This is a genomic window from Niallia sp. Marseille-Q9988 (assembly GCF_976954375.1).
This window is the reverse complement of the sequence record NZ_CDRJSZ010000010.1, coordinates 1-57,671: the sequence shown is the minus strand read 5'-3', so window position 1 is coordinate 57,671 and position 57,671 is coordinate 1. Positions and strand designations below refer to the sequence as shown.

50 protein-coding genes and 1 pseudogene (1 of these 51 running past the window's edge) are annotated in these 57,671 nt (G+C 35.8%); 9 read left to right on the top strand and 42 right to left on the bottom strand.

What is annotated here, in order from left to right:
* Nucleotides 1-491: the 5' portion of a glycoside hydrolase domain-containing protein gene (locus tag ACWNMZ_RS17945; RefSeq protein WP_048717698.1), read on the bottom strand. Its footprint begins 421 nt before the window's first position; the window shows 491 of its 912 coding nt (coding positions 1-491); the start codon lies at nt 489-491; its stop codon lies beyond the left edge, outside the window.
* A gap of 166 nt (nt 492-657) precedes the next feature.
* On the opposite strand from ACWNMZ_RS17945, the gene ACWNMZ_RS17940 reads away from it, so the two are divergent.
* The gene (locus ACWNMZ_RS17940) at nt 658-834 is read left to right on the top strand and encodes a hypothetical protein (RefSeq protein WP_251629172.1); all 177 of its coding nucleotides are present in this window, start codon (nt 658-660) and stop codon (nt 832-834) included.
* Nucleotides 835-893: 59 nt separating this feature from the next.
* Here ACWNMZ_RS17940 and mgrA read toward each other — a convergent pair whose 3' ends face one another.
* The 5 genes from mgrA to ACWNMZ_RS17915 form a co-directional block, all read right to left on the bottom strand.
* Nucleotides 894-1,883: an L-glyceraldehyde 3-phosphate reductase gene (gene mgrA / locus ACWNMZ_RS17935; RefSeq protein ID WP_031539521.1), complete on the bottom strand. Its 990-nt coding sequence runs from the start codon at nt 1,881-1,883 to the stop codon at nt 894-896.
* Between the two features lie 82 nt (nt 1,884-1,965).
* On the bottom strand, nt 1,966-2,136 hold the full coding sequence (locus ACWNMZ_RS17930; RefSeq protein WP_284561559.1) for a hypothetical protein: 171 nt from the start codon (nt 2,134-2,136) through the stop codon (nt 1,966-1,968).
* A gap of 7 nt (nt 2,137-2,143) precedes the next feature.
* Nucleotides 2,144-3,019: an ROK family protein gene (locus ACWNMZ_RS17925; protein ID WP_349204307.1), complete on the bottom strand. Its 876-nt coding sequence runs from the start codon at nt 3,017-3,019 to the stop codon at nt 2,144-2,146.
* A 95-nt stretch (nt 3,020-3,114) separates the two neighbouring features.
* Nucleotides 3,115-4,509 (bottom strand): glycoside hydrolase family 1 protein, encoded by a 1,395-nt coding sequence (locus tag ACWNMZ_RS17920; RefSeq protein WP_349204324.1) that lies wholly within the window; start codon nt 4,507-4,509, stop codon nt 3,115-3,117.
* A gap of 171 nt (nt 4,510-4,680) precedes the next feature.
* Nucleotides 4,681-4,926 (bottom strand): hypothetical protein, encoded by a 246-nt coding sequence (locus ACWNMZ_RS17915; RefSeq protein ID WP_031539516.1) that lies wholly within the window; start codon nt 4,924-4,926, stop codon nt 4,681-4,683.
* A 170-nt stretch (nt 4,927-5,096) separates the two neighbouring features.
* Here ACWNMZ_RS17915 and ACWNMZ_RS17910 point away from each other — a divergent pair, with 170 nt between their 5' ends.
* Nucleotides 5,097-6,206: a GntR family transcriptional regulator gene (locus ACWNMZ_RS17910; RefSeq protein WP_349204325.1), complete on the top strand. Its 1,110-nt coding sequence runs from the start codon at nt 5,097-5,099 to the stop codon at nt 6,204-6,206.
* A gap of 20 nt (nt 6,207-6,226) precedes the next feature.
* On the opposite strand, the gene ACWNMZ_RS17905 is transcribed toward ACWNMZ_RS17910, so the two are convergent.
* Entirely contained in the window at nt 6,227-7,279 is a 1,053-nt protein-coding gene (locus ACWNMZ_RS17905) for a permease (protein WP_349204308.1), read from the bottom strand.
* Between the two features lie 199 nt (nt 7,280-7,478).
* Between ACWNMZ_RS17905 and selD the strand changes: the two genes are divergently transcribed.
* Nucleotides 7,479-8,528, top strand: coding sequence for a selenide, water dikinase SelD (gene selD / locus ACWNMZ_RS17900; RefSeq protein WP_031539508.1), 1,050 nt, complete (start codon nt 7,479-7,481; stop codon nt 8,526-8,528).
* A gap of 18 nt (nt 8,529-8,546) precedes the next feature.
* Nucleotides 8,547-9,608 (top strand): tRNA 2-selenouridine(34) synthase MnmH, encoded by a 1,062-nt coding sequence (gene mnmH, locus ACWNMZ_RS17895; protein ID WP_031539506.1) that lies wholly within the window; start codon nt 8,547-8,549, stop codon nt 9,606-9,608.
* Between the two features lie 512 nt (nt 9,609-10,120).
* On the opposite strand, the gene galU is transcribed toward mnmH, so the two are convergent.
* From galU to istA, 10 genes are all read right to left on the bottom strand, one after another.
* On the bottom strand, nt 10,121-11,017 hold the full coding sequence (galU, locus tag ACWNMZ_RS17890; protein ID WP_031539504.1) for a UTP--glucose-1-phosphate uridylyltransferase GalU: 897 nt from the start codon (nt 11,015-11,017) through the stop codon (nt 10,121-10,123).
* A gap of 347 nt (nt 11,018-11,364) precedes the next feature.
* Complete coding sequence (locus ACWNMZ_RS17885; protein ID WP_031539503.1) at nt 11,365-11,916, bottom strand: YdhK family protein; 552 nt, start codon at nt 11,914-11,916, stop codon at nt 11,365-11,367.
* Nucleotides 11,917-11,973: 57 nt separating this feature from the next.
* Nucleotides 11,974-13,659 (bottom strand): ATP-binding protein, encoded by a 1,686-nt coding sequence (locus ACWNMZ_RS17880; protein ID WP_031539501.1) that lies wholly within the window; start codon nt 13,657-13,659, stop codon nt 11,974-11,976.
* A 247-nt stretch (nt 13,660-13,906) separates the two neighbouring features.
* Nucleotides 13,907-14,416 carry a DinB family protein gene (locus tag ACWNMZ_RS17875; RefSeq protein WP_031539498.1) on the bottom strand — a complete coding sequence of 170 codons (510 nt, stop codon included), beginning with the start codon at nt 14,414-14,416 and terminating at the stop codon, nt 13,907-13,909.
* Between the two features lie 15 nt (nt 14,417-14,431).
* A complete protein-coding gene (locus ACWNMZ_RS17870; protein WP_031539496.1) occupies nt 14,432-14,944 on the bottom strand; it encodes a GNAT family N-acetyltransferase in 513 nt (170 codons plus the stop codon).
* 147 nt (nt 14,945-15,091) lie between these two features.
* Nucleotides 15,092-15,442, bottom strand: a complete 351-nt coding sequence (locus ACWNMZ_RS17865; protein ID WP_016203358.1) for a GIY-YIG nuclease family protein — start codon at nt 15,440-15,442, stop codon at nt 15,092-15,094.
* 115 nt (nt 15,443-15,557) lie between these two features.
* Nucleotides 15,558-16,304, bottom strand: a complete 747-nt coding sequence (locus ACWNMZ_RS17860; RefSeq protein ID WP_031539494.1) for a DUF2087 domain-containing protein — start codon at nt 16,302-16,304, stop codon at nt 15,558-15,560.
* 241 nt (nt 16,305-16,545) lie between these two features.
* Nucleotides 16,546-16,671 carry a hypothetical protein gene (locus tag ACWNMZ_RS17855; protein WP_275044150.1) on the bottom strand — a complete coding sequence of 42 codons (126 nt, stop codon included), beginning with the start codon at nt 16,669-16,671 and terminating at the stop codon, nt 16,546-16,548.
* A 163-nt stretch (nt 16,672-16,834) separates the two neighbouring features.
* Nucleotides 16,835-17,599, bottom strand: coding sequence for an IS21-like element helper ATPase IstB (gene istB, locus ACWNMZ_RS17850; protein ID WP_251628605.1), 765 nt, complete (start codon nt 17,597-17,599; stop codon nt 16,835-16,837).
* Nucleotides 17,599-18,882, bottom strand: a complete 1,284-nt coding sequence (gene istA / locus ACWNMZ_RS17845; RefSeq protein ID WP_048717507.1) for an IS21 family transposase — start codon at nt 18,880-18,882, stop codon at nt 17,599-17,601. Before istA ends, istB begins: the two co-directional genes overlap by 1 nt.
* A 377-nt stretch (nt 18,883-19,259) precedes the next feature.
* On the opposite strand from istA, the gene ACWNMZ_RS17840 reads away from it, so the two are divergent.
* Nucleotides 19,260-19,583 (top strand): HAD hydrolase-like protein, encoded by a 324-nt coding sequence (locus tag ACWNMZ_RS17840; RefSeq protein WP_031540318.1) that lies wholly within the window; start codon nt 19,260-19,262, stop codon nt 19,581-19,583.
* A 204-nt stretch (nt 19,584-19,787) separates the two neighbouring features.
* On the opposite strand, the gene ACWNMZ_RS17835 is transcribed toward ACWNMZ_RS17840, so the two are convergent.
* The 19 genes from ACWNMZ_RS17835 to ACWNMZ_RS17745 all read right to left on the bottom strand — a co-directional run bounded on the left by ACWNMZ_RS17835 (nt 19,788) and on the right by ACWNMZ_RS17745 (nt 46,994).
* Nucleotides 19,788-21,005 carry an IS110 family RNA-guided transposase gene (locus ACWNMZ_RS17835; protein WP_235252491.1) on the bottom strand — a complete coding sequence of 406 codons (1,218 nt, stop codon included), beginning with the start codon at nt 21,003-21,005 and terminating at the stop codon, nt 19,788-19,790.
* Nucleotides 21,006-21,295: 290 nt separating this feature from the next.
* Nucleotides 21,296-22,633 (bottom strand): ISLre2 family transposase, encoded by a 1,338-nt coding sequence (locus ACWNMZ_RS17830; RefSeq protein WP_449598711.1) that lies wholly within the window; start codon nt 22,631-22,633, stop codon nt 21,296-21,298.
* A gap of 156 nt (nt 22,634-22,789) precedes the next feature.
* Nucleotides 22,790-24,253 (bottom strand): response regulator, encoded by a 1,464-nt coding sequence (locus tag ACWNMZ_RS17825; protein ID WP_048718474.1) that lies wholly within the window; start codon nt 24,251-24,253, stop codon nt 22,790-22,792.
* A gap of 424 nt (nt 24,254-24,677) precedes the next feature.
* Nucleotides 24,678-24,893: a hypothetical protein gene (locus tag ACWNMZ_RS17820; protein ID WP_048718472.1), complete on the bottom strand. Its 216-nt coding sequence runs from the start codon at nt 24,891-24,893 to the stop codon at nt 24,678-24,680.
* Nucleotides 24,894-25,444: 551 nt separating this feature from the next.
* On the bottom strand, nt 25,445-26,713 hold the full coding sequence (locus tag ACWNMZ_RS17815) for an extracellular solute-binding protein (protein WP_284561544.1): 1,269 nt from the start codon (nt 26,711-26,713) through the stop codon (nt 25,445-25,447).
* A 21-nt stretch (nt 26,714-26,734) separates the two neighbouring features.
* On the bottom strand, nt 26,735-28,273 hold the full coding sequence (locus ACWNMZ_RS17810; RefSeq protein ID WP_031539428.1) for a response regulator transcription factor: 1,539 nt from the start codon (nt 28,271-28,273) through the stop codon (nt 26,735-26,737).
* A complete protein-coding gene (locus tag ACWNMZ_RS17805; RefSeq protein ID WP_102228180.1) occupies nt 28,266-30,053 on the bottom strand; it encodes a cache domain-containing sensor histidine kinase in 1,788 nt (595 codons plus the stop codon). The genes ACWNMZ_RS17810 and ACWNMZ_RS17805 overlap by 8 nt, the downstream gene beginning before the upstream one ends.
* A 176-nt stretch (nt 30,054-30,229) precedes the next feature.
* Nucleotides 30,230-33,406, bottom strand: a complete 3,177-nt coding sequence (locus ACWNMZ_RS17800; protein WP_284561545.1) for a CBM35 domain-containing protein — start codon at nt 33,404-33,406, stop codon at nt 30,230-30,232.
* A gap of 211 nt (nt 33,407-33,617) precedes the next feature.
* On the bottom strand, nt 33,618-35,432 hold the full coding sequence (locus tag ACWNMZ_RS17795; RefSeq protein ID WP_031539434.1) for a glycoside hydrolase family 66 protein: 1,815 nt from the start codon (nt 35,430-35,432) through the stop codon (nt 33,618-33,620).
* 118 nt (nt 35,433-35,550) lie between these two features.
* The gene (locus ACWNMZ_RS17790) at nt 35,551-35,919 is read right to left on the bottom strand and encodes a hypothetical protein (protein ID WP_031539436.1); all 369 of its coding nucleotides are present in this window, start codon (nt 35,917-35,919) and stop codon (nt 35,551-35,553) included.
* Nucleotides 35,920-36,020: 101 nt separating this feature from the next.
* The gene (locus ACWNMZ_RS17785) at nt 36,021-36,311 is read right to left on the bottom strand and encodes a hypothetical protein (protein WP_031539437.1); all 291 of its coding nucleotides are present in this window, start codon (nt 36,309-36,311) and stop codon (nt 36,021-36,023) included.
* A gap of 171 nt (nt 36,312-36,482) precedes the next feature.
* Nucleotides 36,483-39,026 (bottom strand): glycoside hydrolase family 31 protein, encoded by a 2,544-nt coding sequence (locus ACWNMZ_RS17780; RefSeq protein WP_031539438.1) that lies wholly within the window; start codon nt 39,024-39,026, stop codon nt 36,483-36,485.
* A 382-nt stretch (nt 39,027-39,408) separates the two neighbouring features.
* Nucleotides 39,409-40,605, bottom strand: a complete 1,197-nt coding sequence (locus ACWNMZ_RS17775; protein WP_031540362.1) for an IS256 family transposase — start codon at nt 40,603-40,605, stop codon at nt 39,409-39,411.
* A gap of 122 nt (nt 40,606-40,727) precedes the next feature.
* Nucleotides 40,728-40,949, bottom strand: coding sequence for a hypothetical protein (locus ACWNMZ_RS17770; RefSeq protein ID WP_016205245.1), 222 nt, complete (start codon nt 40,947-40,949; stop codon nt 40,728-40,730).
* Nucleotides 40,950-41,470: 521 nt separating this feature from the next.
* Nucleotides 41,471-41,743, bottom strand: coding sequence for a hypothetical protein (locus ACWNMZ_RS17765; RefSeq protein ID WP_016205246.1), 273 nt, complete (start codon nt 41,741-41,743; stop codon nt 41,471-41,473).
* Nucleotides 41,743-42,183 carry a hypothetical protein gene (locus ACWNMZ_RS17760; protein ID WP_016205247.1) on the bottom strand — a complete coding sequence of 147 codons (441 nt, stop codon included), beginning with the start codon at nt 42,181-42,183 and terminating at the stop codon, nt 41,743-41,745. The genes ACWNMZ_RS17765 and ACWNMZ_RS17760 overlap by 1 nt, the downstream gene beginning before the upstream one ends.
* A 614-nt stretch (nt 42,184-42,797) precedes the next feature.
* A complete protein-coding gene (locus tag ACWNMZ_RS17755; protein WP_152116568.1) occupies nt 42,798-43,472 on the bottom strand; it encodes an SOS response-associated peptidase in 675 nt (224 codons plus the stop codon).
* Nucleotides 43,473-44,503: 1,031 nt separating this feature from the next.
* Entirely contained in the window at nt 44,504-46,633 is a 2,130-nt protein-coding gene (locus tag ACWNMZ_RS17750) for a heavy metal translocating P-type ATPase (RefSeq protein ID WP_152112369.1), read from the bottom strand.
* Entirely contained in the window at nt 46,626-46,994 is a 369-nt protein-coding gene (locus ACWNMZ_RS17745) for an ArsR/SmtB family transcription factor (protein WP_016205110.1), read from the bottom strand. The genes ACWNMZ_RS17750 and ACWNMZ_RS17745 overlap by 8 nt, the downstream gene beginning before the upstream one ends.
* A gap of 230 nt (nt 46,995-47,224) precedes the next feature.
* On the opposite strand from ACWNMZ_RS17745, the gene ACWNMZ_RS17740 reads away from it, so the two are divergent.
* Nucleotides 47,225-47,950 (top strand): YwmB family TATA-box binding protein, encoded by a 726-nt coding sequence (locus ACWNMZ_RS17740; RefSeq protein ID WP_016205111.1) that lies wholly within the window; start codon nt 47,225-47,227, stop codon nt 47,948-47,950.
* 230 nt (nt 47,951-48,180) lie between these two features.
* Here the strand turns inward: ACWNMZ_RS17740 and ACWNMZ_RS17735 are convergent, their stop codons facing one another.
* Both ACWNMZ_RS17735 and ACWNMZ_RS17730 read right to left on the bottom strand, forming a co-directional pair.
* Nucleotides 48,181-50,406, bottom strand: a complete 2,226-nt coding sequence (locus tag ACWNMZ_RS17735) for a heavy metal translocating P-type ATPase (RefSeq protein ID WP_016205112.1) — start codon at nt 50,404-50,406, stop codon at nt 48,181-48,183.
* A 198-nt stretch (nt 50,407-50,604) separates the two neighbouring features.
* Nucleotides 50,605-50,949 (bottom strand): ArsR/SmtB family transcription factor, encoded by a 345-nt coding sequence (locus tag ACWNMZ_RS17730; protein ID WP_016205113.1) that lies wholly within the window; start codon nt 50,947-50,949, stop codon nt 50,605-50,607.
* A gap of 281 nt (nt 50,950-51,230) precedes the next feature.
* Here ACWNMZ_RS17730 and ACWNMZ_RS17725 point away from each other — a divergent pair, with 281 nt between their 5' ends.
* Entirely contained in the window at nt 51,231-52,346 is a 1,116-nt protein-coding gene (locus ACWNMZ_RS17725) for an IS4 family transposase (protein WP_169188410.1), read from the top strand.
* A gap of 362 nt (nt 52,347-52,708) precedes the next feature.
* Entirely contained in the window at nt 52,709-53,008 is a 300-nt protein-coding gene (locus ACWNMZ_RS17720) for a hypothetical protein (RefSeq protein WP_016205114.1), read from the top strand.
* A gap of 154 nt (nt 53,009-53,162) precedes the next feature.
* Here ACWNMZ_RS17720 and qoxD read toward each other — a convergent pair whose 3' ends face one another.
* From qoxD to qoxA, 4 genes are read right to left on the bottom strand one after another with little or no spacing between them, the layout of a single operon-like run.
* Complete coding sequence (qoxD, locus tag ACWNMZ_RS17715) at nt 53,163-53,447, bottom strand: cytochrome aa3 quinol oxidase subunit IV (protein ID WP_016205115.1); 285 nt, start codon at nt 53,445-53,447, stop codon at nt 53,163-53,165.
* A gap of 2 nt (nt 53,448-53,449) precedes the next feature.
* Nucleotides 53,450-54,046, bottom strand: coding sequence for a cytochrome aa3 quinol oxidase subunit III (qoxC, locus tag ACWNMZ_RS17710; RefSeq protein ID WP_016205116.1), 597 nt, complete (start codon nt 54,044-54,046; stop codon nt 53,450-53,452).
* Nucleotides 54,046-55,992 carry a cytochrome aa3 quinol oxidase subunit I gene (gene qoxB / locus ACWNMZ_RS17705; protein ID WP_016205117.1) on the bottom strand — a complete coding sequence of 649 codons (1,947 nt, stop codon included), beginning with the start codon at nt 55,990-55,992 and terminating at the stop codon, nt 54,046-54,048. Before qoxB ends, qoxC begins: the two co-directional genes overlap by 1 nt.
* A 50-nt stretch (nt 55,993-56,042) precedes the next feature.
* Nucleotides 56,043-56,957: a cytochrome aa3 quinol oxidase subunit II gene (gene qoxA / locus ACWNMZ_RS17700; RefSeq protein ID WP_152112368.1), complete on the bottom strand. Its 915-nt coding sequence runs from the start codon at nt 56,955-56,957 to the stop codon at nt 56,043-56,045.
* A gap of 350 nt (nt 56,958-57,307) precedes the next feature.
* Here qoxA and ACWNMZ_RS17695 point away from each other — a divergent pair.
* A pseudogene (locus ACWNMZ_RS17695) lies at nt 57,308-57,671 on the top strand (glycerol phosphate lipoteichoic acid synthase); the annotation flags it as partial.

The window sequence follows — 57,671 nt, the reverse complement described above, 5'->3', positions numbered from 1 at the left end:
TGATACATGTGAATAAATGGTGCTACTTCCCCGCGGGACCACGCATAGGTTTGCCAAAAATAATCGGCATCGTTCTTCATCGCATACATCACCGCATAGGAACCATAAATCCCTACCTTATAGGACGGCAATTGCTTTTTCACGGCTGATAAATAGGTTTGGATATTTGCCATTTGCTTACCCGTTATATCACAATCAACGGCAAAATAGATTGCCGTTCCTTCTGGTTGATCGACTGCTTTAGCCCATTTTTCTGCGTCTTTTCCATCTGTGATTCCTTGCTTTTCGGTAAAATAGGAAAGTTTATTGGCGCTTTTTTGAAAAATGCTAATTAGCTTGATTCCTGCTTTTTGAATAATCTCTGCCTCCTTTTTATCAAATGACTTCCAACTTGATCCCAAATATCGCGCGGCATATTCAAAGCCTGCCCCCTTTAAATCCCTCGCCATTTTCTCCGTTAATTTTGTCGCACAATCAAATCCTATTGTCATTTCAACAACTCCTTTTTTCTTTTATATAGAAAAAAAGCTAGCAAAAGGACAGGAATTCCCTTTTTTCTTTCTTATATAAAAGTATTCTTGATTGCTTTTCCATATAAGCACTTGAATAAGAATGACCCTTTGTTATCAAACTAAAAGAAAAAAAGGGTGAATTTTTATGACCAACTTGTTGAACATGGTGCTGACTAATTTATTTTCTTCCTATTTACTCCACCGCAATTTGCATTGGCACCGAAAGCTTGTCGTGCTTGCTATTCCATTATTTTTACTTTTTATGATTGTGCAGGCTGAGTATATTGTTAATCGGTTGAAGAAGAATACATTCCATTTTTAAATCAACCATTACAAAAAAACACCACAACTATGGAAAAGTTGTAGTGTTTCTTTTGCTTCCTATCCTTTTATTACACGATCAATTGCGGCAAGCTCTTCTTCCCTAAATTCAATGTTGTCTAATGCTTTGACATTGTCTTCGATTTGACTAACTTTACTTGCCCCAATAAGCACACTTGTTACGATGCCATCGCGAAGGATCCAAGCAACAGCCATTTCCGCAAGTGTTTGCCCCCGGTCCTTCGCAATATTGTTTAGTGCTTTTACTTTTTCAATCGTCTGCTCCACATTCTCTTTATGTAGCCAACGTCCTGTTTCTCGATTTGCCCGTGAATCCTCTGGAATACCATTTAAATAACGGTCCGTCAATAAACCTTGCGCAAGTGGACTATAGGCAATCGCGCCAAGTTGTTTTTCCACTAATACATCCTTTAACCCATCTTCAATCCAGCGATTAAACATACTGTAGGATGGTTGGTGAATGATGAATGGTGTTTTTTTCGCTTCAAAAATTTCTGCCATTTCTCTTGTTTGCTCTGGGGTATAGTTAGAAACACCAACATACAGCGCCTTTCCTTGACGTACCAATAAATCTAATGCCTCTGCTGTTTCCTCTAATGGCGTTTCTGCATCTGGACGATGGTGATAATAAATATCTACATAATCAAGCCCCATACGCTTTAAGCTTTGGTCAAGACTAGATACTAAATACTTTTTTGAGCCCCCGTCACCATAAGGACCCTCCCACATTGGAAAACCAGCTTTCGTAGAAATAACGATTTCATCACGATAAATCTTCATATCTTTTTCCAAGATTTTTGCAAAATTCTCCTCCGCACTACCAGCTGGGGGACCATAGTTATTCGCCAAATCAAAATGAGTAATCCCTAAGTCAAAAGCTCTTCTCACTAAAGCACGCATATTTTCAAAGAGATCCACCTCTCCAAAATTATGCCATAATCCTAATGATAACGCCGATAATTTCAAACCACTTTTTCCAACTCGATTATACATCATCTTTTCATATCTATTTTCATCTGCAATATACATGGTTTCCCTCTTTTCTCCTTTTTATCGTTTACTAAATTTACTTATGTACTTCTTGGTGAATCGGATGAACGATTCGTGAGATTTATGGTGATTCTTTTGCTGATAAGCTCTTTTTTGTGTGCGAATGGAAGTTTACTTGGAAGTCTGTGACTTTTATTTGCGACTTTCTCCTTTTTACTTGCGAGTTAGCCGCTTTTCTTTGCAACTTAGCTACTTTTACTTGCAACTCTCTCACTTTTACTTGCAAATTCAACTTCACCCTACTCCCCGAACACAAGCTGATAATTATAAACAGCACCAATTAAATTCGCATCATTCCTGAATTGGCATAATTCTACTTTTGGAAGAAAGGAGGTACCTTTAACACTTTTAACTACTTTTTCGAGGTGAGCATGTAACTCGTCGATTAGGCCTTCTTTGCTGGAGATTCCACCGCCAATGATGATTTTCTCTGGGTCAAAGCTGTACTGAAGATTATAGATACCAGTCGCTAAATAGTGATAGAAGGTTTCTACTTCCTCTTTTGCCACCGCATCGCCTTGTTCTGCGAGCTCAAATACTTCCTTGCCGCTTAATTCAGTCTCCAGCTCCAGTCGCTTGGAATAACGCTTCGCCATTTGGACAGGAGTAGCAAGTGTACTGAATGTTTGATCGTCTTTAAGGAGCATAAAGGCAAATTCTCCGCCAAATAGGTGCTTGCCATGTTGAATTTTCCCATCCACTATAACTGCACCGCCTATTCCAGTGCCGATGACTACAAATAACACATACTTTAATCCAGTTGCTGCTCCCAGCCAAACTTCTGCAAGTCCTGCACAGTTTGCATCATTTTCCATCGTAACAGGGCAATCAAACAGTTCTTCTAGTTCGAAAAAAATGGGGAATTGGTGGATATACGGAACAGCGCTTGCTCCTTCAATAACGCCTTTTGCTTGATTTACTGCACCTGGAGCACTGAACGCAACGCCCTCAATCATGTATTTCGCTGCCATTTTTTCTTTTAGCTGTAACATTTCTTGTTTCAGTTCTTCCCATGTTTTCGGCGTAACAAAGGACCCTTTTTCTACTAGCTGTTCTTTTTCCCATACTGCAAACTTTACGGAAGACCCGCCTATATCCATTAGTAATAATGACATTTTGTCACCACCTCATTTATGTCTGCGCTTTCAATCCTATTATAGCCTGTAACAAAAGACCACCGCAAAGAATGTGCGATGATCTTCGTAAAATATTATTCAAATCCGTTATTGGCACTCACTTCTTTGATCCAAAGACCAGACTTCTTAATTGTCTTCACTTGAGTATGGATGTTGTTGGAGATAAATCCATAGCGATTGCGATACGCATTCATCCAGCTCCAGCAATCGATTGGCGTCCATAAATGATAGCCGTAGCAATTGGAGCCTTCTTCGATTCCTTTATGAAGCCACTCTAAATGCTCTTGGATAAATTCGATACGATAATCGTCCTCGATTACCCCTTCTTTATTTAAGAAACGTTCTTCTCGGGAAACGCCCATCCCATTTTCAGAAACGAACCACTCAATATTTTTATAATTATCACGGATATTAAGAGCAATATCATAAAGTGCCTTCGGATAGATTTCCCAGCCTTTATCTAAGTTCATGCGACGACCAGGCATATCATAGTTATCATAATAACGGTCTGGCATCCAGTCACCCACACTGTTCGGCGCCACGTCTGGCGCTTTTACACGGGATGGATGATAGAAATTCACTCCAAGTGTATCAATCGTATTTTCCTTCAATATCGCAAGCTCTTCTTCCGTTGATTCCCAAATTGCTTTATCTTTTGTTAAAAGTTCTACTAATGCAGGTGGGAATTCTCCATAAACAGCTGCATGCAGGAACATTTCATTGCGCCATAGGTCGGCAATTCGGCCTGCTTCCACATCTTCGGGCTTATCACTGGCTGGATAAGATGGCGTTAGGTTTAGGATTGTTCCGATTTTCGCTCCTGTTTCATTCAACTTCAGGTCGCGGAATTCTTTGATTGCTTTTGCAGAAGCAAGATTTAAATTATACGCTACCTGCACCGCTTTTTTCCCATTTACTAGTTTTGGATAATGGAATTGGTATAAATATTGACCCTCTACAATGACCATTGGCTCGTTAAAAGTAAACCAATGTTTCACACGATCGCCGAATACTTCAAAGCAAAGACGCGCAAATTTTGCAAAAAGTTCCACAACATGCTTACACTCCCAGCCACCATATTTATGATAAAGCTCTGCTGGCAAATCAAAATGATGCAGGTTAAATACAGGCGTAATTCCTTGCTTAATAAACTCATCTATGACATTATTGTAAAAATTTACGCCATCCTCATTTAAACTAGCTGTCTCGAAATCATCAATTAAACGAGTCCATTGAATCGAAGTACGAACAGAGTTTAAGTTAATCTCTTTCATTAGCGCAATATCTTCTACATAGCTATTATAAAAATTAGATGCTGTATCTGGTCCAACTTGGTTATAAAATACTTCTGGTTCTACTTCATACCAGTAGTCAAAAACGTTCGCATGCTGTTTATTAAAACGACCTTCACTTTGTGTTCCAGATGTAGCTGCACCCCACCAAAAATTCTCCGGAAATTTCTTCATTATCCTATCTCCTTTATCTTTTGTCGTTGAGTCTTCTAATCTAGTAATTATAATGTTATTCATCTTCTCTTCTGTTATCGTTTTCATTATAATGTATATGCTTAAAAATTTAAATGTCTATACTAATTTTCGCTTTATACAAATAATAGTTGGTGGTAATAGAGGTTTTATGTCCTATTTTAGAAAGGTAGGTAGAATTAACTTGCTAGTGTAATTTTTTGCGCAATTTGATATTGGATTGTGGTGAGGTGGGAGTTTATTTGCGGTTTCAAATCTTTTATTTGCGGCTTTTACCTCTTTATTTGCTAGTTTTGGCATTTTACTTGCAACTTTCATACATTTACTTGCAACTTCAACCCTTTTATTTGCGACACTCGCACTTTTACTTGCAACTCCCACACTTTCACTTGCGACACTCACACTTTTACTTGCAATCCCCTCCTTTCACTTGCAACTCTCCCCCAATTCCCTTACACCTCCATCAACCCAAAACCCAACAATCTTTAAGAAAAAACCGGAATTAAGTATATCTTCGGAATTGTCTGCATTTCTTAGAAGTAACAGATTTTCAATTAAAGGGGGACTAAATGGTGGGACGACATTCGAAGAAGTTGGTGGTGGTTGATGCGGTAAAAGATTGGGTGATGGATGGAAGAGTGAAACCAGGTGAGCGATTTTATTCTGAATATGAGCTTGCGAAATTATTTGATGTGAGTAGGCATACGGTTCGCCTAGCGATGAGAGAGCTGGTTCATGAGGGGTGGCTATATCGGGAGCAGGGGGTTGGCACTTTTTGCGGGGAGCCTTTTGCTAGTAAAAAAGGCGATAGCAAAACAAATGGGAAAAATATAGGCGTGATGATGACTTATCTTTCCGATTATATTTTTCCATCGATTATTCGCGGAATGGAGACCTATTTAACGGATAGAGGTTATTCTTTAACATTAGTCTGTACGGAAAATAACCATGCGAAAGAACGGCTATGTCTCCGTAATCTACTTGATTTGAACATGGATGGCCTAATTTTAGAACCTACTAAAAGCAATCAATTTAATCCTAATATGGACTGTTATCTTGAACTGGAGCAGCGTAATATTCCGTATTTAATGATTAATCAGTTCTATTCTCAGCTCTCTCCTTTTCATTTAAAAATGGATGATGTCAAAGGAGGATATATGGCAACAGATCATCTGATTCAACTTGGCCATGAACAAATTCTAGGAATCTTTAAGTCTGATGATTTACAAGGTGTTCATCGTATGCAAGGCTTTTTAGAGGCAATGCGACATGGAAAACGTTCCATTAGTCCAGAAAATCTCGTAACCTTTACTACGGAACAATTACATCATGATTTTGCAGAAAAACTTTTGAATACGCTTACAAACAAAAACAAGTTGCCAACTGCCATTGTCTGTTACAACGATTTTATCGCAAAGTCTGTGCAAACAGTTTTAGAAAAATTGCATTTGTCCATTTCACAGGATATCTCTCTTATCGGTTTTGATGATTCTTCTTTAGCAGAAGAAATAAACCTAACAACCATTGCTCATCCCAAAAGCCGTATGGGAATCGATGCCGCAAAATTCATTATTGCAGTAGTTGAGGGCAAAGAACTCGATTCATCAACTATTTATGAACCAGAATTAATCGTACGTTCATCCACCGATGTCATCAATAAGAACAGATCCGCCGTGTTTTGACACATGCGGATCCTTGGCTACTATAAAAATACTTTTCCTATTAATCCACTGATAATGCCTAATACAACAACGGAAAGACTGACAAATACGAGCACTTTCCTTGGGAAGGATTTAGCGACTATTAATAAGGAAGGCAAGCTAATGCTTGGCAATGTAATAAGCAAAGCGGCAGCTGGCCCTGCCCCAAGCCCCATCATCATAAGGGTTTGGATAATTGGGATTTCTGCTGCTGTTGGAATAACAAAGAGCATTCCAGCAATGGCAAAAATCAGAATAGCAATCAAACTATTAGACATGCTGTCACTTAATTGTGGGAAAATCCAAAAGCGTGCAGCTCCTAATATTAAAACAGATAGAACATACGCTGGAACAACATAAAGAATCATGCTTCCTAAAGAAGCAAGCCATCTTTTCATAAAGGAACGCTTATCCTCTTCGGCATCTTCTATTAATTTATCAACAGATACAGATGGTGTATCCTTTACAAAGCGATTAGCGAGATAGCTAATGCCAAAGGTTAAAATTAGTCCAATCACAAGTCGTAATAATGTAAACTTCCAAGAAAGGACGAATGTCATAAAAATTAAAGTTGCTGGATTGATAGTCGGGTTTCCAATCCAAAAAGCTAAGCTTGCACCGACAGAAGCATTCTTTTTGCGAAGACCAACCGCAACTGGCGCGGCACAGCAAGTACACATCATTCCTGGAATGGAAGCAAGTCCTGCAGCTGCTGTACTGCCAAAGCTAGTTTTTCCTAATACCTTCAACAACCATCCTGACGGTAAGAGCACTTGAACAAGCGATCCGAGCAAAATACCTAAAACTGCTGCTTTCCATACAGATTGGAAGTAGGCAACCGTATAACTTACTGCTGCACTCCATGAAAAAGAGTTAGAAATCTGATCTTGGAGAATCGAATCTCCAATAGAATGTGTTTGAAAAGAAAGGATCGCTTTATGATAATAAGGCCACCATTTCACATAAGTAAGACCAATTACTGTAACTACTATAAATAGAAATGCGAACCAAAACGTTCTTTTTTGGCTTGATTGCTCCTCTGTTAACGTACTCATCTCTCTCACCTTCGTTATCATTAAATTAAGTGCGATTAAATTATATCATATATTTATTTTTAGACACTCGAAAAAGATTTATCCTCCTTTTTTTCCCATCCAATCTACATAGCATGCATTGAGCTTCCCATTGCTTTATAATAGATAATGAAACTTATAAAAAAAATATATATTTTACTAGAAAGAAGGTTGGTGTCATATGACACAGTCTTATTCCGTTAAACTTACATCTTTATCTTCAAAAGGAGGCTGCGGCTGTAAAATTGGGCCTGCTGATTTATCTGAAGTAATTCGTACACTGCCACCAGCAGAAAAAAATCCAAATCTTCTTGTTGGCTTAGATACAAGCGATGATGCTGGCGTATACAAACTTACAGATGATTTAGCGATTGTCCAAACAGTTGATTTCTTCACACCGATTGTAGATGATCCCTATTCATTTGGACAAATTGCTGCGGCAAATGCCTTAAGTGATATTTATGCAATGGGCGGCAAACCACTAACTGCCTTAAATATTGTTGCTTTCCCGATTTCTGTATTGGAAAAAGAAATTTTGGCTGATATTATGCGCGGAGCCGGCGATAAAGTGAAAGAAGCTGGTGCTACACTTGTCGGCGGTCATTCGATTGATGATAAAGAGCCTAAATTTGGCCTTGCTGTCACTGGTACGATTCATCCAGATAAAGTACGTACAAATGCCGGTGCTAAGCCGACTGATAAATTAATTTTAACCAAACCAATTGGTGTCGGCATTTTAACTACATCGATTAAAAGAGGCCTTTTGACAACAGAAGAAATTGAACGTGTTACGACAGTTATGGCTACACTGAATAAGAAGGCGGCAGAAGTGATGGAAGCTTATGAGGTGCATGCTTGTACAGATGTCACTGGATTTGGACTTCTTGGACATGCTTCTGAAATGGCGAAAGGAAGCAATACCACTATTAAAATCGCATCCAAGCAAGTTCCTGTCCTTCCGCGCGTAAAAGAATTAGCACAAGAAGGCGTTATTCCTGGTGGAACGAAAAATAACTTTGCACATTTAGAAGGCGATGTAACGTTCTCCTCTGAATTGGATGAAATCGATCAATTGATTTTATGCGATGCCGTTACTTCTGGTGGATTGTTGATTTCCGTTAAAGGCGACCAAGCAGATGCATTGCTGCAAGAATTAGTTGGCACTGGTGTAGAAGCTGCCATCATTGGCGACGTCACAGAAGAGAGCCCTGGTCATATTTTTGTTGGGTGAGAGAAAGGCGGAGCTACCTTGTTTCAAGATATAACGATTGAACGATTATTTGAATTACGGGAGAAAAAAGAATTTTCTTTAGTAGATGTTCGCTCTCCTTCTGAATTTAACGAGCATACGATTCCTGGCAGTATCAATATCCCTCTTTTTACAGATGAGGAAAGAGCAGAGGTTGGGACTCTTTATAAGCAGGTAAGTGTGGAAGCGGCAAAAGCTCGCGGTTTGGAAATTGTGTCTGCAAAACTGCCTGCTTTCATTCAGTCATTCCAAGAATTATCAAGGGATGTAGTGGTCTTTTGCTGGCGGGGCGGCATGCGCAGTAAAACAGCAGCAACCGTTATTGATTTAGTGGGCGTTCATAGCTACCGCTTGCAAGGCGGTTTCCGAACGTATCGCAGGTGGGTTATCCAACAATTAGATGCAATGGAAATGGCTCAGGAAGCAATTGTCTTAAACGGCTATACCGGTTCCAATAAAACGGTTATTTTACAGCATTTAAAGCAAGAAGGACTTCCTGTATTGGACTTGGAAGGAATGGCCAATCATCGCGGCTCCATCTTTGGACAAATTGGACTCAAGCCCCATAATCAGAAGACTTTCGACTCCTTACTTGTCGGCGAAATCGAAAGGCTTCCTGCTTCTCCCTATTTTTTAATGGAAGGTGAAAGCAAACGGATTGGCAAAGTACTGCTGCCTGACTTTCTTTTGAAAAAAAAGGAGGCTGGCCTTCAGCTATTTATTCATATGCCAATCGAGGAGCGAGTTCAGCATATATTGGCTGACTATTCTCCAGCCAATCATCATGATGAATGTGTAGAAGCATTCCAATTAATCAAGCGGCGCATCCACACACCCGCGGCTGCTAAAATGGAAGAAGCTCTACAGACTAGAAACTATGCTGAAGCTGTTGAATTGCTGTTAACCTACTATTATGATCCGCTCTATGAAAGAACGGCTTTACAATATAAAGATGAGCAAACTATCGATTTATATGTGCAAAACACAGAGGATGCGATCATCAAAGTGAAGGAACTGTGGCAAAAGAAGAGTCGGACTTCAGCGAAGAGCGAAGTGAACTAATTTAGAAACTTTACTTTGGAACTGGCTTTATTACTTGTTATTTTGAACAAGTGATAAAGCTTTTTTTGGGTTTTGAGGGTGTGCGTGTAGACTGGAGAATGAGGGAAAGGGATCTTGCAGTTGTGATTAAATGCAGAGTCGATTCGGGCAGAAATTTGGAATTATTGGCTGGCAACATTAAGACATAAGCAAAACCGAGGGAAGAGATATTGGGATATCAGCCAAAATTGAGGGTTTATCAGCCAAACTTCAGCACTTTTCAGCCAAACTTGAGGCTTATCAGCCAAAACACTGCTCTTTTCAGCCAAACTTGAGGGTTATCAGCCAAAACACTGCTCTTTTCAGCCAAACTTAGGATTTTTCAGCCAAACTACTGCTCTTTTCAGCCAAAACACATAACTTATCAGCCAACCACCAGCAACTAACTAATTACTCCCACACTCACACCACAAATTTCAAAAAAAAACACCTCTCAAATGCAGATATCCCTGCACTCAAAAGGCGTTTCTTTCTTATAATACTTTGATTTTATCTAAATCAGCTTTATCAAGCACTTGCTTCATATATTCAAGAATTTCTTCTCTCATTTCATCACGTTGTAGCGCGAATTCTAATGTTGTTTTTACGAATCCTAATGTTTCGCCAACATCATAACGATCTCCTTTGAAATCATATGCAAATACGCGTTGAATTTGGTTTAGTTGTTGGATAGCATCTGTTAATTGGATTTCTCCGCCTGCACCTGTTTGTTGTTTTTCTAAGTACATGAAGATTTCTGGTGTTAACACATAGCGACCCATGATTGCTAAGTTAGATGGAGCTGTTCCAGGAGCTGGTTTTTCAATGAAATTATTAACCTGGTATCTTCTTCCTTCGCTATCGCTTGGATCTACAATTCCGTAACGATGTGTTTCATTGTCCGGTACGGATTGAACACCAATAACAGAAGCATGTGTTTCTTCATATTGTTCAATTAGTTGTTTTAGGCAAGGTGTATCGCTTTGTACGATATCGTCACCAAGTAAAACAGCAAATGGCTCATCTCCAATAAAGCTTTTCGCACACCAAACAGCATGTCCTAATCCTTTTGGCTCTTTTTGTCTAATATAATGAATATCTGCTAGATTAGAGGAATATTGAACTTTTTCAAGCAATTCAAATTTCTCTTTATCACGAAGATTTTGTTCTAATTCGTGGGCGTAATCGAAGTGATCTTCAATCGCTCTTTTCCCTTTACCAGTAACGATTATAATATCTTCAATCCCAGAAGCAATTGCTTCTTCTACAATATATTGAATAGTAGGCTTATCGACAATTGGTAACATTTCTTTCGGCATTGCTTTCGTTGCTGGCAAAAATCTAGTTCCGAGTCCAGCGGCTGGAATGATCGCTTTCCTTACTTTTTTCAAGTTATTTCCTCCTTTAGGCAATTCGCTTTATGATTATACCATTTTTTTGCTTAAAAGGAACTCCCATCCGAATTTCTTTTTTTGTAAATTATTAGTAAATTCAATAGAATCGTTCTATATTAAGTTGAAAAATAGAAATAATTTAGCAAATATGTTCTTAATAACGTACATCTATCATATCATTATATAGTTTCCTTGAAAATAGTTTTATTATGTATTTTTATTTAATTTATCATTTTTTACAATATTTTGTCAAATATACTCCCGTTAATAAAGATTGAATGTTCGGAAAACTTTATTCAAGCATATAAAAAAAGAGCTGTAATTACAACCCTTTTTTTACAACATTATTCAGCAAAAACTTCTTCTTCTGTAACCCATTTGTGATTGGTTATCATCTCGCCGCCTGTTGTTGGTTGGTAGTCTACCATGTACACGGTTGTGTTCTCAGCGGATTCAATAGTTGCTTTTGCGCCTTTCATGCCTTCCATATGATCTGCTTCTAGGGTAACCTCTGTTCCCTTTTCAAGCATTTCACTTCCCGCATCCTTTATTTCATCCTGGATGACCCATTTATGATTCTTGACCGGTTCTCCGCCTGTCGTCGGAGTATAGGTCACTTGATAGGCGATAGTATCGAAAGCATTTAATACGGTCGCTTCCGCTCCGTCCATCCCTTCCATATGATTGGCCTTTAAGATTACTTGACTACCTTCCTTATATTTCGGATCCGCTGCAGGCTCTAAACCTTCAGGGATTTCTGGAGAGCCAGTTTCTTGGTGTTCATGCTGCTCGGTTTGACTTGATTCTTTGTCACTATTTTCTTCAGCTGATGAACAGCCATAAAATAATAGCACTAAGGTAAAAATAGAAGCGATATAAACATGTCTACTTTTCATTCTATTACCTCCTCTATTATGAATTCTTTCACTAAAGAGGAAATTTTAAACATTGGTCTATTTATTCGCTAAAGGTAATCGAATAGTAAAGGTTGTGCCAACACCATCTTCTGAAATGAAATCTATTTCGCCTTTATGCTCTGCAATAATGTTATAGCAAATTACTAACCCTAAACCTGTTCCTTTTTCTTTCGTCGTGTAAAAAGGTTCTCCCAGTTTATTCTTTATGTCATCAGGAATTCCCTTACCATTGTCGTTGATGGTGACAACAATCCACTTCCCATCAAGTTTTGCTTCCATATTGATGATGCCACCGTTTTCCATCGCTTCAATCGCATTTTTAACCAAATTGATAAAAACTTGTTTCATCTGATCAACATTACATAAAGCATGTAAATCATTATCATATGTATCTAAATTAATTACGACATTATCAAGATTTGCTTGTGATTGCATCAACGTATAAACATCTAGAAGAATTTTTCCGATGTTTATTTCTTTAATTTCTGACTTTGCTGGTTTTCCTAGAAACATTAACTCGCTCGCAATTGTTTCAATCCGATTGATTTCAATATCAAGGATTGGATAAATGTCTTTTAATTTCATTGCTCCTTGGTATGCGAGCTTTAGAAATCCTTTAATAGCAGTAAGGGGATTTCTAATTTCATGTGCGATACTTGCTGCTAATTGACCAGCGATTCCTAGTTTTTCATTTTTAATCTGAAGCTGCTGATTTTCTTTTCTGACCCTTATATCTCGGGCAATTATAATAATTGTCGAGCTTAAATCTTCGAAGAGAAATGGATATGCTAGAATTTCTACCTCTACTACTTTTCCCTGAGAGGTAATAAGCTCCATCTCGTAAGGTGTTGCTATTTCTCCTCCCCAAATAAGCTCTTCCTTTTCTAAATACTTTTCTAAGAAATCTGGTTCCATAATCTCATATGCTGATTTTCCAACAAGGTCTTCTGTTTCTAATAATTTGGTAGCTGCTTTATTTGCATACATAATAATATTGTTGGAAGTAATGAAGACCGCGTCTAGCATGTCTTCTACTAGTCGGGAATAGTAGGTTTGTGCTAGCTGAAGATTGGCAATAGTTTCCTCATATTTGCCATTCCGTACGGGGGATGGAGGCTTGATTTCTTTTGTATACGCATTAGATAATGCGAATTCCGTATCTGTCATTACATATGGATGGGCGTTTTTTAAATGGATATAATTACTTGCAGATAATTCTGTCCCATCATAGGCACATACAGCATAATTTTGATAATCTCTTATGTATTCATCCACTTCATTCTCATATTGAAGCAAGTTATCTATGATTTTGTCTTGTTTAAAGAGACTTGGGGCTTTCCCCCAAAACCGCATCGTTATATCCTTATTAAAAAAATAATCGGGAATTGAGCCACTAATTGTTTCTATAATACTTGCTAATGGAAGATTTTCACTTCTAAAATAGACTTCCTCACTATCTATGAAATGAATCTGATTAATCTTTTCCTTTTCTAATCCGTTTTCTTCCAACTTTTTGATTATTAGTGGCCATATTTTCTTCTGATCTACTAAAACAACTTTTTGCTCCAAAAGCAGACCGGCTTTTATGAAGGACGCAGCATTTGTTATGTATGTGTCTTTGTTACTTGTTATGTACATGATGTGTGCGCCACTAGTCATATCGGAGAGATTTGTAAGAGCAATCTCTGGATGAAACCTTGTCTGAGGAGTATATACAGCCATTAAAAACCCCCAACTTTCTATATAAGTTTAATTTCCTTTTATTATAGCACGTAAATTTCCGACAATTTGACTCAATTTTATTTTTCCATAAAAATTAAAGGGACAGTTGCTGCACTGTTTTAATGCAGTTAACTATCCAATATAGTTAATATAATCGACACAAATCTTTTTCCTTTTGTCTATTTAATTCCCCCTTTTTTCCGAAGAACGACAAAAAAAGACTCCCTCTCAGGAATCTCCCTATATGCTAGAGCGTATATCTTTCTTTAATTAATTTCAAATGATGGCGTTCATGGCCTGCAATAATATAGGCAAGGGCATTCACTGTAAATTCTCCCTTATTAGCAAATCCCCTCTTTTCCCAGGCATCTTCTGAAAGACCTTTTATCAAGGCAACAGTAGACGAGCGAACAGCTTTAAATTCTTGGAGAAGGTCGTCTATTGTTCTGGAGGAAAAATTAGCTTTCTCCACATAGCTTTCATCATCATATCCAGCTAACGGCGTTTTATCTCCCCTAGCAATCCGTAATAAACGATAAGCCTGAATTCTTTCCGTGTCCATAAGATGACCAATCACTTCTATAAGGGACCACTTCCCCTCTGCATAGCGAAAATCCCTTCTCTCTTCATTCGCCTTCACATAAGCAATTGTTTCGTCTAGCTGAGAACCAATAATTTCGATTATGTCTCCTTCTGGAACTAGACCTACATAGCCTCTATAATGTTCTGGATAATCCGTAATTGCTGGTTTTGCCATCCTTATTATTCCTCCTTATCCTTCTACTGGGGATTCTGGACCCTTTAATTCTAGCTGATAAAAAGCCAAATCTAGCCATTTCTCAAATTTATAGCCTGCTTTTTTAATCGTGCCTGAATAAGTAAATCCTAGTTTCTCATGGATGAGAATACTTCCTTTATTCGTACTATCGATTCCCGCAATTAATGTCGCATAGCTCTCTTCTTCAGCACGTTCGATTAGGGCTTTTAATAGCTTTGTGCCAATCCCTTTTTTCCTTGCCTCTTTATGGACATATACAGAATGCTCAATCGAATACTTGTAAGCTGGCCAAGCCCGAAATGGACCATATGTAGCAAACCCAAGCACTTTGCCATCTTCCTCAAAAACAAAAAGGGGATACCCTCCCTCTGTTTTCTGGTTAAACCATCCTTTTCTGTCTGCTAAGGAATGTGCACGATAATCATAAACAGCCGTTGTATGTAAAATGGCATCATTATAAATCTCTAGTACCTCTCCTAAATCTGTTTCCTTCATCTCTCGGATCATCGTCATATCCCCTTTTTTTACTATTGGAAAAATTCTCTCTAATATACTAATCTTATTAAGTAAGATACCAAGTAGGGACGAAAAATGAAAGTATTTTCTATTAATTGCGGATATGAAATAAAGATGTCCTATTCAGACATCTCCATCCTATTTCTTATTATTGTAGCCTCTTTCACCAAATGGCTGTAATTTCTCCAACCACTTTTCCTCCAACTTTGCTAGCTCTTCTTTTTCATTATAATAAGGATCGTCTTTCGGCTTTAGCACTTCTACAATCTCAAATGAAAATGCGTCCTTCCCGTATTCCTTCCACTCTTCCACTAATTTCTTGTTGGCATATCCGCCATTTTCCAGTGAAAATTTCACTCCATTAATTGTTTTAAAATTTCTCGTGCTAACGACACAAATTTTCCCGTTCTTACTATTTGTTATCGTATAAATACCAGCTTCAATCGGAATTTCTCTATACTGTTGTTTTAGCTCTTTTTTGCGGTCCATGTTATGTCTATCACCTTTCTATTATTTTTTTGTGTTCTCGTAAAGGTTGTTGCTGTTCCCCACAGCTTGAATAATTAATTTTCTATTGAAAAAACAAGATTCTTTTAGAAAAAGCCTATTTTTTTAACCAATAAAGGCTTCCATCTGCTTTGCGATCAAGAAATCCGTATTCAATTAAATATCTTCTTATCAGAACATAATCATCATAAATAGTCTTTAAAAGCTGATTTAATTCCTTTTCGGAATAGCTCTCTTGCTCTTCTAAATACTTGGATATTTCACGGAGAACAATTAATTTTTGCTTTTGCTTGATTGGAAATTTACTCAAAACCCCATCCTTGAAATATTTAGCTGTTATGCTTTCCTGTTCTTCTTCCGTAATATTGTATCTATCGTCTACCATTGTGGCTGTTTTATGAACAGGAACAAAGCTAGGCGCATGATTATCCTTTTCCTTCATTAACTCCATAATCGCCAGAAAATTTCTCGCTTGCCTTTCCTTTTCCTTAAGAGCAAAGCGATGATGCCGAATGGTTGAAGCACTGCCAATTGCCAGCGCTTTTTTCACTTCTTCATCACTTTTCCCATGATAAAATAGCTCCAGCAATTTAGTCTGATGCTCCGTTAATCCTGTCATCTTTTTATCTAAGCTAAGTAAATAATGAAAAACAGATTGATGAGCATCTTTTATGTGGCGCTGCATGAACTTTTCCGCTTCATATAATGTTCCATCTTGTGGATAGATAATACCTTTCTCTATCTGCTCCCCACATAAAAGACAAAGATAGGAATCCTGTTCATCGATATAGCCCTTTTTTAATTCATCAATCGTTGCATTTTGAAAATAAGATGAAATCTCCATAAAACAAACACCTCGTTTATATGTTTGTTATTTTACAAACAAATATTATTTATGTCAGTTAAATAATAAACTTTTTTTGGTTAACCGTCAATGTTTAGGGAGATTTTGTTTGTTTTGATGGTAGTAAGCTGGGAGGAATCTGTGCGGGATGAACGCTACTTTTTCGTTTGATTCTCTGCTTTTTGGCGTTCATCTAAGCGATGAACACCACTTTTCTCCTGTTTCCTCTGCTTTTTGGCTTTCATCCACTTGATGAACGCCACCTTTCTACTGCCTCCTCTGCTTTTTGGCTTTCATCCACTCGATGAACACCACTTTTCTCCTGCTTTCTCAACTTTTTGGCGTTCATCCACTTAATGAACGCCACCTTTCTACTGCCTCCTCTGCTTTTTGGCTTTCATCCACTCGATGAACACCACTTTTCTCCTGCTTCCTCTACTTTTCGGTTTTCATCCACTTAATGAACGCCACTTTTCTTATAAATGTCAACACAAATATGTACAATTTTGCTTGCGTAAGGATGTACAAAATCACTCGTTTTCTTGCGTTAAATGAGCCTTTAATCGATAAGAATCACCTACAATGGTTACGACAGTTGCGTGATGTAAAATACGATCTAAAATCGCATTCGCTAGTTTAGTCTCTTGAAAAATTGTATCCCACTCTTTGAAATTTACATTTGTAGTGAGAATCGTACTTTTCTTTTCGTATCTCATGTCAATGAGCTGAAAAAAGAGCTTCGCATCTTCCGCATCTATTGGCAAGTAACCAATTTCATCTACGATTAAAAGCTTGTACTTGGCATAATGCTTTAAACGACTTTCTAAACGGTTTTCCAACCGTGCTTTCTTCAAATTCTGGATTAAATCATGGCACTTAATAAAATAAGTACTAGTTCGTTTCTTCGCTGCGGCAATTCCGATTGAAGTGGCCAAATGGGTCTTTCCAACACCACTTGTACCCAAGAAAACGATATTTTCATTCTCCTCTATAAAACGGAGCGTTAAAAAATCTAAGATTTGTTGTCGGTTAATGGAGGGTTGAAAATCAAAATCGAAATCAGTTATTTCTTTACGATGTGGGAATGCACCTACTTTCACCATTGCCTGTGTCATATTTTGCTCTCGGACATCAATTTCATAGTTCGTTAATTTAATCAAAGTATCATTAAAGGACAATTGATTATTTACACTAAAGTCTATGACTTCATTTAAATGTAACGCCATTTGCTTAAGCCCCAGATACTCTAGATTCTTTAATAATTGCTGATGATTTGTTGTTGTTACTTGATTCATTATTTATACACTTCTCCAATCGCTGCTAAGTTCTTTTTCGCTAACTCATCAATATTAGGATAGTTAGGCATAGAAACCCCTAGTGATTCCTGATAGTGGGTTTCTTGATAATTTAATTTCTTCCCACTTAAGGGATGTTGTGCGATGAGCTCCGTGTTATAATAAACCCATATTTGATCATCATACACTTGTAGTCCAACTCTCTTTCCTTGGTATTTTGCTGGTACCGAGTATTGATTCGATTTGTAAGAAATCATGTTGGAGGCATTCACCTTTACAAGCTTATGATTGATTCGATAGAAATCTCTTACTTGGACAGTTGGTAGCTGGTGTAAGAGGTTCTTTTCTTTTTTAAATTCTAATACTGGTATCTTGCCAGTCCCCTGATGTACCTCATGATTGACTCGATTACATAAATCCTGTACAAATCGGTGTAATTCTTCTAAGGTCAGTTGACCTTGATAAGCATGAATTTCATCTAATAGTTTCATCGTTGTTTCTACTTTTCCTTTTGTACGTGGTCTGCCTGCTACACAAGGTTTTACTTTAAAACCAAAGTCGTTAGCGAATTGTGCAAACTTATTATTCACTTTTCCGCTAGAAAATTCTGTTCTAGCTTCATCCATAACTGTTTTCATATTGTCCGTAATTATCTCTGAAGGAACACCACCAAGTGCTTCAAATGTTTCCGTTAAAAACGAAAACAATGTACTTTGTGATTTAGAGATACTTAGATGGAACGTGCGGAACCTTGAATAAGAAAGAACAAGAACGGCCACATTCACTTCTACCTGTTGACCATCCTTAGTATCAAATAGAATACTTTCTTTCCAATCTAGTTGTGCTTGTTTACCTGGTGCTGTTTCAAAACGAGCTGCCCCTTTGGGGGAGGCAATCTTTTTGTCCTCATCAAAATAAGCTTTAAATTCTGGTATTCTAGCTATATACGCCCTAAATGTAGAAGCCGAACAATCAAGACCATGATTATCTTTTAAATATTGCCAAAGCACCCTCCGATAATAAAACTTCTGTTTCGAATCCTCCGATAAAAGTGCGGCTATAATTTCATAATATTCATCAAGCATAGATGCCTTTTTCCTTGTACGTTTTGGAATAAACCCATTGAGATATTTATCGATTGTTCTACGATCTACCCCTAATTCCCTAGCTAATTCACTTTTATTAATTTTCATCTTTAACTGCTCCATTACTTGTTTGAATTTTCCTAAATCTGAAAGACTCTTAATCTCAAAATCTGTTTCAATATTTAACTTTATGTACATACTAATCACCCAATATTAGTATGTAATTCATAATCAATTTTGTACATCTTTATTCAAGCACGTTTGTACATATTTAAATTATCATTTCTACTTTTCTCTTATCTCCTTTGCTTTTTGGTTTTCATCCACTTGATGAAAACCACTTTTCTCCTATCTCCTTTGCTTTTTGGCGTTCATCCACTTGATGAACGCCACTTTTCTCCTGCCTCCTCTACTTTTGGCTTTCATTCACTTGATGAACACTACTTTTCTCCTGCCTCTTCTGCTTTTTGGTGTTCATCTTCACCCCCTAACTCCTCCTCTAGCAATCTCCCAATAGACTTTCCAAAATAAGTATATTACCATGTAAGAAAACAGTATTTATGGAGGAGTAAAATTTGAATATTCTTTGGGATTTTGATGGTACGTTATTTGATACATATCCTGCTTATACAGATATTCTTTATACAGTATTGGAAGAAAAGGTGGATAAGGCAGCTATTTATAAAGAGTTGAAAGTTTCTTTCTCCCATGCAATTGAGTATTTTCACTTAACAGAAGAGCAACGAAATGAGATTAAGCAGATGAATAAAGGAATTGTTGTTAGTGAAGTGAGGCCTTTTCCAGGTGTAGAGGAAATTTTAAAGGCTGCGGAAACAAATGTGATTATGACACATAAAGTGAAACTTCCATCAGTGGGGGTTTCCTTCCTCCCCCACTGATGGTTAGTTGAACCAATCGGACCTTTACGGACAGTTGATCTCCCACCTAGCTTCCTCGTATTCTCATATGCTTGAGGGGGGAGTCTTACTCCCATGAAAATAAACTGTTGTCATCTTGGAAATTTGGCAATACTAAATACGACGCAGCTCATTCGTGTTTTTTGAAAGAGAGCGCATATTCCAATTTATGAATGGTCCGTTTGCTTAAGATACTTTTGAGATGATTACTTGGTAGCCAAGTTTCTCTAACCTTTTTACGGAATAACTAACAATTGACTGTTGTTTTTGTTTATCAAAATGATCTTCTCCAAGATCAACATAATATTCCTTACGGGTTAAGAGGTAATAGGCAATTCTCAACATCGCATGGGCAACAGCCATTCCAGCTCTCTTTCTTCCTTTTCTCGCACAAATTCTTCTATAAAGCGCACCGAGATAGGTTTTTGATCTTGCAACCGAATGAGCCGCCTCTATCAATGCTGACCGTAAGTATTTATTCCCTTTTTTCGTCTTAGATGATTTCTTTTTACCCGCACTTTCATTGTGCCCTGGTACAACTCCCGCCCATGAACATAAATGAGCTGCAGTTGGAAACTGTTCCCCCACTTTATTTCCGATTTCAGCTAAAATCTGTTGGGCAGTAGGAATGGCAATCCCTGGAATAGAATCTAATCTTTCTATATCTTCCTTGGATGGTTCTAATCTAGATTCGATCTCCTCATCAATCATTTCAATATGTTTTGTCAAAAAATCTATATGGCTTAAAATCGACTTTAACATCATACGTTGATGGGCAGTTATTCTTCCTTGAAGGGAAAGTTCTAGTTCCTGTCTTTTCTCTTTTAACTTTCCTCTAGCTGAATTAGCTAATATCTCCACGTTGTCTTCGCCATCAGCGATCGATTGAAGCATTTCTCGGCTTGATACTCCAAAAATATCGGAAACAACGGATCCTAATTTAATATTGGCACCTTCCAGTACTTTTTGGATTCGATTATGTTGTCGTGCTCGTTCCTCCACCATACTTCGGCGATATCTAACAAGTTCTCTTAATTCTCGTTGATCTCTATTTGGAATATAGCTACCTTTTAGTAATCCATGTCGGAGTAATTCACAGATCCACTCGGCATCTTTTACATCTGTCTTTCTTCCAGGAACTGCTTTGATATGTTGGGCATTGACAACTAAATAACCGATTTCCTCCAATTCTAATAAATTGACAATTGGCTTCCAGTATACCCCAGTACTTTCCATCGCCACTTGTGTGCATCCATGTTCCTTCACCCAGTCTACTAGTTCTAATAAAAATACAGTCATAGTAGAAAAGGTTTTAATCTCCTTTCCCTCTGGAGTAACTACACATGCGGTTATACTGTTCTTATGAACATCTAACCCACATGCACGTTCCACAACTACTTGCATAAAAAAGCATCCTTTCTACGGCCACTAATTATGGAGGCTGGTGCAACAACCAGAATAGGGTTAATCTCCCATGCGTGCTTCTCAAAGAGAGCGACAATTGTTGGTGCACCTTGATCGTTGGTGTCAGACTGTCCGATGGACTCGAGGTACCACAGTAAGTCGACCTTCCTCTGATTGAGTCAAGTTTTTGTGGGAGTTTTTTTAGCTCCCTTTTTTATAAAGTAAAACCTCTAAGTTTGTATCCGCTTTCCAATTGGTTTTGTTCTTCCAACTGTTGATTCTCTCATTTTTTAAAAACCTTTTAATCCCTGTAAGGCAAAGTGAACAGGTTTTCCAATCGCTTGATTTAAGTATGGCATGTTCTGACGCACGGTTTCTGTTACTAATTTTGTGGGTATTTTTCTTTTCGCTCGATGCTCTTTCTTTGATTTTTCCGTGGCTTTTTCCCATTTCCCATATATCGTTTGGATGGATAGGTCATCCTTCAATCCAATCCACAAGCGCGCCATGCTCATGACCCCTTTTTTGCTCCATGCTCTTCCATTCTTTAATCGTTTGGCTAATTGATTCATCATCGCCTCTGCACTTCCCATTGGACGATACGCTGTCGTGTCCACACCTTTTTCCTGTAACCAACTACGGTAATCTTTTATGGTTTCCTGATGATGCGTTAAAAAGGCAAGGAAATGCTCTAGTTTTTCTTCTTCTTCTGGTGTATCCATTGTTCCTACTGCGCTATTCAACTCTAGAAGTAATGTTTCTACCTGGTAGTTTTTTAACGCTCTTTTCATGTAGCGGTATCGAGGATGGCTCTTCATTAGTTGCTTCATCGAACGAGCGACATGAAAACGGTCCATGGTGAAAAAGGCGCGTTCCCGAAAATACTCCCGACATGCCGTTATCCAGCCTGCTCCATCGCCATTAATAATAAGCAAGGTTTGGGTAGGATCATACGCATAATGATTCTGTAAGAACGTTTCAAAGGCTTCCCAAAAGGGTTCTTTTCCTTCATAAAGAAAATGCCTTTTATTTCGGAGCCTGACTCGCTTTCCGTTTTCTTTCCATCCCTCGTGTACAGCGGCGAATTTCAACTCCCATCCACGCTTTTTCTTTTCTTGACTCTTCACATATAATCCATCTACTTCTACAAACAATACCTTTTGAAAAGGGCGTTTTTCCTTAGCGGGAAGTACGCTTGTTTGAAGAAGATGTTGCCGTAATGCTTCGTGGCTCATCGCCGAATAGCCTAAAAATTGTTCGAACGTTTCCACCGCCTTTCGATAGGAGGAGCCATTTGTCGCTAGTTCTAGCCCCCATTCTTCTAGTAGCGGACTAAATCCCTTATTCCCCTGAAACTGTAAATAGTGATCTAATAGACAAATATATTTTTTGGTCACACGATCGAAATAATAATTACGCTTCAGCTCCACAGCTCCAAACGCTGTATCTACTCGTATTTCTCGCTTATCTCGTAAAGCAAATCTTCTTTTGTCTCGTTGCTGAGCAATCTCTTGATCCCAATTTTCTAATGTTTGAACAAGAATTTCTTGAAACGTCATTTGTAGTGTTCGAAATAAAGTTTTTTCCAATTCTTTTAATGATGGCATTTTTGTGTTACATTGATTCATGAGAGCCTCTCCTTTTCGTAGTTTTCTAGTCAAATTCTACTTTACAAAAGGAAGCTCTCTTTTTTAATGCTTCATTTTTTCCAGCTACCGCGCTCTCGCTTGGTGGCCTTTTTGTCTAGTTGGGGGACGCGTCCCCCAACTAGACAAAAAGGATATTTATTCTCCCACAAACATTTTACTCATACCACTTATCTCTGCAATCGGCATCGTATCATGGATTAATAGCTTTGTTGCTTCCTCAATTCGTACTTTATTTAAATATTCATTAAATCCTTCGCGATTATTAGATGCAAAATAGCTTGATAAATACGTAGGGTTAAAATGAAAATGGTTTGCTACATCGGTAAGGGTAAGTGGTTCTGCATAATGATTCTGGATATATTCCAACATCATTTTCATATTTGACTTAGATGAATGATGGTTTTTTTCGTGAATGGCTTTTTTGACTTCTGAAAGGAATTGATGCATAAGTTCCACAACCTCACCTGCTGAACCCGCTTCATCGATTGAATTAAAATACTTAAATTTTTCATTCTCCAATTCATTTACATCATAACCCATATTGTTGAGGAGAACCGTTATCGTAAATATAATGTTTTCATGGAAAGATTTATATTCAAACACGTCCGTTGTAAAAAAAGTCAAAAACTCTGTTATATATTTCTGTAAATAATCAAAGACAATTTCAAAGCGCTCATGCTTAAATTCATTTGTAAACCAGTCCAAATTAAACGAGGGGATTTTAACAGCCTCAGTCGGCATTGTTTCTTGATACAATACGTTTTCTTCCGGAAAATAAAAACGATAATTCAGCATGGGCTTTATCTCATTTTTATACACGTTACCCACCTCATAAAAATCATTAAAACCTTTGCTTATGGCAAAACAAGCTTCATTCTCACTATTCGCTAACTGTTTAGAAAGATCTAGAACTTTAATAAGCTCTTTATCATTTATGTTGATAAGAAACACAATGACATGTGGTTCACCATGAAAACTGTAATGCACAGCATCTTTCAGTTGATCATTAAAGACGGAGATAAGCTTATCTTTAAAATATTCATCTCCTTTAGTAGGAAAATCTACTGCCAATAAATAAAAAGTAGAATGCGGAAAAACTTCTGAAATCAAATTGGGATCAGATGTATCCTGATAGCCTGAAAGTAACCGATCCATTAAGTAAGTAACTGAAATAGAGCAATCCTTGTTCTTTATAGATTTCTGTGAAACCGGTATCTTGCTTACAGCTGTTTTTAATACCTTTAGTAGACCTTCAGCATCGAGCTTTGGCTTTAAAATATAGTCAACAACACCATGCTGGAAAGTTGATCGAACATAATCAAATTCTGCAAAACTGCTCAGAATAATGATTTGAATATGAGGATATTTTGCCTTCACAATTCTTGTCAGTTCTTCCCCATCCATTATTGGCATCACAATATCAGTTAATATAATATGCGGGTTTGTCCGCTCAATTAATTCAAGTGCTTCTTGTCCATTTGATGCTTCACCGATTACTTGAAAACCTTCCTTCTCCCAGTTAATATAATGCTTTATCCCTTGTCTTATTAAGTTTTCATCATCGACAATAAGTGTTCGATATAGTTCTACAGATTTCACATTCATCCCTCCCCATAAGAGACAATCAGTTAAGTGAATATAGTTCTCATTTTATTATACACTCTTATTAGAAGAGACGAATGACAAAATATGCATCCATTTTCGAGCCCCTGAAAGAAACTCCATTTGAATGTTTAGTAAAGGCTGTTTTTGCATACTTTGTTGTTTTTAATTCAGTGCTATAGGTGAAAATTAGTTTCGTTCCATTGCGCTCCAGACACACGATGCACCGGGGAGGAAGCTGAGCCTTCTCGTCTTCGCCTGCAGGGTTCTCAGCCTTTCCTCTACTTCCCGCAGGAGTCGGGTGTCTGGAGCTATATTTCACTATGAAGTTAAAATCGTATGTAAAAGCAACAATCTTTGCGAAAACAACCTTAATAAATAAAAGGGTTAGAGTGCTTTTATGCGACTCTAACCCTTTTTATTATTTTTCAATTTTAACAGACCATTTTCCATCTGCAGTAATAACTAGTCCATAATATCCATCCGTTGACAGTGAGTACCTTTGCGAACCTTGATACGCTCCAATTTCATTTACCATTAAATCAGAACCATTTAGCAAGACTGCAAAGTTACTTGATCCAGAGATTAAAGGTAAACTTATGATTGCCACTTGTAGTATTGAAAAATACGACATCATCACCAGTGCCTTCTAAAGTCGTAGGGGCTTCAGCAATATCAAGTCGAGGAGTTTGATAGATGCTAAAATTCCATTTTCCACCTGCGGTGACGTTTAGATAATAATTACCATCAGCAGGAATCACAGCAACTGTTTTCCCTTTGTAATTTCATATCGTATTAACTAATAGTTCCATGTCATTTCCAGTTTCATCTTGAAGATGTACTGCAAAGTTGGCCCCACCAGTATGAGAACCTTCAAAAATTGCCCAACCAGCTTTAAGTGTAATTACTTCAGTCGCAGTATCACCTGAACCACTTACAGGAACCTTTGATTCTTCAAATACTTTTTTTGCCTGTTCTTTTTCTGCAATTCTTACGTCTAACTTTCTTATAAAACACTAAAGTATTACGTTGGGGCTTTTGTTTAAGCATACATTTTTATTTTCAACTTTCCTAAAGAAACTTTTCATCACTTGGAAAACATTTACTTTTTGCTTGAGGATATAAAAGAGGAACTTCAGGTGTGAATCCCCATTTGAATTCACGTCTGAAGTAATATGATTAACCTTCTTACCCATCAAGAGCGAGTAATTTATCTATTTCCATTGCGGCTTTTTTTAAACCTCCTTCAACACTGACTTGTTCATAGAATATTTGCCTCAAATAGTTTGTATAGATTTCATTTATCTGTTCCCACTCGGGGAGTTGTGGCCTTAAATGGGCTTGATCTATGCTCGCAATATAGCTTTTATAATAAGGATACTTATCAAGGATTCCTGAAAATGGAACATGGCGGTTTGTCGGCAACAAGCCTGCTTGTAATAATAGCTTTTGAGGTGTTTCTGTTGTCATCCATTTCATAAAGGTCCATGCAGCTTCACGGTGTTTTGTACCCTTTGTCATCACAATATTTTCCCCACCTAAAATCGAAGAAGATTCTCCATTACCGGGAAAAGGAGCTGAAATTGTTTGTTTATTAATCAAGGCCAGCTCATCATTGGGTTGAACACTATAAAACCAAGGGCCTTCATCTATCATAAAATAATTGCCGCTTCGAATATTTTGCCATGTCTCAGGATAACCGCTCACAATCTGTTTTGGAAGATTAGAATTTCGATATAATTCAACAAGCTTTTTAACGGCTTTAATACTACCCTCACTATCTAAATAACCAGTTGCTCTTGTATAGTTTGGATCTGTTAATTTACCACCGAGTCCATAAAAATAAGGCAAACTTCCCCATGTATGAACATTTAGCATGCCGATCTTTAAGTTATTCTCTTCAACAATCTGAATGAATTCTTCCATTTTTCCAGGTGGAGTTTTCAAGCCAATATCCCTTAATACTTGTCGGTTATAAATAGCAACCTTTGTATTTGTATTTAATGGCAAACCATAATAACGTCCTTCAAATACATTTGATTTTAACGGTGCATCATAAAAACGATTCTTTAATTCATCAAAATCATCAAATCTACTAACAGGATATAAAAGTTTCAGGTCAGCAAATTTAGGCATCCATGTAATATCCATTCTTATAATATCCGGGGTGCTATTAACGGATGCTCTGCTAATAAGAGATGACATTAATTGTTTATTATATGCTTGACGGACAGGCTTTACATCGATTTCAGGATGTTCTTGTTCAAATAATGGAATCACTTCATTTTCAAATATCTTTGTTTCCTGTTCACTATACGTATGCCAAATTTCAATTTTTTCATTCACTTGATCTTCTGCTATTTTGGCAGGGCTGCGTTCATCAATAATGGTTTGATTTGTGCAACCGATCATAACGCCCAATAAGGCAAACCATAAAATTAATTGGAATTGACGCATTTTGCATTCCCTTCCTCTTTCTTACTTTTGATGCTGCATTCTAAAATCTCCTGGGGATGAGCCTGTTACTTTTTTAAACAGCTTGCTAAAGTATTTCACATCATTAAAACCAGCATTCCCTGCTACTTCATAAACTTTTAGAGAAGTATGAACCAATAGTTCTCTAGCTTTTTTTATTCGAAGGTCAATTACATAATCAATAAAGTTTTGCCCTAGAAATCGTTTGAACAAGATACTGAAATAATTTCTGCTTATATGAATATGATCGGCAACATGTTGAAGCGTCAATTCCTGTGTATAATGTTTATGAATAAAATCAAGGGCTTTATCTATTAACTCATTATCTGTATTTGACTTCATTTTCTGGTCTGTAATATATTGGTCACATGCTTCGAATCCCTTTAAGAGATATTCATTCAGATCATTCAGTGACTCGGATCTTTCAATTTCTGAGCATCGATCAATTAAAAATGAGTACTCTATCCGCTCCATAAATAGTGTTGTTAAAATGTCACATGCCTCTTTCTTAATGTCAGTAGGTGTCATTTGTTCACTTCGCCATTGTTTGAGCCTCTCATCCAGGAAGATAGGAACGTTCTCTACATCAATATTAGTAAGAAGTTCTTTCAATTCCTGCAGGCTTAAAGGATGAACGAATTCTTCCACAGGATGTTTATAAACAAAAATATTGGTATGTTGATAAAAAAAATGCCTTTGACTTGCTAAAATGCTTCGTTCATATCCAGTAACTAGGTCTTTACAGTCTGTTACAACTTCATATCCAAAAGAAAAGCTGACTTTTGCTTCTTTTTCAACTTTCTCTTTTAACCTATGAATGTCCGTAAGTGGATTACATGTATTATTAATAAAGAATAAAAGTTCACTTTCCCCTATTTGAATACTAATCCCCTCTTCTCTATACTTATAAAAGCGTTCTTGGATTTCTTCGAAAATAAGACTTTTAAATAAAAAGCCATATTCTTCTTCTACCTTGTCAATTTGCTTCATTTTTAAACAAACCACAATAAAAGGAGTTTGAAATATATCAACTAAATGACCAATATTGGTTTCTCTATGTTTTTGAAGCAAAACCCGCTTTACTTCCTGCTCAATTTTTTTTCTTTCCCGAAAATGATTTGTCCGTTCTACAGAATCTAACTTTTTCTTAATCGTTTGTTCTTCAACAATTTTTTTTACGCATTTTTGAATGGTCTTGCAAAACGATTCCGGTTCAAGAGTCGGTTTTAATATATAATCCATTGCACCATGAGTCAGACCTTCCCGTGCGTAATCAAATTCATTATAACTGCTTACTAATACGACCTTTAACATTGGATTTATCTTTAGCGCTTTTTTCATTAATGTTAGACCATCCATTACCGGCATTTTAATATCCGTAATAAGGATATCAACTTGGTCCACAGCCTCTATTGCTTCTAACGCTTGCTTTCCATTAGAAAAATCACCAATTAAAAAAAGGTTTTCTTGTTCCCAGTTAATGGAGGACTTTAATCCAAATCTAATAATCGGTTCATCATCAACAATCATAACTTTATACATGATCTCCACCTCTAGTTTTCGACCTCAATATAAGTCTCACAATTGTGCCTTCTTGACTACTTTCAAGTTCCACTTTTGAGTCTTTATGAAAATAGAGTTTCACAGAATCATAGACATGCCTTAACCCGATTCCAACAAATGAATTTGTACGATTCGTTGCTTGTTGGAGCTTTTTTAAGGCATCTATTTCAAATCCTATTCCATTGTCTCGAATTTCTATTTCTACTCCGTCTGTGATGTTTCGTCCAATAATAGAAATGGTCCCTTTTTTATCTGTAGGTACAATACCATGAAAAATAGCGTTTTCGACAATGGGCTGTATAATCATTCTTGGAATAAGAAAATCTTCCACTCCTCTTTCAAACTGCGTTTTCAAAATGAAATTTTGTTCGTACCGAATTTGTAGAATCACCATGAACTTCTTAACAATTTCAAGTTCTTCGTTAATCGTTACGAACGTTCCTGTTTTCCCCATGTTTGCTTCCAACAGACTGGATAATGCTGATAAAGCAGCATTTGTACGCTCTGTTTGGTTGAATTTAACTAACCATCGGATCGTACTTAATGTATTGAATAGAAAATGAGGGTTAATTCGATGTTTAATTGCCCGTAACTCAGCTTCTTGTTTTTGAAACTGTTCTTCCTTTACCTGTTTTACCAGTTGTTCAACCTGGTTGATCATCCGATTAAACTGGATGCTCATCATGCCAATTTCATCAATTGATTTAACATTTGTTCGTACATTAAAGTTTCCTTTTCCGACTAATTTCATTTGACGTGTTAAGACGTTAACTGGCTCTGTAACTCGTTTAGCTATTAATATGCCAATAAAGATTGACAGAATTCCAAATAAGATTGAAGCTAAGATAGTGATCCTTTGAATAGTCGTCAATTCACCTGTAATTTCGCTGATTGGTACCACACCTACAATGGACCAACCATTTGCCATTTCCTGTTTAACCCCATAATAAGGAATATCTTCTTTATATTGAAATTCTAGTTCATCACTTAAGATATGCTTACGTAACGCTTTGTTTTGAACTGGGTTATTAATATTCTGCAAATTACTATCAATCATAATCATACCTGTGTCATCGACAACAAAAAAACGTCCTGTTTTTCCTAACTTTAATTGATTGATTTTATCAAGGATGGCATTTCCATCTAAGCAAACTTGTATATATGCAATATTTTCAAGATTATTGAAGTCTTTCATTACTCTGCTGATCGATAATACAAGCTCAGTATTTTCTCCTGCTCCGGTAAATTTATCATATTGAAGCCCTTGCCATACCAATTCTCCGTCTTTTTGAACAGAATCTTTTACCCAGCTAAGCTCTTGAAGGTTGACTTGTGATAATTTATATGGAGAAAATGTCCCGCTACCCCAGCTAACTCCCTCATCCTTTAAGATATAAATAATCCTTACAAATGAACTAGAATAAATATTGGAATTTAAAAATGAGGTTATATACTCTTGATTTGCTTCAAATTCAGATATTGGTAGATTTTCATTGGAATTTTGCTTAACAATTTCCTGGATTCGTTCATTACTATAAATAAGATTAGACATATCGCTGCCTGTTGAAATAATATAGTTCAGAGAATCTGCGGCTTGCCTGGCAATTTGTAAAGAGGATTCCCTAACATTTTCTTTTACAATATTTGATGCAGCATAATAAAAAAAGAAACTAGTAGAAACAGTTGGGATTAAACAAACAATTAGAATGACAACAATGACCTTTGTTGCAAAACGTTTTTTTAATAGTTTATAAATCATCGCTTATACCCTCATTAATATTTGTCCTACACTTCATTTATCTCAATTTTACGATTATTTAGACTCAATAACAATCTTGGTCCAACATTTTACCTGATGAATGTAAAATGATTCTCTGATTAAGGGAAATGAAAAGTAGAGCAATGAAACGAAATCAGTTTCACTGCTCTACTAAGCTAGAACTTTATTTGGATTTTCTTCTCTTCATTTGTTGGTATATTTAAAAATACGTTGTTTTGTTCATCATAGAAATAAACTTCCACTTTCTCTCTTACTTCCTCAAAACTGTTTACTTTTTTATATGTTTTATTTTCTGTTTGTATTTTTCTAGGCATCTTTTGTATTGGAAGCTTTACTAGATGAGAAAAATGCTTTGCCTCATTTTGATTATCCTGTTTACGAGTTAATTCAATTTTATTCCTATTTTTTTCTATGTTGAAATAATGATTGTGATAAGCTGATTTCAGCTCGATATTATCGATTGTCAGCTTACCGTCAGACTGTGAACTGGCGATATTGCCAATTTTCAAGACATCCCCTTCAGATACTTCTATATCAGGGATAATCACTTTTTTCATATCTTCAGACTCTGGAACTTCTACTTTTTCTATCGTTCCATTTTTTTCAATATAAAGAAATGCTTCATTAAATTGACCGCTTCGTTTCATGTTAGCTGTTAATTCATAAGTACCAGCCTGTGGTACAACATACTGCCAAAGATCGGATTCAAATGCTTTTTCATTCATTCTCGAAATTTGGACAACTCCATCTTCAATTGACTGATTAACCATATTACTGCGGCTCCAGTGGGCAAAGCCTGCTTTAAAATCTCCATTTAATAGAATCGATTGTTTTTCTTGATCTTTTGCTTCACCTAATGTAATAGAATCCAGATTAAAGTTACCAGCAGCATTCTGAATTTGTACTAAATTGGTTCCTTCTTGAAGGACTATTTCTGTTCTTGCTTCCTTCCATTTCCCATTGGTTGGATTCAATTTCACTTGTTTTGAATTCGTATTTTCACCAGTGCTTACTTCCCTCACTCCTATCATTGCCTCACTTGCTTTACTAGCAGAATAGTCTATTTTTAAGTTATACACGCCTGATTTTGGTGCACTAATCGCATATGTTACACTTTCATCTTTCTCATTAATGCCATTTAAGTAACCAAACCCAGCGTGCCCAATTTGCTCATTAGCAAATTCTATTCCTTTACTATACGAAGCTGCTTCTGCTTCGTATACGTTCTCAGTCGTTGTCGGGATTACTTTTAATACAACACTATCATGTGGTTCAAGTGTAACGGAATGTGATGTTTGTATACCTAAATCCTTATGGGCCCATACATCACGAACATGGCCATTTTCAATTCCTAGCTCTTCTTTAAAATTAAAGTTAAACGATTTACTCTCATCATTGCGATTAAACAATCCAACTACCCAAGAACCGTCTGGAAGCTGACCTACCCAACGTTGGCTGTCACGGCTAGAATTAGACTCCCCATAATGTTTAGCGCTTTCATAAATTGGTTTTCCAACCAGTCCCACCTTATTAAACTCAATGAGCTCAGGATTTTGATAGTATTTATAGTTAGCTCCAATCGTATCATACTGATCTGAAATAGCGATCGGTGAGCCGGCAAGTGTATACAATGACAAAGTTGTTTTCTTTTCATGATCTGCATATAGACCAGTGAATGTATTCAATCGAAGGAAGTCACCATCCAATATCATGCTCGAACGGCCGCCGATATCAGAGAAGCCTGTAAAGCCTTGGAAGGAATTTGCCCATTGTGACCAACCTGGTCTCCACTCTTGACGTCTGCCGCTAATATGATCCCAGCCACCTGTAAACGTGTCTTCATTAATACGAATCATGTCACCATATTTTTGTTCAAGTTCACCGTGATTTATAAGATGTGGCATGACAAGACTTAGGAGAACATTGTTTTCTTTAGATGCTTCTGACATCCACTTTAATGATTTTTCATACAGTTTTCTGTCATGAGCTTGCCCGACTGTCCCTATATTAGCATCTGTTCCTGTTTCATACCATGACAGGAAATCAACTCTCAGAAAATCAGCGCCCTGTTCAGCAAAAAAGTCAATGTATCCCTTAATATATTTTTCTGCATCAGGATGATTCACATCCACCCAATAAAGTGAACGCTCATTCCCCTGACCACCGTTGAATCGATCACCATCTGTCGGGTCATCCGGATCACCTTGATCAATCAAATCCACGACATATGTCGGTCCACCAGGATTATTTTCAGTTCCTATGACAATATATTTATCAGGATTATTTACAACCTCAGGGCTAATCCATAACGGATTGTAGTAAATGCCAAAGTCCATTCCTTTTTCCTTTAAGTAGGCTCCCCAGAACTTCCAAGTATGACCATCCGGATATTTTTCAGATGGATATTGGAACGGCTCATTTTCCTCGTTGTCCTCTTCCGGCTTTTCACCTGTCTTATATAGCTCAACATTATCTAGCTGGAAAGAACTGTGATCTCCTTTTGCATCAATATTGAATTCAACAGTTAACTGTCCATTCGTCACCTCTGCTTTAAATTTGAAAAGCCCGTAACGTGCTTTCCCATATTCATCTGTCAGCCCGTCATTTAATTCAACAACTTGTTCAGGAGCTGGTTCGTTTTCTTCTGTAGTATAGTAGTTTTTCAGCTTCATAGTTGCAGTACTTGTTCCATCAACAAAGTTTTGAACATCGTTAGGAAACTTCACTCGCGCTGTTAAAGTATAATTTCCATTTTCAAGCCCTTCTATTGTTTGAGAAACCTTAGCAGTATGTGGTTCCGGTCCATACACCCATAATTTAGAGCCTTCATATGCATCATTTGCATCAACTCCGTACATTGCATCTGTTTCGACTTTCCACCCTACGTCAACACCCTCTTCAAAGTCACCATTTAGAAGGATTCCTAGCTCGAATTCTTCCTCCGTCCCATCCATATTCATTGGATTGGTCATCCATTTATCATTATGACTTACAACATAGCCATTTTTATTAAGCAAAGTTGCACCTTCAATCCAACCATCAGTTGAAACCATGTCATAGCCGTAAGGTAGGAAGTTTTTAGCCATCCAATCAATATTTTCCTTCAACCGTTTCTCAGGCATAAATGTATTTTTCGTCCACTGATGTTCATATGTCATAAAATACATCGGTCCTGCCCCTTGCCTTGTATATGGGCTGTCCTGTGCAGAAGCAGTTCCTGTTAGTGCTGTTGTTAATGCCATCGTAGAAAGAATAGAAAAAGCACTGATCTTGTAAAATAACCCTTTCTTTCTTTCCCTACTCTTTTTCTTGCTTCTATTGTGTTTACTCAATGAAATAACCTCCCCATTCTTAAGAATAGCTGATGATTTTCATTATCCAGGAAAGCGCTATCATTTTAAATCGCTTATATTACAAAATTTGTGTCTTATATACCGTTTCTTCATTGAAGAACAAAAAAAGGTGTCATATCTTCCTGTTTAAATATTTTCATCGGAAGATATGACACCTTTAGTCCACTTTTTGGGACTGTCCCCAAAAACATTATTCGTACTCCACTACAACCATGTCCCAGTATTTTAGACTCGGCAGGGTAAATGTTACTTTCCCATTTTCCTGTTTAAAAGTAAGTGAGTTAGGTAAACCATTCTCAATATCCGGTGAAGCAAGCCAAACTTTTTTTATAGCTTTAGTCTCTTCAAGCTCAACAGTTAACTTTTGACGATCTTGAGGCTGTGCTTGACTTGCATTTGTATCACGCCACTCTAGTGTTGTAGCATCTACAAAGTTAATAAAGTGTATAACTTTTTTATTTGCTTTTTGTTTTGCAAAGCTCCATACTTTTCCTTGTTCCGGTTGAGAAGAGAAAAGAACCCAATCAGGTGAATGAACCGCAAGTGAAGCCTCATGCATGTTATCACGAAGCAAGTTTTCATAGGCAACTAAAAAATCATAATAGGTAATAAGGCTACTTTGCAAAGATTGATCCATTTTAAAGTTATTATGAGGAAAATATTCTTTTGAAAGCATATGCTCCCCTAATTCTAAATGAGCACCTCCCGATGCAAAGATGACACTGTTAGCTAATAAAATACCCGGCGTATTAAATTCTCCAATTTGATTGGAAGATTCATAGTTCATATATGCTGCTAACACTGTATTTTTAGTCCCCTTAGAATCGGAATTATTCTCATCAATAATTTGTTTTAAATCACCGTAATATTTAAAATGATCCCATACCTCTGTATATAAAAAGTCAATTGGCGAGCTTACAATTTGTTTTTGACCGTACTGGTTTACCGCATTCATAACAATACGTTTATCCTGTGCTTCATTTTTTATACGTTGTAAAAACGGAAGAAAGGTTTCATCGATTGCAACCTGATTTCCATCAAAATCATAGACCTCGCCTCTAGGACCAAGCTGGTCAATATGCCATCCATCGAATGGAAGAGCTTCATATACACGTTTTTGTTGGTCAATGAGATAGTTCTGCCAATCAGAATTTCCTGGGTTTACTAGAAATACGTCACTTTTCCATTCATCTGGTAGTGGGTGATAATCATGTTCATTTTTCTGTTGATCCTTAAATAAACGCCATTCTTTATTCACACCATCCTTTTCTGCTTCAGAAAAAGCACCATACAAAAGGTTATATGCCATCGTTGTCATGTTGCGATCATGAGCAAGCTGAATATAATTTTTGATCGTTTCGAGATAGATTGGACGATTAGCAATATCCTCCCAATTTGCTGCTGCGCCATTGTTTTCTACTTTAAGTGGTTGATGATGCTTAAAATGCCAATCATAAAATTGTAAACCATTGATGTGATAGCGGTTCAGTTGGGAAATGACAGAATCCATTTTCTCCATAGATTGGTCTTGAAAGTTTGATAAAAACCCGTAGCGAGGAAATTGGGACCAATCACTTGAAACATCAACTGCAATCGTATGATCCTCTTGTATTGAATCAGATGTATACTGAACATGGACGAAATACCCTTTAAAATCCTCTTTTGGCGGCTGCCATTCCCAGTGTACTTCTTTACTATTTTCCGCTACTTTTACTTCTAGTTTCGAAATAACGTTATCTAAATGGTAATATGTAATGGTTAGAATTCCTTCTGTTAGTCCTTTTTTCAATTGAGCATTAAATTTCACCGTGTCATCATAATGATAGGCTGCTTTATCAGTTGAAATTGTTTTAATAATGTTTGAATGTTTTGGTATAATTTCAGATGAATCCTCTTTGTGGTCTTGATTAGGAGATGAATTGGAGTACGTCGTCAAACCTATTATTATTAATAATAAAAAAATAATAGATAAGAAAATTAATAGATACTTTTTTTTTGATAACATAAAATCTAACTCCTCATTTTTACACAACTTTCTTATTATTAAAGGGAACTAACGATCAAATTAGTCCCTTTTTTGGATGCTATATTTGTTTATGTTTTGTTGTTAATAGGCGATATATTTATTTCTTCCAACTATAATCGGCATCAATTATTTTTTCAATTGGATGTCCGCTCTCTGACAACTCTTCAATCACACACCCTAAGTATAAATCCGCTTGCCAAAGTCCATTTTCCGGTATATCAATTGTAATTGTATATGTTCCAGGCCCATAAACATTCGTGATCGTATCATATACTTTTTGACCCTCATAAGGTTTACCATCTTCTTGAGGTAATGTTCCCTCAGGGTATACATAGCTCGAAAAGCTGATTACAACAGGGTCCATACCTTCTAGAATGGTAAATGTCGCTGTTCCATTTTCAACACTAGAATGAAAAAGTTGATCTAGTGGTCGCTGAAGATCTGTATAATCTGTCTTTTCTTTCACAGTTATGGATTCACTCCATAATTCTCCTTTTCCAGGATGTCCTGGACGTTGATAGGCTTTGAAAATATAATTTCCTGGTTTATTTGGATCTAGAGCATAACTTATTTCGTTTCCCCAGGGTTTAAAGGGGCAACACTTCCGGAATAAACCAATTCACTATTTTTAGGGTTTCCTTTTGCAGACCAGTAGACCTCATATTTTACTTCACCTTGCATGGCTCTTGAATCTTGTCCATTTTTTATGGTAGCAGAAATACAGGAACAATTTTCATTTTGATCAATAAATGATAGTGAACTTCTATCCCATTGAGCCCTACCATTAATTTCAGATAGTTTTTGTTCTTTCTGGACACTGACATTTTCGACTTGCTCAGGTTTTATTTGTTTAGCCAATGCCTGATTAATAGGTTGAATAAATGATATGGTCAGTAATGCTGTTACAATAAATCCTGAAGTAAATTTATTCCCCTTTTCGATAATTTTAATGAAAAGATAAAATTGACCATTAATGCTGACAAGAAGGAACGATTCTTTCGTCCCTTCTTTCCCTCTCTTATATCTTGATTAACGAATTTGTACTTTCTTCTTCTCATCAGCAGGGATACTTACATAAAGAACTTTCGCATTTTCATCATAAAAGAATGTGTTTGGTTTCCCTTGAGTTTCTTCGATTGATCCAACTGGTTTGTATTTATTTTTACCTGCTTGGATTTTTGAAGGTTTTTCTGTATTGTTTAATTTTAATGTGTATTGCTGTACCTTTGAGTCAGAGTATTTTTTAACCTTTTGTTTTTGTTTAAATGTAATATGGTTTGGTTTTTGTTCTACCTCGAACTCTGTAATGTTATATTCACCAGTTTTGTAGTCTTCTGTTGCACCATCATCTTCATAGAATGAATATGTTGCCTCTTCTTCTAAATATGTGTCAAGCACTAGATTTGTAAGTGGCTTTTCATCTGTATATTGCTGTACTTCACGTGTTGGGATGATTGACTCATTTTTCACAAAGATTGGCATATGATCAAGTGGTGCATCAACTGTAATCGTTTGTCCGCCTTCATATTCTTTTCCAGTCCAATAGTCTGTCCACTTTACGTCTTTTGGTAAATAAACTTCACGAGAAGTTTGACCTTGTTTCACAACGGGTGCTAGCATCATCGAATCACCGAACATGTACTGATCACTTATATCATTTGTTTTCTCATCATTTTGGAATTGGTAGACTAGCGGTTGTTGAACCGGTTTACCAGTATCTGCTGCTTCTTTAAATTGATTATATAAGTATGGTAATAATTTATAGCGCATTTCAATGTATTTCTTACTGATTGCCTCAACTTCTGGACCAAATGCCCATGGTTCTTGACCTTGTTTAATTTCTGCTTTTTCATCACTATCATAGTGAATACGAGAAAACGGCAAGAATGCTCCTACCTCAATCCATCGAGCGAATAATTCTGCATCTGGGCGAGCTGCAAAACCACCAATATCATTTCCTACAAATGCGACCCCTGACATTCCAACGTTCATATTCATTGGTAGTGACATTTCTAAGTGTTCCCAGTTACTAACGTTATCACCTGTCCATAATGCAGCATAGCGTTGTGTACCTGCATACATATCACGAGTTAAAACGAATGGACGAGTGCCTGGTTTATGCATTTTAAACGCATCATAAGTAGCTTCTGCTTCATCATGGCCATATAAGTTATGGTACTCAGTATGAAGAATTTTGTTGTCTTCATATCCAAAATACGTATCTAGCGGTAATGTATGAGCATGTCTGTCATCATCAATGAAAACAGCTGGTTCATTCATATCATTCCAAATCCCATCAATTCCTGCATTTAATAGCACATCATGATGTTTAGCCCACCAATCACGTACCTCTTGTTTAGAGAAATCAGGGAAAGCAGAATCACCAGGCCATACTGGTCCAATGTAGTTCGAGCCATCTGGATTTTTCGCCCAGAAGTCTTTACTCGTTCCTTCTTGATAAATGCTGTAATTCTCATCTTGCTTAACAGCTGGATCATTAATCGCAATTGCATGGAATCCTTCCATCTCTTTTAATTTCGTTAATGCATCCTTATATTGTTGGTTCCATGTAAACACTCGATAGCCATCCATATAATCAATATCAAAGTGCATTGTATCTAGTGGGATATTCTTTTCTCGATAAGTTTTTGCAACATTCAGAATTTCATCCGCGGTATATCCCCACTTACTTTGATGCAACCCTAATGACCATTTTGCTGGAATATCCATTTTACCTGTTAATTCAGTATAACGATCAATTACATCACCAATTTCCGGACCATATGCAAAATAGTATGTTAATTTTCCGCCGTTTGCATAGAAGTAGTAATAGTCATCAGACTCACTTGCCATCTCGTAGTATGAACGATGTGTATTATCAAAGAAAATTCCATATGCTTTTTTATCTTTTAATCCGATGAAAAAGGGAATAGATGTATATACATACTTAGTATCTTTAGTGTATGCATAAGCATCCGTATTCCATAAACCTATGCTATCCCCGCGTTTATTGACTTCTAATCCAGTTTGCTCACCAAAACCATAAAAGTCTTCGTTTTCATTCGTTTTCTTAAACACATAAGGCTTGCCATTTTCATAACCTGAAGTTGCACCTTGGTTTAAATAATCTTCGTTAATGACATTTCCTTCTTTATCAAGGAATTTCACTCCGAATTGCTTTAAGTTAATTTTAACCGTAATTTCATCTGTTTTGATTGTGTATTCATCTGCGCTACCGTTTGCACTAAATGGCACACGTTTCCATTCACTTTCTTTTTTCTCAATTCCTCTTGATTCGAATTCCTCTTCGCCTTTTTCTACAACAGAAACTTTCACAAGATCTTTGTCAAATATACGAATATAACCTTCGTATGAACCAAGATCAAATTTGACTCCATTTGAGAGTTCTGTTACTCCTTGAACCGTTAACTTCTGAAGATTTTCCTTCTGTAGAGGAGTATCTGCCTCAGGTTGTGTAACGGCTAGTGCGCTTGGTACGCCCGCTGAAAAACTTACTGTTGCTGCTAGTGAGAGCCCAGCTAATACTCTTAATGATTTTTTCGATAATACCATGTCTTCACCTCGTAAAAAATAATTTGTAAGATTACGGTATAATCTTAGCGAACATTGAAATATTCTGTCAACTAACTGTTTTATGAAATATGGGAGTAGGGACATTTGCTCACGGCCATTGATAGGAGAGGTGTGAAAACGCACACTTTTTCCTTGAAAACGTTTGTGAAAAAACTTTCAAAATGGGGCATAATATCTAGTTTTTATCAATTGTAAATAAAATTAAGGTACTGTCAATATTTTTGTGTAAATGACTTTTCAACTTCTCAAGGTAGATGATCACCTTCGTATTCAAATAGATTTGTTCGAAGTGTTGATTTGGGTGTCTAGGAAAGGGCTAGCCCTTTCCTAGACACCCAAATTTCGCGCTGGCACGTCCCGGTTAGTTTGTCGGTTCATGTAGCTGCTCAAACATCTCTTCCAACTCTGCACGTGCCTGATTGAAGCCGATGTGACAGCGTGAGGCGAAACGTTGATTGTAGTCCTCGAACTGCGTCACTAAAAAACGTTCCAGTGATTCTTCGTTCGGAAACTGTTCCTTGCGCTTTGTATATTTTTTGATTTGCTTATTGAACGACTCAATTAAATTGGTCGAGTAGATGCTTCGCCAAATTGCTTTTGGAAACTGATAAAACGTCAGTAAATACGGGTTATTTAGTAAGCCTTGTGTAACTTTTTTGTACGATTTGCTCCATTTCTCGCAGAACTGCCCAAGTGCTAGCTCAGCTGCTTCGGCGTCCTTTGCCTGGTGAATCATTTTAAAATCTTCGCAGACTTCCTTGCGATCCTCTACGCGTACTTTATGCATAATATTGCGACCGACATGAACTAAACAGACTTGATATTTTGCTTTTGGAAACACAGTGAAAACAGCGTCTGCCATGCCTTTTAAGCCGTCTGATACGAATAATAAGACGTCTTCTACACCACGGTCTTTCAGCTCTTCTAGTAGCTCTTGCCAGTTGTAAGCAGACTCTGTTGGGGCAATCGTATAAGCGAGTACCTCTTTAGAGCCGTCTTCGCGAATACCAACAGCGATATAGACAGCTTCTTTGGACACCGTATCACGACGCACGGCAATATACGTCGCATCTAAATACACGCATACGTAACGATTATGCAACGAACGGTTGTTAAATGCATCGACTGTTTCTGAAACCGCTTTTGTCATATTCGAAATCGTTTGAGGCGTATAGTGATGGCCGTACATTTTTTCGATTAACTGGGCAATTTCAGCCATCGTAATGCCTTTTTTAAACAGGTGAATCACCGTATCTTCAAGCGTATCATTCGAACGCTTATACGGAGCCACGGTCTGTTGTTTGAACTCACCATTGCGATCACGTGGAATTTGAATGGCTAAATCGCCGTACTCTGTGTGAAGCGTACGCGAATAAGACCCATTGCGTGAGTTGCCTGAATTAAAGCCAATACGGTCATATTTTTCATAATCTAGAAATTCCGTTAACTCTGTCACAAGTAGCGAGTTGATCGCCATTTCCAAGTGCGAACGAAAAACCTCGGTAATATCTTGTTTTTTTACTAGTGCATCGATAATTTCTGTTGTAAACTGATTCATAGGGAAGACCTCTTTTCTAGGATTGGTTGTGGTGACTTAATTCTACCAAGAGAAGGTCTTCCTTTTTACATGGAAATTTTCATTTACACAAAATATTTTATACTCTCACCCTTTGTTTAGTACTAATATTGTTTGATATAAATTATTTTAAAAGACACCTCTTTTAATTTAGCAATAATACTATCAATTTTATTTTTTGTATTCTCAAAATCCCTAGTAGGGTATTCTTTAAAAAAACCATGAGCCATTACCCATACCTTATTTTCATAACCATAAATGTCAACTTTATTAGTCCAACCATCATTATTTTCAATATCTTCTAATTCTACATGTTTTAATAACATCTTATTTCCTCCAATATAGATTTAGTGTCAAGGATGTGTTCTAGATACTCTCTAACTTACAAAATAGCTGTTATTTGCGCTTCTGTTATAAGAGAAAGGTTTCTTATCTAAAATCTATAATAATTGTTCTAAAAGGATTTTCTCCCCTCTAATGCAATCCTGCTAGTTTACCAGTTTATAATATCAAGTATGATTTTTTTAATGCCTTCTGTGTCCACTTTAGAACATATAATTTCTTGATTCTCTAAAATAAATCTAATGTTTCCTTTTTTTTCGATTATATAATCCCATCCACGTTTATTAAGTATGTCAATTAAATCTTTTTCATTAAGAAACCACTACTAGTGATAATAGTAATAGTGGTTTCTCCCTTTTCCTTATTGGATATTATTGAATAACCTAACAATGTTCACATTCTTAACATTTATATTTAAAATATGAAACATACTATAGTTTACCTTGATAATTCTCTTTGCATGGTCCTCGTTAGCAGCCAAAATATCTGTAGTTATATATCTTTCTTACTCATTAAATTTAAGTAGAACCGACACGAGAAAATGTTTCTTAATTGTTTTTTGGCCATGATAAATTTCTGATGAATTATCAACGAATAATACATCTTCTGTTTTTATTATTTTTGGTATATTGCCTTTTTGAGATATTTTAATAAAAGCGGGTTCATCTTTTATAAGATGATATACAGAAATATTGCCCTTTTCTTCTATTTTTCCGTCAATCAATAATATATTTTCACGAATTTGATAGAAATGTTTACTAGTATAAAAATCAACCATTATGCTAATTCCTCCTCAAATGAAAAAAGATCGTAAGTGGTTGGAATAATATATTCAACCAATTCTTCGATCCTTTTTAACCCGCTTATTAATTTTAAGCTTGTATTCTTTTTACTTCTCAATTGGAACACTACAGTATTATTAGTAACAATTATATTTATACTGTTTTTTTGATAGAAACCCCTTGTGTCAATAGTAATTATAGATGGATTATTATCTAAAAGTGATAGCCAATCATTAGAGTTTTTCCCTTCCTCACTTAACATATACTCAATACAGGTAATTGTAGTATTTAAAGTTCCTAATGAAAGGTCAAACATATAAGCAAAGCTCATAGTATTATTACCATTAAAATACACTCTATATCCCTTTTCTCTTTGATTAGAATGTCCTTTAAATGGTTCAATACGAAAAACTATATCTTCAAAATACCATTCCAATCCATCTTTTTTTACTTGAAAATCCTATACCCTTTAATAAGCTTTCTAACTTTGTAGGTTCTAGAGGACAAAAGCATGTGATTTTATACATATGTAATCCTCCTACAGACATTAGAATCAAATAATTTAGTCGTCGTCAAAACCTTTCCCTCCTAGTGAGTATTTTGTTTCATTTCTATTAATTTTCTTTTTTGTCGTTTACTTTTTTCATAAAAAAAAGCCTTCAGGACAGTTAATAGCACAGCTGCTATTAAAACTGAACCCAAAGGCTCTACATTTACTAAGTAAAAGAAAAATCCAAAATAGAAAAATAATCTGATTTAATTTTAACTTTTTATCCTATTATTTTCAATAGTTTCAAAAGATATCGTCAGTTATTCGAGCAGGACAGTCTGTTTACAAAAAAAAATGAAATATACTTTTATACTTGAAGATACATCACAGTCATAGATTTCTATAATTTCCAGATACATAATTCATAACTAACTTTCCAGCAGCATCTATTTTAAAATTCGACTCTAGAATCGTTTTATTCGAATTAGATTTAAACTTGAACACAAATTCACTGTCGTCAATAAATGCTTTCACACAACACTATAAGTATTTGTTGTTTTTTAACAAATTTGCTGAATTAAGTTAGGTGAATTGTTTTTTGGAGAATTAACATCATTTGAAACTTCAAAAGCATCCATTTGTTCAAAGTCAAAGGGAACAAGTAATTTACTTAACGAGTTAGTATCGGTATTTGTTGGATTTAGCCAGAATTGTTCATCTTCAGGTTTTAATATGACTGGCATTCTATCATGTATTTCAGTCATTAGCTTATTTGGTTGAGTGGTAATTACAGAACATGAGTATACCATTTCTCCTTCTGGGGATTTCCAAGATTCCCAGAAGCCAGCCATACCAAATGGTTGATTATTTTTAAGTTTTATACGCATAGGAATTTTACGTTCATTTGTACGTTTCCATTCATAGAAAGAATCAGCAAGGATCAAACAGCGTTTCTTTTTATAGGCATTACGAAAACTTGGCTTTTCGGCAATTGTTTCTGAACGAGCGTTAATCATTTTATAACCGATTTTCATATCTTTAGACCAGGGAGGAATTAATCCCCAACGTAAATATCCAAGACGATTCTTTTCACCATCATTGATCACAGAAAGTACGGATTGAGAGGGAGCTACATTATAGTTTGGGTTATAATGGGATTCTTCAATTGCTGAGTCGATATTAAAGCGGTCAATAATTGTTCCAAAGTCGGTAAATAAAGTAAAGCGACCACACATGCTATCACCTGCTTTTTAGGTTAAGTGTAGCAAAGTAGAATACGGAAAACAAACGAGTAGTAACTTATCGTCAAGTACGATAACTACTACTTATTATTATATTATTAATAATACGAAATCAGCCTTTAAAAAAATAACGCGCTACCTTCAGGCTGCGCGTTTATAAATATAACTACTATCCCTACTATTTTTCTCTTTATATTTTTTCTTGTTCCCTTTTTATAACTAAACGCAATTAAAAATTTCTACCCGACTTTTTTGAAATAACTTTAAATTTTTCTTTCAGTCTTCTATTTGATAACCTATGAGATATTTTTTGATAACGGCAGTTCTTTTATATTTGACCATAAAACTTCAATTGTTTTTTTCCATTAGCAGCATTAAAGGTGATTTTATTTATATAAGTGAGTTTAACTAGATGCTTCTCAGTATAAAAGGTAGATGTTTTGTAAACAAGAGAGTGTTTATTATTTTTAGATTTTTTTATTAGCAAAATTATCATCCTTTATTTTTTCTTAATTTTATTAAGAAAAGTGAGGTTGAAATGATAATTTTGACAATGAATTTTTCATTTTCTTTTTCTCCAATTGTATAGAGATAATAAATACGTTTTTTTGACATAAAAACAAGAACCATCCTACGATATATTGTAGGATGGATTATTTAAAGTTGTTAATTTTGTATCACTATAATTATTCTTATCTTCGAATTTGATAATAAAGTTGTTTGATTTTTAATTAACTAACGCCCCCTATTGTTTAAGTGTTATTTTTCACAAACTTATTCACTAGGTACTTTATTATTTATTATTGGAATGCAACCCCGTTTGGACTTCATAAAATATTTTATGAAATTCCTTTGTTTTCTAACATATACATCATTTTTAGAAAACTGACCTAGGATATTTGTTTTTTATTCTATTGAAGATGATAAAGGGCTTCTCTGTATCTACCCTTGCTTATATTTTTGATTTGTTCCTTGTTAAAAAAAGGCATTCCTGCTAAAAACAGGAATGCCACCTAATAAAGTTATTAATTCTTTACCTTTAATAACCTTAAACTATTTAATGTTACCAAAAGGGTTGCTCCCATATCAGCAAATATGGCTATCCATAATGTTAACCAGCCAGGAATTACTAAGACTAAAGCTAATAATTTTATAGCCAAAGAGAAAGTAATGTTTTGCTTGATAATGGTTAAAGCTTTGCGGCTTAATTTAATCGTATACGGTAATTTACTTAAATCATCAGACATTAGAGCAATATCTGCTGTTTCTAGTGCTGTATCAGTTCCAGCACCTCCCATAGCCACACCTACTGTTGAAGCTGCTAGTGCTGGCGCATCGTTTACACCGTCTCCAACCATTGCAACACTTTGATGTTTGCCACGAAGTTCTTTAATATAATTTAGTTTATCCTCTGGAAGCAAATCAGCTTTAATATCCGAAACACCAACTTGTTTTCCAATGGCTAACGCAGTCCTTTCATTATCACCAGTTAGCATAACTGTTTCAATTCCGTATTTGTTTAACTTGTCTATTACTTCTCTGGAAGATTCTCTAATTTCATCAGCTACAGCAATTAATGAAAGGATCTCTTGATTTGTTCCTAGAACCATAACAGTTTTACCCTCAGTTTGCATACGGGTAATATGTTCTTCAGTGGAACTTTCAATCTTGCCATGTAATTCTTGGAATAGGTTAGGGCTTCCAACATAGTACATTTCATTACTAACTCTTGCTTTTACACCCTTACCTGTAATGGATTGAAAATCTTCTACAATCACTTCATTTATATTCAATCCTGTTTCTTCTGCTTTTCTTAAAATGGCGGAAGCAAGGGGATGCTGTGAACCTTTTTCAATAGCTGCTGTAACTTTTAATAATTGTTCTTTATTTCCGTTAAAAGTAACTAAATCCGTAACAGCTGGAACACCTTTAGTTAAAGTTCCTGTTTTATCAAATGCAATTGCTTTTAAGTGTCCTGTTTCTTCTAAATGAATTCCACCTTTTATTAGAACGCCATTTTTTGCAGCATTCCCTATAGCAGTTACGATGGAAACAGGAGTAGAAACAACTAATGCACAAGGACAACCGACAACTAGTACAGCCAAACCTTGATAAATCCATTCACTCCAATCACCACCAAACAACGGAGGAATTACTGCTATTAAAACTGCCAGAATAACAATTGCAGGTGTATAGTATTTGGCAAATTTATCAACAAACGCTTGAGAAGGTGCTCGTTCAGCTTGTGCTTCTTCAACAAGGTGAATAATTTTAGATAATGTCGTGTCTTCTACTCGTTTCGTTACTCTTACTTCAAGTAGTCCTTCTTCATTTAATGTTCCTGCAAAAACCTCATCGTCAATAGTTTTTGTCACAGGAACACTTTCACCTGTAATGGCTGCCTGATTCAGTGTAGATGTTCCTTTGACAACTGTCCCATCCATCGCTAGTTTTTGTCCAGGCTTAACAATCATGATGTCTCCAACTTGTATATCATTTACATGAATTATCATCTCTTCATTTCCACGACGAATTAACGCTTCTTTTGGAGCGATATCCATTAGTGATTCAATAGATTGACGTGCTTTATCCATTGAATAGCGCTCTAATGCTTCACTAATTGCAAATAAAATAACAACTGTTGCGCCTTCACCCCATTCACCAATAATAGCAGCACCTATTATCGCAATGGTCATCAGTGTATTCATATCAAAATTTAGCCGAACAAGATTTTTTAGCCCTTTTAAGAATAAAGAATATCCTCCAATAACAATAGATGCTGCATAGCCAATATTCGTAAGAATATGTTCTTCTCCAAATTGCTCTCCTATAAACCAACTTATAACTAGTAATATGGCGGAAATATACACTTTAATGTTTTCTTTTTGTTTCCAAAAGGGTTCTCGTTCCACTTGTTGTTCTTTTTCATCACGAATTTTTAGATTCTCAAAAGCTCCGGCTTTTTCTAATTCTTCAATGGTTGTGTTTCCTTGAACATAAACCTTAGATGCTCCAAAATTTACTTTTGCATCCTGTACTCCAGAAAGATTTTTAACATTGTTTTCAAATTTGGCTGCACAGTTCGTACAAGTGAATCCTTGAACACGATATGCTTTCATTTCTTGTTCGGATAGTTTTCCTTGCTGATCAGACATTTACTTTCACCTCATTAATATTAGTTAGAGCAATCATCATTATTTGCCGAATATGTTCATTACCTAAGGAGTAAAACGCTAATTTCCCTTCCTTCCTATAGTTAACAATACCTTGCTTATGAAGAGTTCTTAAATGATGAGAAGCATTAGCAACGCTTGCACCAATAATATTAGCCACATCACAAACGCATAATTCTTCATCTTGGCACAAGGCATAGGTAATCTTTGCTCTATTTTCATCAGCAATGGATTTTAACAATTGGGACAAACTAGAGAAATCAACCTTGTTCAAATCTCCTTGTATTCGATTGACTTTTTCTTCGTCATAACAATAAATTTCACATATATCCTTTTTAATCATTTCTTTCCCCCTATACTCGTTCATTCAAATATACATTTGAATATAGTATACCCCTTACTCATCTTTTTATTCAAGTCAATATTTGAATAAAGAACAAACAAAATGAGAAGCCAACTAATCAAAATATTTATAAATGGATAATAATCCTAACTATTCAATTTTAAAAATAGTAATCTAGTATAAATTGTCTTTTAGTTGGCTATTCTTTTTTATAAGGGGAGTTGAAAAAAATGAAAAAATCCATATTAATTTTATTATGTCTTTTACTACTAGTAACTATTACAACCAAGGAAACTAAAGCTTTTTATGCAGATAATGAGTTAAGTCAGATTACAAAAATAGCTAATAAAAACAATATAAAGGTAACTACATGGAGTATGTATATAAAAGAACCAATTGGACAATTTACTAAAATGAGAGATCTTGATCAAGCAATTTCCACTTTCATGAGAACGGAAAAAGATTATACTTGGTCTAAAAAACAAGCTGAGAAAGATCATTATAAAATTGAAGGGAATAAAAAGTCTTCCAATTTAGAAATGGAAGAGAAAATCTTAATCATTATTTATTCTCAAAAAGGTAAATATAATTTAAGTATTACTTATGATGTAAAAGGTGATTGGAATGAAAGCAAATGGCCAAGAATTTTCAATATGTATAAACAAAAAATAGAGAACTATTCTACATTTTATACGGTTCAAGGAACTACAGATATAGAACAACCTTTGTATACAGAAGCATCCGAATTATTGGTTAGTTTTTCGGGAGAAGAATTACAAAGTCTTAATGAAGATAATTTTATTTCGCTATCTGCATATACAAAACGTTTGGAAACTAAACTTCCTCTTGGTGATAATCAATATATGAACCTTCATATCGCATACAGATTGACTAATGAATCGGCGGATCAGGTAAAAGTAACGATTGGTACCCCTATTATTACGTCAGAGTATTAACACAAAAAACGAGATGTCGTTATTAGACATCTCGTTTTACAGTTTTACTTTTCATTCGTAGTAACATAATGCATTTAAAATAACGGTTAAAGCTGGCCCTGTATCACTTATGAGCTAGCCTTTTCTTCAGACTTCGGAGACAACAATCACTTACTACTTTCGCTGCATCCTTAGTAGAATCTTTACTACAACATCCGCTTCTGTATAATCCATGGCTAAAGGCCAAATGATTAAATGTTTTTTACTCTTAATATTCTCATTGCATTCAGAACAGCAAGTAAGGTAACACCTACATCTGAAAATACTGCTTCCCACATCGTAGCAATTCCAAAAGCTCCAAGTAATAAGAAGATCGCTTTTACTCCTAGTGCGAATATGATATTTTGCCAAACAATACTTCTAGTCCGCTTAGCAAGTTTTATTGCTGTTGCTATTTTAGATGGTTCATCAGTCATTATTACAATGTCTGCAGCTTCAATTGCTGCATCTGATCCTAATCCACCCATTGCCATACCAACATCTGCTCTAGCTAATACAGGTGTATCGTTTATCCCATCACCAACAAACAAAATCTTATCTTTAGAATTCTTGGCAGCATCTAATTTTTCAATCTCTTCCACTTTATTTTGAGGAAGAAGTTCTGAATGTACCTCATCGATTCCAAGGATATTTCCAACTTGCTCGCCAACTGATTTTGCATCTCCAGTTAGCATTACTGTCTTTTTAATCCCTTGTTGTTTTAATGATTGAATTGCCTCAGGAGAATCTTCTTTAATCTTATCCGAAATGACAATAGATCCGATAAAATTCTTATCATAAGCTACATAGACAATCGTACCAATTTCACTATAGTTGTGATACTTTATATTCTCTTTCATCATTAGTTTATGGTTTCCAGCTAATATTTCTTTACCGTCCATTATGACTGAAATTCCATGGCCTGGTATTTCATTATAACTTTTAATACTGTCATCCTGTATTTCTTTCCCATAAGCCTTTTTAATGGATTCTGCTATTGGATGATTAGAATATGCTTCTGCGTAAGCAGCATATTTTATTATTTCAGCTTCTGTAAACCCGTTAGCCGGATGAATAGAAACAACCTCAAATACACCTTTAGTTAAAGTACCAGTCTTATCAAATACCACATACTTCACATCATTTAAAGCCTCTAAATAGTTACTTCCTTTTACTAAGATACCCTTTTTTGAAGCTGCGCCTATTCCGCCAAAGAAACCTAAAGGTATAGAGACAACTAAAGCACAAGGACAAGAAATAACTAAAAAGATTAACGCTCTATATAACCACTCGGAAAATGTAGCACTAGGCATTAATATCGGAGGTACTACAGCTAATAAAACAGCTATTATTACAACCACCGGAGTATAGTACCTAGCGAATTTCGTAATAAAGTTCTCTGTTGGAGCTTTACGACTGCTTGCATTTTGTACTAACTCTAAGATTTTAGAAACGGTGGATTCACTAAACTCTTTTGTAACTTTTACAGTTAAAAATCCATTTTTATTAATGAATCCGCTTAGTACATCATTACCACTTTCAATATCTCTAGGGACTGACTCCCCTGTTAACGCTGACGTATCGACACTAGATGTACCCTCTAAGACCACGCCATCTAAGGGCACTCTTTCGCCAGGTTTTATTACAATAATGTCCCCAATAGAAACTTCCTCAGGGTCGACTTTTTTTATTTCTGAACCTATTTTAATATTTGCATAGTCAGGACGAATCTCCATTAAACTGCTAATTGATTTCCTAGAACGATTAACAGCGATACTTTGGAATAACTCACCAACTTGATAAAATAACATTACTGCTACACCTTCTGGATACTCTTGAATCGCAAAAGCTCCAATAGTTGCTAAAGCCATTAAAAAGTGTTCATCAAACACCTGTCCTCTAGTTATATTCTTTATAGCTCGAAGAACAATATCTCCACCCACTATTAGATAAGCAATTAAGAATGTTACCAATTCTAAAGTCCCGCTTAATGGAGCAAAGATACCCAATCCAAAAATAATGCCTCCTATAATTAACCTGCTAATCATTTTCTTTAGATCATTACTTCCATGTTCATGGGTATGCCCATGAGCATGTGAGTGCCCGTGGTCGTGATCATGATTATGATTATGATCATGGACATGTTCATGGGTATGTTCACCTGAGTGTGATTGAGCTTTTTTCTTCTGCCTTTTTTGTTTCTCTAAAAGTTTAACATGGGGTTCTAGACGAGTAATTGTTTTTTCTGCTTTCGTTAATATCTCTACCTCTTGCTCTTTATCGTATTGCAAAGATATAGTCTGGGTTGCAAAATTAACATTACATTCTTTAACCCCGTTTATAGAAGAAACACCTCTCTCAATCTTCATGGCACAATTTGCACAATCTAAACCTTCTAAGGTAAATTCCCTTTTTAATTGATGTTTTCCTTCTCCCATAGATGTACCCCTCCTATATAGATATACCCCAATTTCCGAATTGTAAATATATGAACAGATATACATATAATCATATATAAATTATATGTACACAATTGCATTTGTGTCAATATCAATTTATATTTTATCCTTAGATGAAGATGGGGAAGGAAAAATCCCCATCCTTCAAATTGAATAACACATTCCTTTATGGAATTGTTAATGTTGGGCATGATCTATCATTTGATTTAAAACACTCATAACATGTTCATCATCACATGAATAAATAATGGTCGTTCCTTCTCTTCTATATTTTACAAGGCGAAGATTTTTCAAAAAACTTAATTGATGTGAAACTGTAGATTGCAGCATTTGTAACTTTTCAGCAATTTCGTTTACTGAGTGTGGTTTATCTGAAAGTAGATGTAATATCTTAATCCTTGTTGGTTCAGAAAGAGCCTTGAAAGTTTGAGAAACGATAAAAAGAGTTTCTTCATCTAATTTATTATTATAGTAATCCGTTGTAGAACCATTATAATCTTTATCTTCACCTAAATGTTCCATAAATTCTTACTCCTTGGTAATAATTTCTTACTATTATAGCATATTTTTTCAAACACCCTTCTTTAGATGCTCTAAATGTTATTAACCAACTATAGTATAGATTAACTCCCTTTAGTAACAATTATAATTACATTAAAACTCACTAGTGTTGCATTAATTTAATTTCACTATTAAAAATACTCGAAATGTTCACTTTTATTATTTTATGCATAGAAAAAGTCCTTTATAATGGATAAGTCAGGTGGTAACCCGTCCAAATCCACTAAAAAAGGACCAATCTCATGGACAAGATTACACGAAAAACTTCATTTGGACAATGGTTTTCGCCAATTAATCTTCAATTATTTGAAGAACAGGTGAAAACATTGAAATTAGATTGCTATACGAAAAAGTTAACGACAGAATCATTCCTAAAACTATTACTTTTTGCACAATTAGAAGAAGTTGAAAGTCTTCATGCGTTAAGTGATTGCCTTTTTGATGATCATCTTCAAAAGGAAATCGACCTTGATTCTATAAGCATTTCTCAGCTCTCGCGCCGTTTAAATGGTCTAAATCCAGATTTGTTTCAAAGACTTTTCCTTGATTTAGTCGGACAAATTCACGCCAAAACACACTACACAAAACTTGTCATGCCGTTAAAAATTATTGATTCAAGTACTTTGCCACTAAATTTGACCAATCATAAATGGGCGAAGTTCCGCAAAACTAAGGCAGGCGTAAAGTTACACTTACGCCTTGTATTTATGGAAAAGGGAGAATCCTATCCCGAAAAAGCCGTGATGACAACGGCAAGCGAACACGATCGTGGTCAACTTGAGATTATGGTTGACGATAAAGAATGCATGTATGTGTTTGACCGAGGTTATCTAGACTACGAGCGTTTTGATCGCATGACCGATGAAGGCTACTTTTTTCTTTCTAGGCTACGAAAAAACGCAGTCGTACGGGAGGTTTATGATTTTAAACTACCCAAGGATTCATCTGTTTTGTCGGATCAAATGGTGTTGATTGGTACAACTCAAAACCGAGCTGAAAACTATTTTCGACTTCTAAAAATAATAGATTCAAAAGGTAATGAACTTCATTTAATCACAAATCGTTTTGACTTAAGCGCCGAAGAAATATCGGAAATGTATAAATCACGATGGGCAATTGAGCTGTTTTTTAAATGGATTAAACAACATCTCAATATCAAGAAATTCTACGGTCAAAGTGAATGGGCGATTCAAAATCAAGTGTTTATCGCACTTATTGTTTTTTGTCTTCATGTTCTGGTACAACTCGAAACAAAAAGTAAGCGGAAAACCTTGCAAATTAGCCGTTATTTAAGGGCAGCATTGTGGAAACCAGCACATGTCTGGCTTCGCAAAATTGAAGGAAAAGCCATTCCTTAATCAACAAATTGTTGTCGTTGCACAGGTCTAATTGTAAATAAATTTCCAAATGGACAGGAGCCGCCTTTAGAAAGGTAATTACTTTTTTGGCTCTAAGTAGAGTAAACAATTAAACTGAAAATTATGACACTATTTACGCAACACTAGTGATTAAAACTAAATTATATTCACATTAAAAAGGCGGAGTATATAATTAACAGCAAAATTAAAAATTAAAAATTAAAAAAATTGTACCAAATTTTTCAAACTATAACTCAAAAACTCTAGAGTTACATGGTAAATGAAATCTTTGAATGTATATTTTAATACCTAACAGAAAAAAATAACGTCTGTAGTGAATTTTAAAAATGGAGGTATGAATTATGAGTCACTTTACTGATCATCATCACTCAGGGGAAACTGTAAAAGAATCTGGCCAGTATATAGATGCAGGCGGAGCAAAACAGGAACTAATTCAAGGAGATACTTTTCCGAATTGCCCCAATACAGGAAAGGAAACAACTTGGACACATGCTAGTCACACTCATCAAACAGGAGATACTGTTATGGAGTCTGGACATTATATAGATGCGGATGGCGAACATGTGGTGCTACAGCAAGGAGACAAGTTTCCATCATGTCCTAAAACTGGTCAATCAGTTACTTGGACACATGAACAATAATTATATTTGTTCAATAAAGTAAAAGATAATTATTTTTTAATTAAAACACAAAAGGCATGGTATTAACCATGCCTTTTGTATTTTTATCATTATTGATCTAAAAGTTGTTAAATTTTATAAAATGGAACGGGTTAGAGTAAAGTAGTACTCTTTTTTAATAATATCCCCATATTAAAGCGAGCAGTGTTCCGAAAACAGTTACAATCGCAATAAATAGACCATAATATATACTAGTGTATATGACTTTTTTGTCTTTTGATTCACCTGCATGCATGAAAATTACTAGTTGTACCAAAGCCTGAATAAAAGCTGTTATTAACAGTATGGTAGAACCCATAGCAAATGAAAGGTCAAAAAAATAAACAGTCAATGCTATGGCGGTAAGTATTAAAGAAGAGAGAAAGCCCATAACATGTTTTTTAGGAAATAATTCACTCATATTTACATCATCCCTTTCAAGAATACAAAACTATAAAGGAATATCCAGACAACATCTATAAAGTGCCAGTAAAGAGAGAAAATAAATGCTTTATTGGCTGTCCTTTCATTTATCCCATCTCTTTTTATTTGTAGTATGATTAATGTACCCCATAAAATACCGAACGCTACGTGAGCTCCATGCGTTCCTAAAAGAGTGAATAGGATTGCAGTAAAGCCACTAGTTTGTAAAGTTGCTCCCTCATGAATGTAGACAACAAAATCGTAAATTTCCACTCCTAAAAATGCTAAACCAAGTACAAGAGTTGCCGCAAAAAATGCAAGCATAGCTTTTTGTTTCTTCAGTCTCATCGCATTTATAGCTAATCCTATTGTAAAACTACTTCCTAATAACAATATTGTCTCAATAACAACAGGTGTAATTTCAAATATTTCTGCACCAGTTGGCCCGCTTCCTGTCCGATCTACAAGTGTAAAATACGAGGCAAAAAGCGTTCCAAATAGTGCTATTTCTGCACCAAGGAATATCCAAAAACCAAGAATGTTTAAGCGATTTTGTTGGGTACTATATTCAAGAGGCAATGAATTATCAATCTTCATTATTTTGGACCTCCCAACGAGTCTTCAATTTTTTCTACTGTTTCCTTAGAGATATACCTTCCATTGTCTTTTTCAGTGGAACGCAATGCTAAACAAATAAATATAGCTACTGTTGCTAGGATTAAAAGTATCCAAAGTGCGAATACAAATGCAAAGCCCCAAATAAAAAATAGGAATCCAAAAATAAATGGCATGCCACTATTATTTGGCATGTGAATCTTTTCAATATTACCTCTAAATAGTTTGTATCCCTTTTTCTTGGAATCCCAGAAGGCCTCGGTTGAATCAACTGTCGGAGTGATTGCAAAATTATACTCTGGTACAGGTGATTTAGTTGCCCACTCTAACGAGCGAGCGTCCCATGGATCTGACGAAATATTTCTTGGTGAATTTTTGTAACTGTATAAAATATTGTAAACTATTAAAACAAATCCTACTAAAAGACCTAGAGCTCCTATAAAGGAAATCATATTCCAGATACCGAAACCAGTTGACTCAGAGTAAGTGTACATTCTTCTAGCTTGTCCATCTAAACCTGATATGAACATTGGGAAAAAGGCTACACAAACACTTATCGAAATAAACCAGAACGCCCATTTTCCAATTCTCTCGTTTAGCATGTATCCAAACATCTTTGGCCACCAATAAGTAAGACCAGCAAGCATTGCGAATACAACCCCAGGAATTATAACTAAGTGAAAGTGAGCTACTAAAAACATGGTATTGTGGTATTGATAGTCAGCACTGGCCATTCCAAGCATTACTCCTGTTACCCCACCAATTGTGAAAATAGGAATAAATCCTAAAGAATAAAGCATAGGAACTGTAAATTCAATTTTCCCTTTTCTAAGCGTAAACAGCCAGTTAAATATTTTGATACCGGTTGGTACAGCAATAGCCATAGTTGTGATAGAGAAAATACTATTAACCAAAGCGCCTTGTCCCATAGTGAAGAAGTGATGAACCCAAACTAAAAAGGACAGAACAGATATAGCCACTATGGAAATTACCATTGACTTATAACCATATAGATTTCTTCTTGCGAATGTTGGTATTATTTCACTGTATATTCCGAACGCTGGTAATATGAGGATATATACTTCAGGATGTCCCCAAACCCAGAATAGGTTTGCCCAAAGCATATCCATCCCACCATCAGTGGTTGTGAAGAAGTTAGTACCAAAAAGTCTATCCATTGTCCCCATAATTAACGCTATTGTTAAAATGGGAAAGGCAAAAACAATAATTAAGTTTGTAATCAATGCTGACCAAGTAAACATCGGCATTTTCATAAGAGTCATTCCTGGAGCTCTCATTTTTAGTATAGTAGTAACAAAGTTAATACCTGTTATCAATGTACCAATCCCAGAAATTTGTAAAGCAATCATGTAATAATTGGTACCTACTGACTTACTAAAATCTGTACCCGCTAGTGGAAAATAAGAAGACCATCCTGCATCTGGAGACCCCCCTACAACGAAAGATATGTTAAATAACATAGCTCCAAAGAAATATAACCAGAAACTAACGGCATTGAGCCTAGGAAAGGCTACATCTCTTGCGCCAATTTGTAATGGTACAACAAAGTTCATAAGTGCCATTATAAAAGCCATCGCCATAAATATAATCATAACTACACCGTGTGTAGTAAATACTTCATTATATTCCTGAGCATTCAATAAATTATTATCAGGAACAGCTGTTTGTGCCCGCATCATAATGGCATCTGCTCCACCACGGAAGAGCATTAGTAATGCGGAGATTAAATACATAATCCCTATTCTTTTATGGTCTACAGTTGTAAGCCACTCTCTCCATAGATATCCCCATTTCTTTGTATACGTAATAAATACTAGGATGCCTATCATGGTAAGGACTATAGCAACCATTGAAGCATAGATTGTTGGCCCAGGATTGGGAACAGCAAACCTATCAAAAAAATCCATGTAATAGTACTCCTTTCAAGAAAAAATAATTTTATTTGAAGAATATATAATTAATGGTCCATTCCTTCCATATCCATATCCTCCATGTCCATATCTTTTGTATTTTCTGTGTCTTCGTTTTTCTCTTCGCTAGTAGATTTTTTCATATCATGAGGTGGTGGTGAAAAGCCTAAATGAGTACCATTGAAAGTCAACTGACCTAAGTGTCCAGGATTTAAAAGCTCCTCAAATTTATCTTCTGTTAGCGTGTCAGCAGTATCCTTTACTTCTGATATCCACTTTTCATATTCTTCCTTTGACATTGCTTGAACATTAAAGGTTTGTTGAGCAAATCCTTCACCAGTAAAATTTGCGTTACGTCCCATATATTCTCCAGGAACATCGGCTGCTAAATTTAATGTGTTTAGCATATCTGCCATTGCGTACTTTTGCCCACCTAGCTGCGGTATCCAAAAGCTTGATATCGGGCCATAAGAATATAACTTAAACTGAATCGGGCGATCTGTAGGAATGAACAAATAATTAACGGTTTCTATATTTTCTTCTGGATAACTAAAATGCCACTTCCAGTTGGAAGATGAAGCGTAAATTACTAACGGCTCTTCCTTGTATCCTTTAGGTACATTTTCTACCTCATAGGTTGACTTAATGGTTATAAAAGATAGGAATGCCACTATCAGAATGGGAATAGCAGTCCATATAATTTCTAATTTAATACTTCCCTCGATATGAGGTGGTTCATAGTCCTTGGATTGTTTAGAAGCTTTATATTTCCAAAGCATATAAAAATATAAAGACAAAACTACTATAACTACGATTGCCATTGTCCAAATGGAAATTTTAATGACATCTGCAGTTATTCGACCTTGCGGTCCCTTTGGATCTAAAACCATTAAGGGCTCACATGCCGTTAAAACAACAAGACTAAGTAAGGTTGCAAAATATAAGATTTTTTTTAATTTCATATTTATTTTCCTTTCCTTGTAAAATTAAAGTTGATTTCTCCTTTCTGAATAATGCATACATGAACATTTAAGCATATTTAAATAAAAACATATGCGCAATTATTCATTTTAGTGTTAACTATACCTTTTAAGTTAGATTACACTACTCTCATAATGTTAACACAATAAAAATCATAGGAATGTGACAAAATATTGAAGGAAATTTATTCCATAACAGTTTGGTTATTACTATAATTTTTTGTTTCTATACTCTATAATTATATATGTTCATGTAAGCATGTTTAGATAAAGCTTATAATTACTTGAAACATTTTTTAATATTAATATTTCTTAAATTAGGTGGTGTAAAAATGAGGGTCTCCTCTATAAAAGAAACAAGAGTAGAGATAAGTTTTTTATTTTTCTATCTCTTATCAGTTTTCTTTCTTTGGATAAAAACGTATCTGGTCCAGTTCACTCAGTTTGACTTAGGAATTTCCAACTTAATGCAGCAATTTTTATTACTATTAAATCCACTCGGTTCAGCATTATTCTTTTTAGGTATTTCAATGTTATTTAAAGCTAAAAAGAAGTACTTAATCTTAATTTCCATGTATCTATTTTTATCTTTGTTACTCTTTGTAAATGTTCTCTATTACCGATTTTTCAACGATTTTATTACTTTGCCCACATTAACCCAAACTCAAAATTTTGGAGATGTAAGTGGTAGTATAT

Excerpts from the sequence above, each read along its gene's own strand:
- ACWNMZ_RS17940 (WP_251629172.1), top strand. The coding sequence starts at position 658 with ATGACCAACTTGTTGAACATGGTGCTGACTAATTTATTTTCTTCCTAT.
- mgrA (WP_031539521.1), bottom strand. The coding sequence starts at position 1,883 with ATGTATATTGCAGATGAAAATAGATATGAAAAGATGATGTATAATCGA.
- ACWNMZ_RS17925 (WP_349204307.1), bottom strand. The coding sequence starts at position 3,019 with ATGTCATTATTACTAATGGATATAGGCGGGTCTTCCGTAAAGTTTGCA.
- ACWNMZ_RS17905 (WP_349204308.1), bottom strand. The coding sequence starts at position 7,279 with ATGAGTACGTTAACAGAGGAGCAATCAAGCCAAAAAAGAACGTTTTGG.
- selD (WP_031539508.1), top strand. The coding sequence starts at position 7,479 with ATGACACAGTCTTATTCCGTTAAACTTACATCTTTATCTTCAAAAGGA.
- ACWNMZ_RS17885 (WP_031539503.1), bottom strand. The coding sequence starts at position 11,916 with ATGAAAAGTAGACATGTTTATATCGCTTCTATTTTTACCTTAGTGCTA.
- ACWNMZ_RS17880 (WP_031539501.1), bottom strand. The coding sequence starts at position 13,659 with ATGGCTGTATATACTCCTCAGACAAGGTTTCATCCAGAGATTGCTCTT.
- ACWNMZ_RS17875 (WP_031539498.1), bottom strand. The coding sequence starts at position 14,416 with ATGGCAAAACCAGCAATTACGGATTATCCAGAACATTATAGAGGCTAT.
- ACWNMZ_RS17870 (WP_031539496.1), bottom strand. The coding sequence starts at position 14,944 with ATGATCCGAGAGATGAAGGAAACAGATTTAGGAGAGGTACTAGAGATT.
- ACWNMZ_RS17865 (WP_016203358.1), bottom strand. The coding sequence starts at position 15,442 with ATGGACCGCAAAAAAGAGCTAAAACAACAGTATAGAGAAATTCCGATT.
- ACWNMZ_RS17860 (WP_031539494.1), bottom strand. The coding sequence starts at position 16,304 with ATGGAGATTTCATCTTATTTTCAAAATGCAACGATTGATGAATTAAAA.
- istB (WP_251628605.1), bottom strand. The coding sequence starts at position 17,599 with ATGAATCAAGTAACAACAACAAATCATCAGCAATTATTAAAGAATCTA.
- istA (WP_048717507.1), bottom strand. The coding sequence starts at position 18,882 with ATGTACATAAAGTTAAATATTGAAACAGATTTTGAGATTAAGAGTCTT.
- ACWNMZ_RS17835 (WP_235252491.1), bottom strand. The coding sequence starts at position 21,005 with ATGCAAGTAGTTGTGGAACGTGCATGTGGGTTAGATGTTCATAAGAAC.
- ACWNMZ_RS17830 (WP_449598711.1), bottom strand. The coding sequence starts at position 22,633 with ATGAATCAATGTAACACAAAAATGCCATCATTAAAAGAATTGGAAAAA.
- ACWNMZ_RS17820 (WP_048718472.1), bottom strand. The coding sequence starts at position 24,893 with ATGATGTCGTATTTTTCAATACTACAAGTGGCAATCATAAGTTTACCT.
- ACWNMZ_RS17815 (WP_284561544.1), bottom strand. The coding sequence starts at position 26,713 with ATGCGTCAATTCCAATTAATTTTATGGTTTGCCTTATTGGGCGTTATG.
- ACWNMZ_RS17810 (WP_031539428.1), bottom strand. The coding sequence starts at position 28,273 with ATGTATAAAGTTATGATTGTTGATGATGAACCGATTATTAGATTTGGA.
- ACWNMZ_RS17805 (WP_102228180.1), bottom strand. The coding sequence starts at position 30,053 with ATGATTTATAAACTATTAAAAAAACGTTTTGCAACAAAGGTCATTGTT.
- ACWNMZ_RS17795 (WP_031539434.1), bottom strand. The coding sequence starts at position 35,432 with ATGTTATCAAAAAAAAAGTATCTATTAATTTTCTTATCTATTATTTTT.
- ACWNMZ_RS17780 (WP_031539438.1), bottom strand. The coding sequence starts at position 39,026 with ATGGTATTATCGAAAAAATCATTAAGAGTATTAGCTGGGCTCTCACTA.
- ACWNMZ_RS17775 (WP_031540362.1), bottom strand. The coding sequence starts at position 40,605 with ATGAATCAGTTTACAACAGAAATTATCGATGCACTAGTAAAAAAACAA.
- ACWNMZ_RS17770 (WP_016205245.1), bottom strand. The coding sequence starts at position 40,949 with ATGTTATTAAAACATGTAGAATTAGAAGATATTGAAAATAATGATGGT.
- ACWNMZ_RS17765 (WP_016205246.1), bottom strand. The coding sequence starts at position 41,743 with ATGGTTGATTTTTATACTAGTAAACATTTCTATCAAATTCGTGAAAAT.
- ACWNMZ_RS17755 (WP_152116568.1), bottom strand. The coding sequence starts at position 43,472 with ATGTGTGGTCGCTTTACTTTATTTACCGACTTTGGAACAATTATTGAC.
- ACWNMZ_RS17750 (WP_152112369.1), bottom strand. The coding sequence starts at position 46,633 with ATGTCTGATCAGCAAGGAAAACTATCCGAACAAGAAATGAAAGCATAT.
- ACWNMZ_RS17745 (WP_016205110.1), bottom strand. The coding sequence starts at position 46,994 with ATGATTAAAAAGGATATATGTGAAATTTATTGTTATGACGAAGAAAAA.
- ACWNMZ_RS17740 (WP_016205111.1), top strand. The coding sequence starts at position 47,225 with ATGAAAAAATCCATATTAATTTTATTATGTCTTTTACTACTAGTAACT.
- ACWNMZ_RS17735 (WP_016205112.1), bottom strand. The coding sequence starts at position 50,406 with ATGGGAGAAGGAAAACATCAATTAAAAAGGGAATTTACCTTAGAAGGT.
- ACWNMZ_RS17730 (WP_016205113.1), bottom strand. The coding sequence starts at position 50,949 with ATGGAACATTTAGGTGAAGATAAAGATTATAATGGTTCTACAACGGAT.
- ACWNMZ_RS17725 (WP_169188410.1), top strand. The coding sequence starts at position 51,231 with ATGGACAAGATTACACGAAAAACTTCATTTGGACAATGGTTTTCGCCA.
- ACWNMZ_RS17720 (WP_016205114.1), top strand. The coding sequence starts at position 52,709 with ATGAGTCACTTTACTGATCATCATCACTCAGGGGAAACTGTAAAAGAA.
- qoxD (WP_016205115.1), bottom strand. The coding sequence starts at position 53,447 with ATGAGTGAATTATTTCCTAAAAAACATGTTATGGGCTTTCTCTCTTCT.
- qoxC (WP_016205116.1), bottom strand. The coding sequence starts at position 54,046 with ATGAAGATTGATAATTCATTGCCTCTTGAATATAGTACCCAACAAAAT.
- qoxB (WP_016205117.1), bottom strand. The coding sequence starts at position 55,992 with ATGGATTTTTTTGATAGGTTTGCTGTTCCCAATCCTGGGCCAACAATC.
- qoxA (WP_152112368.1), bottom strand. The coding sequence starts at position 56,957 with ATGAAATTAAAAAAAATCTTATATTTTGCAACCTTACTTAGTCTTGTT.